The organism is Pseudonocardia nigra (assembly GCF_019396355.1).
In the GTDB taxonomy this organism is placed as follows: Bacteria; Actinomycetota; Actinomycetes; order Mycobacteriales; family Pseudonocardiaceae; genus Pseudonocardia; species Pseudonocardia nigra.
This window is the reverse complement of record NZ_JAHKRK010000044.1, coordinates 1-45,936: the sequence shown is the minus strand read 5'-3', so window position 1 is coordinate 45,936 and position 45,936 is coordinate 1. Positions and strand designations below refer to the sequence as shown.

The window sequence follows — 45,936 nt, the reverse complement described above, 5'->3', positions numbered from 1 at the left end:
CCTCCATGGCCTCGCGCCGCACCTCGGCGGCGCGCGGCCGCAGCGTCTCCATCGCGGGGTTGACGTCGGCGAGCGTGAGCTCGCACGGCACCAGCCGCACGTCCATCCCGAACACGTCAGCGAAGATCCGCAGCAGCCAGGGCGTGCCGTGGTCCCAGCCCTCCTTGGGAGTGCCGGGGCCGTAGCCGCCGCCGCGGGCGACGACGAGCGCCAGCGGCTTGCCGGCCAGCGGCTGCTCAGCGCCGGGGGCCAGCCGCGGGTCGGTGACCAGCACGTCGATCCAGCTCTTGAGGTGCTGGGAGACGCTGTAGTTGTAGAGCGGGGCCGCGACGACGGCCGCGTCGGCGTCGATCAGCTCGTCGGCGAGGCGGGCGGCCAGTGCGGCGGCGTCGCGCTGCGGCGCGGTCAGCTCGGACCCGGGGGCCAGCTTGCGCGCGGCCGCGAGCACCCACGCGTCGGCCGGCAGCGGCTCCGCGCCGACATCCCTCCGGACGACCGGGTCGCCCGGGTGTTCCGCGAGCCAGGCGCGCTCGACGGCGTCGGCGATCTCGCGGCTCACCGAGCCCACGCGGCGGATGCTGGCGTCGAGGCGGAACAGGGTCACGGGGACCTCCAGGAAGGGGCGGGAAGCGCTGTGTCAGAGATGCTCTGCTTCACAGACAATCGTGTCAACCGCACGTGTCGCACCCCGCATTCCGGCTACGATGGCGCGTGTGACCGGCCCCGCACCCACCGTCGAGACCGACCTCGGCTGGGCCCTCGGCGTCGTGTTCCGGTCCTACGTGCGCTCGGCCACCCAGGTCATGAACGACCTGCCCGGAGGGCCGCGCGGCTACCAGGTGCTCACCGCCGCCGCCGACGAGGCGCCGCGCAACCAACTGGCGCTCGCCCAGCACCTGGGCGTCGACCGCACCGTCATGACGTACCTGATCGACGACCTCACGGCGGCCGGGCTCGTCGAACGCCGGCCCGATCCGGCCGATCGCCGGGCCCGCCACATCGTGCTCACCGACGCGGGCCGCGACCGGCTCACCGCCCTCGAGCGCTGCCTGCGTGCCGCCGAGGAACGCGTGCTCGAACCGCTCGACGCCACCGACCGGGTCGTGCTGCGCGAGCTGCTGCAGCGGCTCGCCACCCGCTCCGGGTCCGAGCACGGCACTGCGTGCAACGTGGTCGACGACCTGTCCGCGGCCCGACACCTCGACCTGCCCCGCTCCTGACGGGGCCCACCGGTCAGGCGTCGGGCAGGAGCGCGGCCGCGAGCCGCTCCATGTCCCCGACCATGTCGACGTCCCGATCGAGCAGCCACTGGATCTGCAGCCCGTCCATCACGGCGATCAGGATGCGGGCCACCCACTCCGGGTCGGCGTCGGCAGGCACCCGATCGGCCAGCCGCTCGGCGATCTCCTGCCGCACGGAGGCGTAGCGGTCGCGGAACCAGTCGTGGGCGGCGTGCCCCGGTTCGGTCGCCTCGGCCGACGTGGTGGCGTAGAGCCGGACGAGATCGGGCGTGCCGACGTTGCGGCGCGTGGCCGCGAGGAGCCCGTCGAGGACGTCGCCCGCGTCGACCACCTCGCCGGTCCGCTCGTCCCGCGCCGCCAGCACCGCGGCCAGCAGCGCCTCCTTCGACCCGAAGTAGTGGAACAGGGTGGGCTCGGTGACACCCACGCGGCGCGCGATCTCCTTCAGCGACGACCGGTGGTAACCGCCCTCGCTGAACACCTCCAGCGCCGTGCGCAGGATCTGCTCGCGCCGCTCGACGCCTTTCACGTACGGGCCCCGGGTCCGCGATGCCGTCATGAGCAGAAACTACCCGGCACGAAAATCTAGCAGGACTCAGGATTTGTGCGTACAGTTCGACGGACCGAAGACCTGCCGGCGCGGCCGATGAGAGGCACCCTGTGACGACGCACCCGACGAGGGAGGACCCTGCAGTGCACGACCCCGATGTGAGCGGCCTGCTCGGCAAGCTCGACCTGGAGCAGAAGGTCCGGCTCCTGACCGGCGCCGACTTCTGGACCACCCACCCCGAGCCCGCGATCGGGCTGCGCGCGATGGTGCTCTCCGACGGCCCCGCCGGCGTGCGCGGCGAGACGTTCGACGAGCGCGACCCGTCGCTCTCGCTGCCCTCGGCCTCGGCGCTCGGGTCCACCTGGGACGTCGGCCTGGCCCGCCGTTACGGCGCCGCCCTCGGCGTGGAGGCCCGCCGCCAGGGCGTCGACGTCGTGCTCGGTCCGACGATCAACCTGCACCGCAGCCCATTCGGCGGCCGGCACTTCGAAGCGTTCTCCGAGGACCCGCTGCTCACCGCCGTGCTCGCCGCGGCCTACGTCGAAGGGGTACAGGCCCACGGCGTCGGAGCCACCCCGAAGCACTACATCGCCAACGACGCCGAGACCGACCGCTTCACCGTCGACAACCGGGTCGACGAGCGCACGCTGCGCGAGCTCTACCTGGCCGCGTTCGAGAAGGCCGTGGTCGAGGCGCGGGCGTGGCTGGTGATGTCGGCCTACAACTCGGTCAACGGCGCGACGATGACGGAGAACGCGCTGCTGCGTAGCCCGCTGTCGGACGAGTGGGGCTTCGACGGCGTCGTCGTGTCCGACTGGACGGCCGTGCGCAGCACCGAGGTCGCCGCGAACGCCGCGCAGGACCTCGTGATGCCCGGGCCGGTCGGGCCGTGGGGGGATGCTCTGATCGAGGCCGTGCGCGCCGGGCGCGTGCCCGAGTCGGCGGTCGTCGAGAAGGTGGAGCGGCTGCTGCGGCTGGCCGCCCGGGTGGGCGCCCTCGACGGGACGCCTGCCGCCGTCGCGGAGCCGCCCGCCGGCGAGGACGACGCGGCACTGGCGCGGGAGATCGCCGCGGCGGGAACGGTGCTGGTGCGCAACGCCTCCGAACTGCCGTGGGACCGCGCCCGGCTGGGCTCGGTGGCCGTGCTCGGCCACAACGCCGCGCTCGCCCGCACCCAGGGCGGCGGCAGCGCGGGCGTGCGACCCCGTGAGGTCGTCTCGCCGTTGGACGGGCTGCGCGCCGCGCTCGGCGAGGACGTGGTCCGCTACCGGATGGGCGCCAAGGTCGTCGAGGGCGTGCAGCCGTTCGCCCCGGCGGACCTGACCAACCCGGTGACCGGCGGCCCGGGTGTCCGGGTCCGGTTCCTCGGCGCCGACGGCAGCAAGGTGGGTGCCGAGGACCGGCTGTGGAGTGCCCTCGTGTGGCTCGGCAGCGGCGTGCCGGCCGGCACCACGACGATCGAGCTGCACACCCGCTGGGCCGCGGGCGCCGGGACGCACCGCCTGGGCGCCGCCGCGCTCGGACGGCTCGTGCTGAGCATCGACGGGACCGAGGTCTTCGACACGACCACCGAGGCCCGCGCCGACCTGTTCGGTGCCGCGTTCCTCGACCCGCCGTCGGCCACCACGGACGTCGCCTTCGACGGCGGGCCGGTCGACGTCGTGCTGCAGTACTCGAGCACCGTCGACCCGAACCTGCCGCTGCGAGCGGTGACGCTCGGGGCCGATGTCGTCGTCGACGACCCGGAGGCCGAGATCGCCGCCGCCGCGGCCCTGGCCGCGGAGTCGGACGTGGCGCTCGTGGTGGTCGGCACCAGCGAGACGATCGAGAGCGAGGGCTTCGACCGCACGTCGCTGGCCCTGCCCGGGCGGCAGGACGCGCTGGTCCGCGCCGTGGCCGCCGCCAACCCCCGCACCGTCGTGCTGGTCAACTCGGGCGCGCCGGTACTGCTGCCGTGGCGCGACGAGGTGGCCGCGGTGCTGCTCGGCTGGTTCGGCGGCGAGCGGTTCGGCGAGGCCGTCGCCGACGTGCTGCTGGGCGCGCGCGAGCCCGCCGGGCGACTGCCCACGACCTGGCCGGCGACCGGTGCCGAATCGGCCGTGCTGTCGGGCTTCCCGTCCGAGGGGACGGTGGAGTACGCCGAGGGCATCCACATCGGCCACCGCGGCTGGCTGCGCAGCGGCGAGACGCCGGCGTACCCGTTCGGGCACGGGCTCGGCTACACGAGCTGGGAGCTGCGCGCGGCGCGAGCGCCGGAGACGGTCGGTACCGGGGAGCCGGTCGACGTCGAGGTCGAGCTGGCGAACACCGGGGACCGGACCGGCCGCCAGGTCGTGCAGGTCTACCTGGCGCGCCCGGACAGCGCCGTGGAGCGCCCCGCCCGCTGGCTCGCCGGCTGGGCCGTCTTCGACGCCGCGCCCGGCACCGCCACCGCGAGCGTGACGCTGCCGCCGCGGGCGTTCCAGCACTGGGCCGACGGGGCCTGGCACACCGAGCCGGGGACGTTCGAGGTGCACGTCGGGTTCTCGGTGAGCGACACCCCCGTGCAACGGCGGGTGACCGTGGCCTGACCCGATGGCGTGAGGGCGCCGGGGATTGCAGCAAAGCCACTTTCATGCAACGTGGTTGCATGAAAGTGGCTTTGCTGCAACGGGGCGGGGGCACGGCGTCGCGACCCGGCGCAGCACCAGTGCCAGGGCCAGCGCCGCGCCGAGCAGCGCCGTGATGTACCCGACCACGCCGAGCCAACCCAGGGCGTCGAAGGCAAGCCCGCCGAGCGTGCCGCCGACGCTGCTGCCCGCGTAGTAGGCGAGCAGGTACAGCGACGACGCAAGGCGGGCGAGCCACCGGCCAGCAGCGACGAGCGCCGCCCCACCCAGCTGCTGGCCAGCGAGTGCGCCCCGAAGAACCCGACCGTCACCAGCAGCAGCCCGGCCAGCACGACGGGCAGCAGGTCGGGCACGGACACCCACGCACCGGCCACGGCGACGAGCACCGCGGCCCACAGCACGCGGCGGCGGCCGCAGCGGTCGCCGAGCCGGCCCGCGCCCGTCGAGGCCCAGGTGCCGGCGAGGTAGCCGAGGAACACGAGCCCGACCAGCGCGGGTGACAGCCCGAACGGCGCGGCGAGCAGCCGGAAGCCGAGGTAGTTGTAGACCGTGACGAACGCGCCCATCAGCAGGAATCCGATCCCGAACAGGCAGCGCAGTCCGGGGTCGCCCAGGTGGGTGCGCAGCGGGCCGCCGAGCTCGCGCAGCCGCTGCGGCGGGGCGGCCGGGGCGAGCGGCGGAGGCAGCAGCAGCCGGAACGCCACCGTGCACAGCAGTGACAGCACTCCGATCACGGCCAGCGCCACCCGCCAGCCCGCGAACTCGGTGACCGCGCCCGCCACGAGCCGCCCGGACAGCCCACCGATCGTGTTGCCCGCGATGAGCAGCCCGACGGCTCCGCCGAGCCAGCGGGGCGCCACCTCACGGGTGACGTGCGCCATCGCCAGCGCGGGCAGCGCGGCGAGCGCGACGCCCTGCGCCGCCCGGATCGCGACGAGCACCCCGTAACTCGGCGCGAGCGGGGCGAGCAGGCCCAGCACGGCGGACGCGGCGAGCGCCACCGTCATCACCCTGGCCCGGCCCCAGGACTCCGCCACCGCCGACAGCGGGACGATCGCGAGCGCCAGCGTGCCGGTGGTGGCCGACAGCGCGAGGCTCGAGGCCGACGAGGAGACCCCGAACTCGGCGGCCAGCGCCGGCATCAGCGCCTGCACGCAGTAGACCAGCACGAACGTCGCCAGACCCGCACACCACATCGCCGCGCCCAACCGCCGGTAGGCGGGGGTGTCGCGCTCATGGCCGATCGGGGTGGCCGACGGAGCCTGCGCGGTCGTTGTCACAGCTAACTACGGTAGGCAGGCTACGCTCATGCGTCCAATGCATCTGCGTGGCATGCAAAATGCAGAAATGGATGAGAACGACGTCCTCGCCGTCGTCGCGCCCCGGCTGCGCCAGTTCGCCGCGGTCGCCCGCGCCGAGCACATGACCCGCGCGGCCGACGAGATCGGTGTCCCGCAGTCGACGCTCAGCCGCGGCATCGCGCGCCTCGAGCGGGACCTCGGCGTGGCGCTGTTCGTCCGGGCGGGCCGGGCGGTGCGGCTGACCCGCGCGGGCCGCACGCTGCTGCGCCACGCTGAACGCGCGCTGGCCGAGCTGGACGCGGCGGGCCGGGAGATCGTCGAGGACGCCGACGCCGTGCGGGGCCGTGTGGCGCTCGGCTTCCTGCACACGTTCGGCGCCGAGGCGGTGCCGCGACTGCTGCGCGAGTTCCGCCGCACGCACGCCGGCGTCCGGTTCGACCTCGCGCAGGGCGGGCACGACGCTCTGCTCGAGCGGCTGCGCGCGGGCGAGGTCGACCTGTGCGTCACCTCGCCGCTGCCGCCCGACTTCGGCCTGACCAGCACCGCAATGTACGAGCAGGAGCTGCGGCTGGTCGTCCCGGCCGACCATCCGCTCGCGATCCACCGGGACGGGCTGCCGCTCGCCGCCGCGGCGAAAGCGCAGTTCGTCGGCTACCGACCAGGGTTCGGGCTGCGCAGCCTCACCGAGGCGTGGTGCCGGGAGGCCGGGTTCGTCCCGCGGCTGGCGTTCGAGGGAGAGGACGGCGAGACGCTGCGCGGGCTGGTCGGCGCCGGGCTCGGGGTCGCGCTGCTCGCGCCGAGCGCCCATGGAGCCGCGGCCGGGGTCGTCGAGCTTCCGGTCACGGCACCGCGCACCACCCGGACCGTCGGGCTGGTCTGGGTGGCCGACCGCGAGGTCGCGCCCGCGGTGCGCGTGTTCCGCGACTTCCTGCGGCACGCGGGGCCGAAACTGCTTGCCCCGCGCGCGTAGGTTCGCGGGGTGATCGCACGCGATCTGTTCCGCGATCAGCCGACGCTGACCGGCGAGCGGGTTCGCCTCGAACCGCTGACCTCGGCCGTGCTGGAGGACTACCTCGTCATGCTCGAGGACCCGGAAGGGTCGCGTCTCACCGGCAGCCACGGTGGGTTCGAGCGCGAGCGCGTGGTGCGGTGGCTCGAGTCCCGGCGCGACCAGCACGACCGGGCCGACTGGGCGGCCGTCCGGATCGCCGACCGCGCGTTCCTGGGCGAGGCCGTGCTGAACGACCTGGACGTCGACAACGCCTCGGTCAACTACCGGATCATTCTCGGCAGTGCCCACCTCGGCCAGGGCTACGGCACCGAGGTCACCCGCCTCGTCGTCGACCACGCCTTCGCCGTGGGCCTGCACCGGGTGAGCCTCACCGTCTTCGCCTTCAACCCGCGCGCCCGGCGGGTGTACGAGAAGTGCGGCTTCGTGCTGGAGGGGCGGCTGCGCGATGCCCTGTTCTGGGACGGCGAGTGGCACGACGACCAGGTCATGGCCGTGCTGAGCACCGACCCGTGGCCCGGCGGTTAGGGTCGGAGCGTGGTGGTCGACGACGAGGGACGCGCCGTGCCGGTGCCCGTGCAGGTGCGGCGGGTCGTCTCGATCGTCCCCTCGCTCACCGAGGCGGTCGCGGCCACCGCACCCGGGCTGCTCGTCGGCGCCACCGATTGGTGCACCCACCCGGCCGACCTCGACGTGCCGCGGGTCAAGGGCACCAAGAACCCGGACGTGGGCGCGATCATCGACCTCGCGCCCGACCTCGTCCTGGCCAACCAGGAGGAGAACCGCCTCCCCGACCTCGACGCGCTGCGCGCCGCCGGGATCGCGGTCTACGTCACCGACATCCGCACGGTCGAGGGCGCGTTCGCCTCGCTCGCCCGGATGCTCACCGCGTGCCGCCTCGACCGGCCCGGCTGGCTGGACGAGGCGGAGGCCGCCTTGGCGGCGGTCCCGGCCGCGGCGCAGCGTCGGCGCGCGGTCGTGCCGATCTGGCGCAAGCCGTGGATGGCCGTGGGCCGCGACACGTTCACCGGCGCGGTGCTCGCCCGGCTCGGCCTCGACAACGTGCTGGCCGACGACCCGGAGCGCTACCCGCGGTTCGACCCCGCCGCGCTCCCGCCGCACGACCTCGTGGTGCTGCCCGACGAGCCGTACCTGTTCACCGCTGACGACGGGCCCGAGGCGTTCCCGGACGTCCCGGCCGCGCTGGTGAGCGGGCGGCTGCTGACCTGGTACGGCCCCAGCCTGACGGAGGCGGCGCAGACGCTCCCCCGAGCCCTCTCCCCGTGACGCCAACGGCACTTTCGCGCGAACCTATCGGGCGCCAACGCATGTCTGGTGGCTGAACGCCGTCGCGAAGCAGGCGGACAGCCGCCAGTGAAAGCGCAGTGCCGTTCGCGCGATCAGCTCAGCGCCCCCACGTGCTCCCTCAGGAGGCTGCGGAACTCCGCCGAGTCGCGCAGCTCCTCGTCGAAGACCTCGCCCACGCCGAGCATCCGGTCGACGAGGCCGTCGGCGGGGCCCGCCGCGGCGGCGCGCAAGCGGTCGGCCAGCGGGTCGTCCAGCGGCAGCGGGCGGCCGTGGGCGTCGGCGCCGCGGGCCACGTAGACCATCCACGCGGCGACGCCGAGCGCCGCCCACCGCGGCTCGGCGCCGGCGCGGAGCCGGTCGCGGACCGTGCCGAGCAGGCGCACCGGGAGCTTCTGCGAGCCGTCCATCGCCACCTGCGTGGTGCGGTGGCGCAGGGCCGGGTTCGCGAAGCGCTCCAGCACCGTCCGCTGGTAGTCCTCCAGGTCCAACCCCTCCGGGCGCTCCAGCGTCGGCACGACGTCCTCGGCCATCAGCGCGGCCCCGGCCACGGCGAGCATCTCGTCGCGGACGGCCTCGGCGATCGTCGCGTACCCGGCGAGCGCCCCGGCATAGGCCAGCAGGGAGTGGGTGGCGTTGAGCAGCCGCAGCTTCGCGGCCTCGAACGGCGCCACCTCGGCCGTCAGGGTCGCGCCGGCCTTGTGCCACGCCGGGACGGGCCCGGCGAACCGGTTCTCGATCACCCACTGCCGGAACGGCTCGGCGACGACGAGCCCCTCGTCACGGACGCCGAGCAGGCGTTCCGCCTCGGCCCGGTCGTCCTCGGTGGTGGCGGGGACGATCCGGTCGACCATGCTGCTCGGGAACGTGGCGGCCGAGGCGATCCACTCCGCCAGCGGCTCGCCCTCTGCGCTCGGCAGCGCGGCGCAGAAGTCCGCGACCAGCCCCCGGACGACGGAGCCGTTGTCGACGAGGTTGTCGCACGACAGGACGGTGAGCGGTGCGCCGTCCCGCGCGCGCCGCTGCAGCCCGCGCACCAGCTGCCCGATCGCCGACACCGGCGCCTCGGCGTTCGCGAGGTCGGCCTGCACGCCCTGGTCACGCAGGTCGAGCCGGCCCGCGGCGTCGCGCCGGTAGCCCTTCTCGGTGACGGTCAGCGTCACCACGCCGACGGCCGGGTCCGCGATCCGCGCCGGCACCGCGTCGGGCTGCTCGCTTCCCGCGACGACGTCGAGCACGGCGCCGATCACGTGCGCGGACACGCCGTCGGTGCTGCGTTCGAGCACGCCGTACAGCCCGTCCTGCGGCGCGAGCTGGTCGACGACCGCCCGCGAGCGCTGCGTGACACCGCAGATTCCCCACCGTCCGGTGCCCTGGGCCGTCATCGCGTCGGCGGTGATCACGGCCTGGTGGGCGCGGTGGAACGCGCCGATGCCGAGGTGCACGATGCCCACCGCGTCCGGGCGGGCGACGTCGGGCGCGGTCGCGCGGGACAGCCGCGGAGTCATCGGGTCCCCACCGATGCGTGCGCGCGGACCTGGTCGAGGCCGGCGATGAACCCCGTGCCGCCCTGGCCCTGCACCGACAGCGACGCCGCGGCGACACCCAACCGGGCGGCGGCCGGCAGGTCGTCGCCCTGCGCGAGCCGGCCCGCCACCGTGCCGACGAACGAGTCGCCTGCGCCGGTCTGGTCCACGACCAGGGGTGCGGGCAGGGCGGCGATCTCGGTGACCGCGTCGCCGTGGGCCAGCACGACACCGCGCTCCCCGCAGGTGAGCGCGATGTCCCGCGCGCCGAGTGCACGCAGCCGTGTCACGGCCTCTCCCGGCTCGCTGTCGTCGGTGAGCCCGAGCAGGGCCCGGGCCTCGCCCGGCCAGGACGGGGTGAGAAGCGCGGCGTGCGGCGCCACGGCCCGCAGCGCCGCGGCGGCGTCGTCGAGCGAGGCGAGCCGCGGCCGGTAGTTCGGGTCGTAGACGAAGACACCGGCGAGCTCGGCCGCCCGGCGCACGGCCGCGGCGGCCGTCGGGGAGATCGCGCAGGTGATGCCGCTCCCGAGCACCACGGCCGAGCGCAGCAGGTCGGGGTCGAGGTCGGCCGGGCTCAGCCCGGAGGCCGCGCTGCCCCGCCGGGCGTAGACGAACTGCCGGCCGCCGGACGGGTCGGCGTGGGTGAAGTATGCGCCGTGCTGGCCGGGCAGGCGCACCAGCGCGGAGCAGTCGACACCGAGCGAGGACACGTGCTCGACCAACGCGTCCCCGAGCTCGTCGTCCGGCACCCGGGAGACGAGCACCGTGCGCGCACCCGCGGCGGCCGCGGCCGCCGCGGTGTTGAGGGCGTCGCCGGAGAACCCGAGCCGCACCTGGCTGCCCGCCACAAGTCGCTCGGTGGACGACAGCTCGACGAGCACCTCGCCGAGAACCACGACCGTTCCGTTCACCATGAATGCAGTGTTCCGTCCTGGAGTCGGTTCACCGGCAGGGACGCCGGTCGGTAGGGGTACTTGGCCGCCAGTTCCTCGTCGATGTCCACGCCGAGGCCGGGCTCGTTGCCGGGGTGCAGGTAGCCGCCCTCGTAGTGGTAGGCGTGCGGGAACACGGCGTCGGTCTCGGCGCTGTGCGGCATGTACTCCTGCAGCCCGAAGTTCGGGATGGAGATGTCGAGCTGCAGAGCCGCGGACATGCACACCGGGGACAGGTCCGTGGCGCCGTGCGAGCCGCTGCGCACGTGGTGCAGCGCGGCCAGGTCGAAGATCCGCCGCAGGTGCGTGATCCCACCGGCGTGCACCACGGTGGCGCGTACGTAGTCGATCAGCTGCTCGCGGATGAGCTGCTCGCAGTCCCAGATCGTGTTGAACACCTCCCCGACGGCGACCGGGGTGGTGGTGTGCTGCCGGATGAGCCGGAACCCCTCCTGCAGCTCGGCGGGGACGGGGTCCTCCATCCAGGTCAGCGCGTACGGCTCCAGGCTCTTGCCCAGCCGCGCCGCCTCGATGGGGGTGAGCCGATGGTGCACGTCGTGCAACAGCTTGGGCCCGGGCCCGAACTCCGCGCGGATCCGGCGGAACACCTCCGGCACGTGGTCGAGGTAGGCCTCGGTGGACCACACCGACTCCGACGGCACCGCCGCGTCGGCCGGTTCATAGATCGCGGCACTGCTGACGCCGTAGACCTTCTCCAACCCGGGCACACCGCACTGCACGCGCACGGCGCGGTAGCCCTCGTCGAGGAACCGGCCCACCTCCGTGAGCAGCTCGTCGGCATCGGCGCCGTTGGCGTGCCCGTACACCGTGACGCCGTCGCGGCTGCGGCCGCCGAGCAGCTGGTGCACCGGCAAGCCGGCCCGCTTGCCCGCGATGTCCCACAGCGCGGTGTCGACGGCCGCGATCGCGGACATCGTCACCGGGCCGCGCCGCCAGTACGCGCCTTTGTACAGGTACTGCCAGGTGTCCTCGATCCGCGTCGCGTCGCGCCCGAGCAGCGTCGGCACCACGTGCTCGGTGAGGTAGCTCGCCACGGCGAGCTCCCGGCCGTTGAGCGTCGCGTCGCCCACGCCCGTGAGCCCGTCGTCCGTGACCAGCTTGAGCGTGACGAAGTTGCGGCCGGGGCAGGTGACGATCACGCGTGCGTCGACGATTTTCGTCACGGCTCCGGGTTCTCCTTCACGCGCGCCACCAGCTGGGTCGGGTTCACGAACCGCAGCGCCACCACGAGCAGCACCAGCATCGTCGACGTGTAGATCACGGCCATCGCGTCGACCGACTGCTGCGCCCGGATCCCCGCCGCGGACATCGAGTAGTACAGGGCCACCACGAGGGTCTGCGAGTCCGGACCCGCGGTGAGGAACGTCAGTTCGAACATCCCGACGGTGCGCACCAGCACGAGGATCGCGGCCGCGAGGATGCCGGGCACCAGCAGCGGGCCGAGCACGCGCAGGAACAGCGCCCTCATCCCGGCCCCGCACATCCGCGCCGCCGACTCGATGTTCGGGCTGATCTGCTCGATGAACGGCGTCATCGTGAGGATCACGAACGGCACCGACGGCACCAGGTTCGCCAGCACGACACCGGACATGTTCCCGGCGAAGCCGAACTTGTAGAGCACCGTGGCGAGCGGGATGCCGTAGGTGATCGGCGGCATGAGGATCGGCAGCAGGAACGCGAAGTAGACGAGCTTCTTGCCCGGGAAGTCGCGCCGGGCCAGCACGTAGGACGCGGGCACGCCGATCAGCACCGAGATGACGACGACGAGCAGCGAGATCTGCAGGGTGACCCCGACGACGCCGAACAGCCGGAAGTCCTGCCAGGCCGTGCTGTACCAGGAGGTGGTGAACCCCTCGGGCAGCCACGTGCCGAACCACTGCGTGCCGAACGAGCTCACCAGCACCGAGCCGACCACGCCGGCCAGGTTGACCAGGAAGAACGCCACCGCGCCCCAGATCAGCCAGGCCCCGGGGCTCGCGACGATCCGGCGGCGCGGGCGCGCCGCCGCTCCGATGGCGGCCATCAGCCCTTCCCTCCCGTCGAACCGGTGTAGAGCCGCGAGCGCCACAGCAGCACCACCGCGATGACGATCAGCTCCACCGCGCCCATCACCATCGCGATCGCCGAGGCGAGCGAGTAGTCGTACTGCTCATAGGCGGCCTGGTAGGCGGCGAGCGCGAGCACGCGGGTCTCCCCCGCCGGGTTACCGACCAGCACCGCCGACGGGAACACGCTGAACGCCAGCACGAACGCCAGGCAGAACGTGGTGGCGAGGCCGGGCGCGAGCAGCGGGAGCGTGATGCGGCGGAACCGCTGCTTCCAGTCGGCGCCGAGCGTGGCCGCTGCCCGTTCCAGGGTGGGGTCGATGCCCGACAGGTAGGACAGGATCAGCAGGAACGCGAACGGGAACCCGGTGATGACCAGGGAGAAGAACACGCCCCAGTAGTTGTTCACCAGCTGCACCGGCTCGTCGGCCAGTCCGAGGGACATGATGATCTTGTTGAACCACCCGGCCGGGCCGAGGAAGTTCAGCAGCCCCTGCGCGGTGAGCACGGTGCCCAGCGTGATCGGCACGACGAGCACGATCGTCAGGAGCCGCTTGCCGCGGAAGTTGCCGCGCATCCGGTAGGCGATCGGCACCGACGCCAGCACGTTCAGCAGCGCGGCGGGCAGTGCGAGCCCGAGCGTGATCCAGATGGTGCCGCGCTGGTACGGGTCGGTGAAGAAGGCCGCGTAGCTGGCCAGCGGCCCGCCCTCATCGGGGGCGAACGACAGCTGCAGCCCGTAGAGGAACGGGTAGAGGAACAGCAGCACGACGAACAGCACCGCCGGCGCGAGCAGCAGGAGCTGGCGGTCCACGCCCCGCTCGGCCAGCCGGTGCCGCAGCGCCGGGGCGGCGTGCCGGGGACGTTCCAGCGTGGCCGTCATCCCGCCACCGCCTCCGCCAGCGGCGCCGGGGCGTGCTCGCCGGGGGCCACGGGGTAGACGAGCAGCCGCTCCGGGCGCACCGTCAGCGTCACCTCGTCACCGGGGGCGAGCCGCTGGTCGGTGCGCACGTGCAGGGCCCGGCCGCTGGACGTGCGCGCCTCCACCGCGAGCTCCCGGCCCTGGTACTCGACCACGTCCACGGTGGCGCCGGTGGCGTTGTCGCCGGTGGCGACCACGAGGTCCTCGGGGCGCACGGCCGCCATCACGCGGTCGCCCGTGGCCACCCCACCGGTGCTCGTGCCGACCAGGCGCAGCCCCTCGCCCTGCACCACGACCTCCGTGCCGGACACCTGCGTGGCCTCCAGCTCGAGGATGTTGCGGAAGCCCATGAAGTCGGCGACGTGCCAGTTCGCCGGCCGGGAGTGCAGCTCCTCCGGCGTCCCGACCTGCTGCACGCGCCCGGCGCGCAGCACGACGAGGCGGTCGGCCAGGGAGAGGGCCTCCTCCTGATCGTGCGTGACGTAGACGGTGGTGAGCCCGAGCGACTGGTGCAGCCTGCGGATCTCGGTGCGCATCTCCAGCCGCAGCTTCGCGTCGAGGTTGGACAGCGGCTCGTCCATGAGCACGAGCGACGGCTCCAGCACCACGGCGCGGGCGATCGCCACGCGCTGCTGCTGGCCACCCGACAGCTGCCCGGGCAGCTTGTCGGCGTGCTCCTCCAGCTGCACGAGCCGGATCGCCTCGTCGGTGCGGCGCTTGACCTCGGCGCGCGACAGCCGGCGCATCTGCAGCCCGAAGGCCACGTTGCGGCGCACGGACATGTGGGGAAACAGGGCGTAGCTCTGGAACACCATGCCGAACCCGCGCTTCTCCGGCGGCAGCGTGTCGATCCGGCGCTCGCCGTCCTGACTGCGCTGCCAGATGCTGCCCGCCGTCAGCGGGAGCAGGCCCGCCAGGCAGTTCAGGGCGGTGGACTTGCCGCACCCGGACGGGCCCAGCAGGGCGATGAACTCCCCCGCCGCGATCGTCAGGTCGAGGTCGGCCAGCGCGTCCTTGCCGGCGAACCGGCGCCCCACGCCGTCGAGCCGCAGCTCGGTGAAGTCGCTCACTGGCCCGCTCCGATCTCTCGGTCCCAGCGGTCGAACGCGGCGACCATGTCCTTGGTCTCCAGGGGCGCGGCCGTGGGGTGCTCCGCGATGAGCTGGTCGTACTCGGGGCGGCCGAACTGCTGGATGACCTGCTGGCTCTCGGCGGGTGCCATGTCGAGCGTGACGCCCTCGATGGCCGGGCCCGGGTAGAAGTAGCCGGCGTCGTACGCCTTGGCCTGCTGCTCCGGGGTGAGCATCCACGAGATCAGGGCGAGCACCGCTGCCTGCTTGTCGGCCGACACACCCTTCGGGATCGCCGCGTAGTGCGCGTCGGTGACCCAGGTGAAGCCCTCGAGCGTGCCCACCTCGAAGCCGGCGGGGACGGTGCCCAGCGCCCGCGGGTTGATGTCCCAGCCGGTGGTGGTGACGACGATGTCGTAGGTGCCGTTGGCGAGGTTCTTCATCGTGTCGGTCGTGCCCGACGGGTAGGAGGAGATCGTCTTGTCGAGCTCGGCGAGGTACGCCCAGGTCTTGTCCCAGCCGTTCATCGGGTCCTTGGGGTCGGCGTCCCCGAGGATGTAGGGCAGCCCCATGAGGAAGGTGCGGCCCGGACCGGAGTTGGACGGGCGGGCGTAGCCGACCTTGCCGGGGTTCGCCTGCGCGTAGGCGAGCAGCTCCTCCGCCGTGGTCGGCGGGTTCGGCACGCGGTCGGGGGCGTACTCGATGAGCGGCCCGGACGGGTAGTAGGTGACCACCACGCCCTGGTCGGCCGCCAGCTCCTGCATCGCCGCGGCGGGCTCGAGGTAGTCGTCCATCGCGGTCAGCCGGTCGGAGAACTCGGGCAGGACCTGGGTGAACAGGCCCTGCTCGGCGCCCGCGGAGAGCCCGTCGGTGCCGGTCAGCACCAGGTCGATGTTGATCCGGCCGGCGTCCTGCTGGGCCTTGATCTTGCCGGCCATCTCGGGGGCGGCGGCCTTCTCGTAGGTCACGCTCGAGACGATGTCCGGGTTCTGCGCGACGAACTCGTCGATCATGCCCTGGGTCAGCTGGAGGTTGCCGGCCACGTCGAGGATGTTCAGAGCCACCGGTTCGGACGGCCGGTCGGGCACCTCGCCTGCGGGCACCGGGGCGGCGCCCGGCCCCTCCGGGGCGCCGCACGCCCCCACGAGCATCAGGGCGGCGACCCCACCCGCGGTGAGAACCTTGCGCCAGCGCGTCATTGCGTGGATCCCTTCGTCGGACGACCGCGGAAGCGGTCGGATTCGGGCGCGACGCCCGTGCTGGCGCGCACCATGAGCTGGGTGGGGAGCTCGCGCTGTGGGGTCGAGGCCCCGTCGTTGTCGGCGAGCAGGGAGAGCAGCATCGCGACCGCCGCCCGCCCCGCCTCGTGCTTGGGCACCGACACCGTGGTGAGCGGTGGGTGGGTCATCGCCGACATCCCGATGTCGTCGCAGCCGACCACGCTGATCTGCTCGGGCACGGACACGCCGCGCGCGCCGAGCCTGCTCAGCAGGCCGATCGCGACGACGTCGTTGTAGGCGATCACCGCCGTGGCCCCGGAGGCGATCACCAGATCGCCCGCCGCGACCCCGCCCTCGAACTGCGGCGGGAAGTACCCGACGTGCACCAGCTCGATCCCGCTCGCCTCCGCGCTCCGCTGCAGCCCGCTCTCCCGCTGCTCGTTCGACCACGACGTGCGCGGCCCGGCGACGAACGCGATCCGGCGGTGGCCGAGCGCGGCGAGGTGCGCCACCGCCTGCCGCATCCCGTCGGCGTTGTCGACCGTGACGCCCGGGCGGCCGTCGACGCGGCGGTTCATGAGGACGAGCGCGCTGTCGATCCCCACCGCGGCCAGCTCGACGTCCGGGGCCCGGGGCGAGCACAGGATCGTGCCGTCGACCTGCTTGGACAGTGCCCGCAGCAGGTCGACCTCGACGTCGGCGTCCTCGTCGGTGTCGGCGATGAACACCGAGTGATCGGCCGCCCGCGCCGCCGCCTGCACGCCCTTGACCACGGACGAGAAGAACGGGTTGGACAGGTCCGGGACGATCAGCCCGAGGTTGCCGGTGCGCCCGGTGATCAGCCCGCGGGCGGCGCGGTTGGGCTGGTAGCCCAGCTCGCGGGCCGCGGCCTGCACGCGTTCCCGTGTGGCCGCGTTCACCAGGCCGGGCATGGACAGCGCCCGCGAGACGGTCGACTGCGACACGCCCGCCGCCTCGGCGACATCCCGGATGGTGACGGCCACCGGCTTCCTCCGTCGTTGGTTCGGCTCTTGTGTGGCAGGCAGTCTGAAACCGTTTGTAGCCATCGTCAACCCCCTGTTGCTCGATCCTCCGGTTCGCCCCTTGCACTTGACCGCAAGATGTTGCAATCCTTTGCACCTCCGACGATGGAGGTGGCATGCGTCCCCTGCAGCTCGACGACGACCGGGCTCTGCCCGCCGATCCCGCGACGCGCGGCATCGCCCGCACGCTCTACCGCGAAACCCGTGACCTGCCGCTGGTGTGCATGCACGGGCACGTGGACGCCGCGGTGCTCGCGCAGGACATCCCGTTCCCCGACCCGGCGAGCCTGTTCGTGGTCCCCGACCACTACCTGCTGCGGATGCTCGTCTCGCAGGGCGCGCAGCTGCCCGATCTCGGCGTCCCGTCCGCGCACGGAGGACCCGTCGAGACCGACCCCCGCACGATCTGGCGCCGGTTCTGCGCGGGCTGGCACCTGTTCCGCGGCACGCCCACGCGCTACTGGCTCGAGCACGAGCTGCACGAGGTCTTCGGGGTGACGACGCACCCGAGCGCGGAGACCGCCGACGCGCTCTACGACCACCTCGCCGAGCAGCTGGCCAAGCCGGACTTCCGGCCGAGGGCGCTGTTCGAGCGGTTCAACATCGAGGTGCTCGCCACCACCGACTCCCCGCTGTCGACGCTGCCCGACCACGCCGTCCTGCGCGAGCAGGGATGGGGCGAGAAGGTGGTGCCGACGTTCCGGCCGGACGCCCTGCTCTATCTCCACCGGCCCGGCTGGGCCGCCGGCGTCGACGAGCTCGCCGCGCTGAGCGGCATCGACACCGGCTCCTACGACGGTTTCCTCGCCGCCCTCCGCGCGCGGCGGCAGGTGTTCGTCGAGGCGGGCGCCATGGCCACCGACCACGGGCACTTCGGCACCGACACCACGCCGCTGGCGCCGGCGGAGGCCGCTCGTGTGTACGCCGCCGCGCGGGCAGGCTCCGTGGACCCCGCCGAGGCCGAGGCGTTCTCCGGGCACATGCTCTTCGAGATGGCCCGCATGAGTTGCGAGGACGGCCTGGTCATGCAGCTGCACCCCGGAGTGCTGCGCAACTACGACACCGACGGCCACGCGCAGTTCGGCCCTGACCAGGGCTTCGACATCCCGGTCGCAGCCGAGTTCACCCGCGGGCTGCGCCCGCTGCTCGAGGCGTTCGGCCGCGACCCCCGGTTCCGGCTCATCGTGTTCACCGTCGACGAGATGACCTACTCCCGCGAGCTCGCCCCGCTCGCCGGCGTGTACCCGGCGATGCGGCTCGGCGCGCCGTGGTGGTTCCTCGACACCCCGGACGGCATGCGCCGCTTCCGCGAGGCCATCACCGACACGGCGGGCTTCTACAACACGAGCGGCTTCGTCGACGACACCCGCGCGTTCGTGTCCATCCCCGCCCGCCACGACCTCGCCCGCCGCATCGACGCCGGGTTCCTCGCGCGGCTCGTGGCAGAGCACCGGCTGCCGATGGACGAGGCGGTGGAGACGGCGGTGGACCTCGCCTACCGGCTGCCGCGCGAGAGCTACGCGCGCCGCGAGGGATGAGAGCCCGGCGGCGGGCCGTGACAGCACCGGCCCGCCGCCGTACGTCCCGAGATGCCAGCAAGGTGGCTTTGCTGCCGTCCAGTGGCAGTATTGCCACCTTGCTGGCGTTGGGCGGCGCGCCTCGCCACGTACGCTTCCGCGGTGCTCGTCGTGCTCGACCTCCTCGGCGTCGCGGTGTTCGCCGCCTCCGGCGCGCTCGCCGCAGTGCACGCCCGGCTGGACGTGTTCGGCGTCGTGGTGCTCGCGACGGTCACGGCGATCGGCGGCGGCATCCTCCGGGACGTCCTGCTCGGCATCACCCCGCCGAACACCCTGCGGCAGTGGCCGTACCTGCTCGTGCCCGCGGCCGTGGCGCTGGTCGTGTTCCGCTGGCACCCGGCCGTCGTCCGGCTGCGGCTTGGCGTGCAGCTCGCCGACGCGCTGGGGCTGGCGCTGTTCGTCACCACCGGCACCGCGGTGGCGCTCGCGGCGGACGCCCCCGGCGTGACCGCCGCGATCGTCGGGATGATGACCGGCATCGGCGGCGGGGTGCTGCGCGACGTGCTGTTGAACGAGGTCCCGATCGTGCTGCGCCGGGAGATCTACGCACTCGCGGCGGCGGCCGGCGCGGCCGTGGTGGTGGCGGGCGACCGGCTGGGGCTGCCGACGGCGCCGACGGCGCTGGCCGGGGCCGTGCTCGTCGCCGGGCTGCGGGTGCTCGCGCTGTGGCGACGGTGGAACGCGCCGGTGCCCCGCGGCCGCCCGCAGCCGTAGAGGTTGCCTGCCGCCGCGGCCGGGTAGGCCTGCGCCATGGCCGATGTCGTGGATGACGAGCTGTGGGACGAGTTCCACCGCGTGGTGAACATGACCTCGCGGGAGCTGAGCGAATGGCTGCGCACCCGGGACGCCGGCGAGGACGCCGAGGAGGTGCCCGACCAGGCCGGCACCCCGACCGGGCAGGAGGTCCTCGCGATCCTGGGCAAGCGCCGCGGTGACCTGACCGGGGAGGACGAGCACGTGATGCGCCGGGTCGTCGACCGCGTGCACGCCCAGCGCCGCGACGACCTGGAGCCGACGGCCGGGCAGGCCGCGTGGCGGCACAAGCTGATGTCGCTGGGGCACGACCCGCTCAAGCCCGTGAGCTGACCGGCGATGTGCGCCGGGCGGTCCCGGCGGCCGGGAACCCGTCGATCAAGGCGCAAACGTCGCTCCTGGATCAATCCAGGGCGACAGGAGCGCCTTGATCAGCGGGCTTCCCCGGCCCACCCGTACCCGCCCGGCGCCGACCCCGTCGATCAAGGCGCAGACGTCCCTCCTACATCGATCCTGGACGACATCAGCGCCTTGATCAGCGGGTTTCGGCCCGTGCCTGGTCAGGACACCGGCGTCAGCAACGCCTCCGTCCGCACCGGCTGCCCGGTGGCGATCGACTCGTTCGCCGCGACGCCCACGAGCACGCTCCGGACGCCGTCGCGCCACCCGGCGCGGCGCCCGAGCGGATCGGGCGCGCCGCCGGGCCGGAACAGGTCGTCGAGCAGCAGCGCGTCGCCGCCGCCGTGCGGCCCGCTGCCCTCGGTGATCGGCACCCGGCGGGCCTCCTCCCAGTGCCGCTGCACGAGCAGCTCCGCGCCCGGCCGCCGGGGGACGTCGCTCCCGCCGTCCCGATCCGGGGTGACACCCGGGTCCACCGCCGCCGCGGTACGCACGGCGGCCCGCTCGACCACGGCCAGCTCCAGCCTGCCCTCGGTGCCGTTGATCGCGACCCGGTAGCCCTCCCACGGGGCGTGCGCGTTGAGGGAATACGTCAGGAGCGCCCCGCTCGCGTACCCGACGAGGACGGCCATGTTGTCCTCGATCGTGATCCCCTCGGAGAACACGTCCCGGTCCCGCAGGTAGCCGTCCTCGGCCTCCGCGTCGAGGTAGAGCGCGCGCAGCCGGGGGTCGGCGGCGATGTCGAGCCCGAACGGGTCGTCGGCCAGGCCGGGCGCCCCGTGACTGCGGGCCGGCCGGGGCCCGACCCGGCGCGACCGGGCCGCTTCCTCGCCGTAGAACCGCAGGGCGCCCATCGCCGACACCTGCCGCGGCTCGTCGCCCAGCCACCAGTTGACGAGGTCGAAGTGGTGGCTCGCCTTGTGCACGAGCAGGCCGCCCGACCGGGCCTTCTCCCGGTGCCAGCGCCGGAAGTAGTCGGCCCCGTGCACGGTGTCGAGCACCCACTCGAAGTGGACGGACGTGACGTCACCGATCGCGCCGTCGAGGATCAGCTGCTTCACGGCGGAGTTCCGCGGCGAGTACCGGTAGTTGAACGTCACCACCAGCTCGCCGTCGGACGCCACCGCCGCGTCGGCCACGGCGCGGCACCCCGCGGCGTCGGTCGTGAGCGGCTTCTCGCAGATCACGTCCAGCCCGCGGGCGAGCGCCCGGGTGACGTACTCGGCGTGCGTGGCGTCGACGCTGGTGACGACGACGCCGTCGGGCCGCTCGGCGTCGAGCATCACGTCGAACTGCTCGGGCGCGTAGGTCGGCAGGTCCGGCCCGCCGGGGACGGCCTCGCGGTGCCGCCGCTGGTAGTAGTCCATCCGCGTCGCGTTCGAGTCGCAGAGCGCGACGATCTCACCGACGTCGGCGTGGCTGCCGAGGAGGGCGTCGACGTACATCTGCGCCCGGTGTCCGGTGCCCACGACGGCGTACCTACGCCGCCTGCCGTCCGAGGGTTGGGCCGAGGTCATGCTGCTCCTGTCGTCTCGGGGGGATGGCACATCAGGCGATGGCCGACTCGACCTGGGTCATGAACTGGTCGGCGGCTTCCTCGACCGACAGCTGGTCGAACAGCACCTGCTCGTTGAGCCGCTCGAGGATCTGCTGCACCTCGCCCGCGCCCTGCGGCGGCAGCGGCGGCGGCGCCTGCACGTCCGGCTCGATCTCGGCGAGGAACGCGGCGGCCTTCTGGTCGGCCGGCTCGAGCTGGTCGACGATCTGCTCGCGCAGCTGGGTGTTCACCGGCAGGCCCCGGTCGCTGAGCAGCAGCTGCGCGGCCTCCGGCGAATTCACCATGTAGTCGATGACCGCGCCGCCTCCTCCGGGTGCTCGCTGTTCCCGGACACGGCGAGGAACATCGCCGGCTTGAAGTACATGCCCGCCTGCTGCTGCGCGCTCTCGCCGGGGAACCGCAGCAGCTCCAGCTCGCGGCCCGAGTTCGACGTGAGCGCGCGCAGCTCGTTGGTCCACCAGAAGCCGAGCCCGCCGCGGTTGGTGGACAGCAGCGACTCGTCGATGCCGCCCGCCTGCGTCTCCACCGACACCGACGCCTCCGGCTCGGCGCCGGTGTCGCGGGCCTGCACCGCGAGCGTCCACCAGTCGACCAGCGTCTGCTTGGTGAACCCGAGCGATCCGTCCTCCGCGAACAGCGACTCACCCCGTTGGCGGGCGAAGACCTCGAAGCTCGTGTCGTGGAAGGCGAAGCTCTGCATCCCGTGCACCTGGCCGCCGGTCGCCTGCGTGACCTGGGCCGCGGTCTCGAGCATCGACTCCCAGGTCCACGTGGTGTCGTCCGGGAGCGGCACGCCCGCGGTTGCGAAGGCCTCCGGGTCGGCCACCACCGAGAACGCGTTCACGCCGGTCGGGATCGCGTACGTCGCACCCTCGATCTGCCCGGTCGGCAGCACGTTCTCGTCGAGCTCGCCGGTCCGGATGACGTCCGGGACGTACTCGGTGAGGTCCTGAAGTGCGCCGCGCTCGGCGTACTCGCGCACGTACCGGGTGTCCTGCTGCATGATGTCCGGCGCGTCCCCACCGGCGGTGGCCGTGGCGAGCCGGTCCCAGTAGTCGTTCCAGCCGGTGAAGTCGGCCTCGATCGTCACGCCCGGGTGCGCCGCCTCGTACTGGTCGATGAGCTTCTGGGTGTACTCGTGCCGGGCGTCGCTGCCCCACCAGGAGAAGCGCAGCGTCACCGGGCCGCCGTCGTCGCCCCCCGACGATCCCCCGCCGCAGGCGGCCGTGACGGCCATGGTCAGGCCGAGCGCTCCGGCCACCAGCACGCGGCGGAAGCTCGACGATGTTGCGGTCACGCTGCTCTTCCCTTCATCGGTGGAACGTGCGTCAGGCGATCGCCGAGCGCACCTGCTCCATGAACTGGTCGGCGGCCTGCTCGACGGTCAGCTGGTCGAACAGGATCTGCTCGTGGAGTCGCTCGAGGATCTGGTGCACCTCGCCCGCGCCCTGCGGCGGCACCGGCGGCGGCGCCTGCACCTCCGACTCGATCTCCGCGAGGAAGGCCGCGGACTGGCGGTCCGCGGGCTCGAGCTGGTCGAGGATCTGCTCGCGCAGCTGCGTGTTGACCGGCAGTCCGCGGTCGCTGAGCAGCAGCTCGGCGGCCTCCGGCGCGTTCACGAGGTAGTCGATGAACTTCGCGGCCTCCTCGGGGTGCTCGGTGGTGGAGGAGGCCGACCAGAACATGGCGGGCTTGTAGTACATCGCCGACTCCTGCTGCGTGCTCTCCCGCGGGAACCGCATGAGCTCGAGCTCGCGGCCGGCGTTCGCGCTCAGAGTGGGCAGCTCGTTGGTCCACCAGAACCCGATCGCACCGTCGTTCGTCGACAGCAGCGCCCGGTCGATCCCGGCCGCCTGGATCTCCACCGACACCGACGCCGGCGGCGTGGCCCCCGCGTCGCCCGCCTGGACCGCGAGGGTCAAGAAGTCGACGATGGTCTGGCGGTCGAAGCCCAGCGCGCCGTCCTCGGTGAACAGAGCCTGCCCGCGCTGCCGGGCGAAGATCTCGAAGTTGATGTCGTTGAAGCCGAGCTCGTCCATCCCGTAGACCTCGCCACCGGTGGCCGTGGTGACCTGCGCCGCCGTGTCGATCATCTGGTCCCACGTCCACGTCGTGTCGTCCGGGACCGGGATCCCGGCCTGCGCGAACGCCTGCGGGTCGACGATCACGGTGCGGGCGTTGATCCCCGTGGGGATGGCGTAGGTGGCACCCTCGATCTGTCCGCTCGGCAGCACCGACTGGTCGAGGTTGCTCGTGTCGAGCACGTCGGGGACGTACTCGTTCAGGTCCAGCAGCGCGCCGCGGTCGGCGTACTCCCGGATGTAACGCGTCTCCTGCTGCATGACGTCGGGCGGCTCGCCGCCCGCGGTGATGGTGGCCAGCCGGTCCCAGTACTCCGACCACCCGGTGAACTCCGGCTCGATGGTGACGCCCGGGTTCGCCGCCTCGTACTGGTCGATGAGCTTCTGCGTGTACTCGTGGCGCGAGTCGCTGCCCCACCAGGAGAAGCGCAGGACGACAGGTCCGTCACCCCCTCCGCCCTCGCCGCCGCCCGCGTCGCCCCCGCAGGCCGTGGCGGTCAGCGCCAGGCCCAGCAGGGCAGCCACGAATGCGCGGCGTGGACGGTTCACTGCACTGCCGGAAGCTGCCACGCTGCAGTCCTCTCTCGTGTCACTTGAGACCGGTGGTCGCGATACCTCGCACCAGGTACTTCTGGCCGGCGAGGAAGAACCCGAAGATCGGCCCGAGGGCGACGATCGACATGGCGAAGACCGGCCCCCACGGCGTCTGGCTCGTGGCGTCGACGAACGTCCGCAGCGCCACCGGGACGGTGTACATGTCGGGGTCGGTCAGGAAGATCAGCTGGCTGAAGAAGTCGTTCCACGTCCAGATGAAGGTGAAGATCGCGGTGGTGGCCAGCGCGGGCACCGACATCGGGATGATGATCCGCCAGAAGATCCCCCAGTGCCCGCAGCCGTCGATGCGCGCGGCCTCGTCCAGCTCGCGCGGGATGCCCCGGATGAACTGGACCATCAGGAAGATGAAGAACGCGTCCGTGGCCAGCAGCTTCGGCACGATCAGCGGCCAGAACGTGTTGATCCAGTCCAGCTGCGAGAACAGGATGTACTGCGGCACGATCACCACGTGGATCGGCAGCATGATCGTGCCGAGCATGACGCCGAACCACAGCTTCTTGAGACGGAACTCCAGCCGCGCGAACGCGTAGGCGGCCAGGGAGCACGCGAGCAGGTTGCCGAGGATCGACCCGACCACGACGATCAGCGAGTTGAGGATGTAGTGGTGGAACGGCTGGGGCAGCGATGTCCAGCCCTCGGCGTAGTTGCCGAGCGTGAAGTTCTCCGACCACAGCCCGGGGCTGGAGAAGATCTCCGACGTCGGCTTGAACGAGCTCGACAGCGTCCAGATGAGCGGGTAGAGCATCAGGAGGCCGAAGAGGATCAGCCCGAGGTGGGCCACGATACGCGGCCGCTCCTTGCGCTGCGTGGTCGCGGGCAGTTCAGTCGTCGCCATAGAACACCCAGTACTTCGATGCGAGGAAGTTGACCGCGGTCAGCAGCGCGACGATCATCAGCAGCACCCACGCGAGCGCAGACGCGTAGCCCATGTCGAAGTTCCCGAAGCCGCGTTGGTACAGGTAGAGCGTGTAGAACAGCGTGGAGTCGGCCGGGCCGCCCGTTCCGCCGCTGACGATGAACGCCTGTGTGAACGTCTGAAAGGCGCCGATCGTCTGCAGCACTAGGTTGAAGAAGATGATCGGGGACAGCAGCGGCAGGGTGATGGAGAAGAACCGCCGCGCGCGGCCGGCGCCGTCGATGGCGGCCGCCTCGTAGTACATCTGCGGGACCTGCCGCAGGCCGGCCAGGAAGATCACCATCGGCGAGCCGAAGGTCCACACGTTGAGGATGATCAGCGTGCCGAGCGCGTAGTCCGGCGTGGAGACCCACCCGGGCGGGTTGTCGACGCCGAGCGCGATGAGCACCGTGTTGATCAGCCCGTCGGTGCCGAACATCTGCCGCCACAGCACGGCGACGGCGACGCTCGAGCCCAGCAGCGACGGCAGGTAGTAGACCGACCGGTAGATGGCCAGCCCGCGCAGCCCCTTGTCGAGCACCATCGCGAGGGCCAGCGCGAACGCCAGCTGCAGCGGCACCGACACGAACACGTACACGAACGTGACCTTGAGCGAGGTGTAGAAGCGCGGGTCCTCGATCATGCGCGTGAAGTTGTCGAGCCCGATCCACTCCGGCGCCGCCAGGAGGCTGTAGTCGGTGAACGACAGGTAGAACGAGGCCGCGATCGGGCCCACGGTGATCAGCGCCAGCCCCACGAACCACGGAGCCAGGAACATGTACGCCGCCGTGCCGTCGCTCACCTGCGGCAGGCGGTCGCGCAGCCGGCGCCGCCGGGGCGGAGCAGGTCCGAGAGGCAGCGGCCGGGCGGCGGCGGCCCGGGTCTCTTCGTCCAGACTGGTCACGCTCAGTCACCTCTTCGTGGCGCCGGTTCCGGGCGCCTGCGCTGGATGTCGCTGTCCCGGTAAGCGCTTTCTAGCGAAGCCTCCCGCGCCCATGGATGTCAATACTCGATTTGGCAACGACCTCGACTCCCCAGCGCCGACGCGCGACACGTAGGCCATCTGACCAGCGGATACGCGTCAGTGTCGGCGAACCGGCGCGGAGGCAAAGATCTTGCTCGGCTTCGGCAACCGCTTTCCAAGCCGGGGCCCGGTCGGCTACGGTCACCGCCGGAACGCGATCACAGGACCGGTACGACCACGGAGGCTCCGCATGTCCTCGAGCTCACTGCCCCCGGTCTCGGTCGTCCTCGCCGGGGCGTCCGGGCACGGGCGGTGGCACCTGCGCAACCTCGACCGGCTGCGCGGCACGGACGCGCGGGTGCGGCTGGCCGGCGTCTGCGACGTACGGCCGCTCGACGCCGAACAGCGCGCGCTCGCGGGCGACGTCCCCGTCGGCGACGGGCTCGGCGACCTGCTGGCCGACCTGCGGCCCGACGTGACCATCGTGTGCACGCCGATCCACACGCACGCCGACCTCGCCCTGGCCGCGGCGGCGGCCGGGTCCCACGTGCTCCTGGAGAAGCCCCCGACGCCGACCCTCGCCGAGTTCGACCGCCTGGCCGCCGGCGTGGCCGCGAGCAGCCGGGCCTGCCAGGTGGGCTTCCAGAGCCTCGGTTCCCACGCCATCCCCCGGATCCGGGCGCTCATCGCCGACGGCGCGGTGGGCGAGGTGCTCGGCATCGGCGGCGCGGGCGCATGGACGCGCGACGAGGCCTACTACACGCGCGCCCCCTGGGCGGGCCGGCGGGTCCTCGACGGCGTCCCGGTCGTGGACGGCGCCCTGACCAACCCGTTCGCCCACGCCGTGGCCACCGCGCTCGCGCTGGACGGCGACCCGGGCGACGGCGGGCTGCGCGACGTCGCCGTGGAGCTCTACCGGGCCAACCCGATCGACGGCGACGACACCTCCTGCGTGCGCCTGACCACGGCGCGCGGCACCCCCGTCACCGTCGCCGTGACCCTGTGCGCCGAGCGCTCCGAGGAGCCCTACCTCCTGGTGCACGGGTCGCGCGGGCGGATCACGCTGCACTACAAGAGCGGGCGCGTGCGGCTCGAGTCCGGCGGCCGGGCCCGCACCGAGGAGCACCCCGCCACGGACCTGCTCGAGAACCTCGTCGCCCACGTCCGCGACCCCGGTGTGCCACTGCTCGCGCCGCTCGCGGCCACCCGGTCGTTCACCGAGGTCGTCGAGGCGGTGCGGCTCGCACCCGACCCGGTCCCGATCCCCGACGAGCACCGGAGCGTGGACGCGGCCGGCCCGGTCCCCCGCCACGTCGTGCCCGGGGTCGACGCCGCCGTCGCCCGCTCGGCCGTCGAGCTCGCCCTGTTCTCCGAGCTCGGCCTGCCCTGGGCGAACGCACGCCAGGCGGCCCACGATGGGTGACGGGCTGCTCGCGACCCTGCACGTGGGCGGCGTCGCCGTCGCCGACTACACCGACGGCTCGGGCCTGGACGCCACGCTGTCGCCGCGACCGCACCTGCACCCCGTCCGCACCCTCGCCGGCCGGGTGGTCACCGACGCGGTGCCCGAGGACCACCGCTGGCACCTGGGCGTCTCGGTGGCGCTGCAGGACGTCGGCGGCGGGAACTTCTGGGGCGGACGGACCTACGTGCGCGACCAGGGCTACACCTGGCGCGCCGACCACGGCCGCGTCGAGCACGCGGGCTTCGAGGAGATGTCGGACGCCGGCTGGACCGAGCGGCTGCGCTGGGTCGCCGCCGACGGGCAGCAGATCCTCGCCGAACACCGGTGCGTCACCGCGCGGCCCGCCGACGGCGGCTGGGAGTTGGAGCTGCGGACCACTCTCGCCTCGCAGGTGGACCGCCCGCTCCCGCTCGGCAGCCCGGCCACGAACGGCCGCACGGGCGCGGGGTACGGCGGGCTGTTCTGGCGGCTTCCCGCAGCGGACACGCCCGAGGTCTGCACCGCGGAGGCCGAGAGCGAATCCGCCGTGCACGGCAGCGTCGCGCCGTGGCTGCTGTGGGTCGAGCGCGGGCCGGACCCGTTCGCCGTCGCGTTCACCGGCGCGGACGACGCCACCCGCGCCGACCCCTGGTTCGTCCGGGTGGAGGGGTATCCGGGGGTGGGATCGCAGCTCGCCGCCACCGACCCGGTCGTGTTGCCTGCCGGCGGATCGGTCACGCGCGGCCTGCGGGCCCTGATCGTCGACGGCGCCCTGGATGCCGCGGCCGCGGCGCGCTGGGCCGCCCGGGGATGACGGCCTCAGCGGCGTCCGGCGCCCCGATGGCCTTCCGGGCGGGTGGGCGCGGTGTGGTCCGCCGCGCGCCGGCCCGGCTCGCCGAGGTCGCCGAGCGGGCCGGGGTGTCGCTCGCCACCGCGTCCCGAGTGCTGAACGGCAGCGATCGGACGGTCGGCGAGCCGTACCGGGTGCGCGTGCTGGCCGCCGCCGGAGAGCTCGGGTATCGCGCCAACGCGCACGCGCAGGCGGTGGCGCGCGGCGCCAGCACGGTGGTCGGGCTCGTGGTCCACGACGTCGCCGACCCCTACTTCTCCGCGATCGCGGCCGGGGTGATGCGCCAGTGCGAACAGCGCGGGCTGGTCGTCGTGCTGGCCAGCACCCGTGGCGTACCGGAACGCGAGCTCGAGTACGTGGCGACGCTGCGGTCCCAGCGCGCCCGGGCGGTGATCATCGCAGGCAGCCGGCAGCGGGACCGGACCTCGACGGCCCGGCTGGCCGCCGAGGTCGCCGCGTTCGCCGAGTCCGGCGGCCGGGCGGCGTGCATCAGCCAGAACCGGCTCGGCACCCACACCGTGCTCGTCCAGAACCGCGCGGGTGCCCGCGACCTCGCGCTCGAGCTCGTCGGACTCGGGCACCGCCGGTTCGCCGTGCTCGCCGGGCCCGCCACGCTCCTGACCGCGCGCGACCGGCACACCGGGTTCGTCGAGGGCCTGGTCCGGGCAGGTGTGCCGGCCGACGCCGTGCGGGTGGTGCACGGGGCGTTCACCCGCGACGGCGGCTACGCGGCCGCCGAGCAACTGCTCGCCGACGGCCTCGACGCCACGTGCGTCTTCGCCGTGAACGACGTGATGGCCGTCGGCGCGATCGCCGCGTTCCGCGACGGCGGCCCCGCCGTCCCCGGCCGCGTCTCGGTGGCGGGCTTCGACGACATCGCGACCCTTCGCGACCTCGTCCCCTCCCTGACCACCGTGCGCCTGCCGCTGGAGGAGATGGGCGAACGCGCCGCGGCCCTCGCGCTGGACTCCGCACCCGACGACCCCGCCCGGATCGTCCGCGTGCGGGGCGAGGTGGTGCTGCGGGACAGCACCCGGCAGGTCTGACCCGCGCCCGAAAAGATCATCGCGAGATACGCATCCGCGCACCCGCCACGACGACGACGGCACTCTCACGGCGATCACCCCGACCACGATCACCGCGAGATACGCGTCCGCGCACCGCCGACAACGACAACCGCACTCTCGAAACGATCACCAGTCCCGGCGCCACGGGGATACCAAGATCACCGCGAGATACGCAACCCCGCACCGCCGGCGACAACAACCGCACACTCACGGCGATCACCCCGACCACGATCACCGCGAGATACGCGTTCCCGCACCGTCCACGACGACAACCGCACTCTCGCGGCGATCACACGCGTCGGCACTCCGGCGACCACCGGCGCCGCACGGTCCCCGAACCGTGCGGCACCGGCGCCGGGCCTGCGGGACGGCCACCGGCGTTCCCGCGTCAGCCGATCCGGCCGGCCCCCGCTTGCGCGCCGACCACGCCGGGCACGGCCTGCGTCGGGTGCAGCTGCAGGTCATAGGGGGGTTGCCAGGTCACGGACGGGTCGAGGTCGGGGTCGTGCTCGGCGTTGTAGGCCGCGACCACGTCCACGGCCGACTCCGGGGAGCGGCCGTTCACGAGCGTGCCGGAGGCCGCGAGACCGGTACCCCCGTACACGGTGACGATGTCGGCCGGGGCGATGCCGGGGCCGAGGTCGAAGAAGTTGTCCTCGGCCAGGATCGCCGACTCGCGCCCGACGCCCCAGGAGTACACGTACCCGGCGGCGTCCGGCCGCACGTAGTGGTTGTTCGCGACGTGCACCTGCCCGAACCGCACCCGCGGCGTGCGCTGGCCGGTCCGGTCGAACAGGTTGTGGTGGAGGGTGACGCGCAGCTTCCCGCGGTCGGTCAGCCTGCTGTCGGACGAGCCGATGAGCATCACCTTGTCGTGGTCGACGAACCGGTTCCACGACACGGTGACGAGGTCGGCGCCGTTCGTGATGTCGAGCAGGCCGTCGTGCACCTCGTACTTGGCGCCGAAGTACTCGGGCAGCGCCGACGGCGGGTGCTCCCCGTCGTCGAAGGTGGAGTGGTCGACCCAGACGTGCGACGACTCGGCGATCCACAGGTTGTCGTACTCGGAGTTCCAGGTGCCGCCGGAGTCGCCGGGGTCCCAGGCCGGGAAGCAGTCGTAGGCGTCGGAGAACCGGATGTTGCGGACGATCACGTTCGTGGAGCCGCGGACCGTCATCGCGGCCCCGACGATCCGCGCGTCCGGGCCGACGCCGACCAGCGTGACGTTCGAGCCGACGTACTGCCGGACCTGCTCCTCCTGGTTCTCCTGGGAACGGGCACGGGCGTCCTCCAGCGGGCCGGCAGGCTCCTGGTCGCCCCACGTGGCCGGGTCGTAGGCCTGCAGGTACTCCTCCGGCGAGTACGCCGGATCGGCGTAGTCCTCGCAGGTCAGCGGCTGCCCATCGGGTCCGGTGTTCGCATCGATCGGGCCGGCGACGCGCACGATCCGCGGCGTCGTGTCCCCGCGGGCACCGGCGCCACCGAGCGCGGCCCGCAGCTCCTCCCAGGTGCGCACGGTGAAGACGTGCGCCTCATCGGCCCCGCTCCCGCCGGTGGTGCCGGGCCCGACCGAGGCCCACCCGTCGCCCGGCGGGAGCACCTGGCGTTCCAGCGGGACCTCCGCCGTCGGTGCGGCCACCGCCGCCGGGGCGACGCCCGCCGCGAGTGCCACGGCCCCGATGCCTGCCGCGGCCCATCCTCGGACTCCCATGCTCATCCCACCTCATCGTGTGAAAGCGCTTGCTGGTAAGCGCTTTCACGCTAGAGAGGGTGGCGGGAGCTGTCAACGCATCGGGTGACACCTGCTGATCCCGGGCCCGACGGGCGGCCGGCCTCGCCCTGGCCTACTGTCCGTGACCATGGGGGCGCGCACGGAACACGTACGGGGAGGCCTCGGTGCCCGATCGGGTTGCCGGCGACACGGGGGCGCACTCCTCCTCGTCGTCGCGGTCGCGCTGCTCACGGCGTGCACCGCCCCGGCCCCGCCGCCGGCCCCCCTGACGGCGCAGGTCTCCGCGCCCACCGCGGCCACCACGGTCCTGGACGCCGACGACCCGGCCGCCCTCGCCGTCGCCACCAGCGCCGCGCTGTACGCCACCGCGCCGGTCGTCGTGCTCGCGGCGGCCGACGATCCCGGGGCGCACGCCGCCGCCGCACCCGTGGCCGAACGGATCGGCGCCCCGCTGCTGCTCACCCCCACCCCGGCCGGGGCGGACGGGAAGGCGCCCGACCCCGCGGCCGTGGCCGCCGAGATCGCGCGACTGGGCGCGGGCACGGTGCTGGCCGTCGGGCAAGCCGCCGCCGACTGGGCAGACGAGCTCGCCGTCGAGGTCGTCACGGACGAGGCCGCGCTGCCCGCCGTCACCGCCCCGTCGCCGCGCCCTTCGGTGCTCGTGCTGGCCCAGGACGCGCCCGCCCAGGTCGCGGCGACCGCCACCGCACGCGCGTCCGGTGCCCAGGTGGACGTCGTCCCCGGCGCCGACCCGCGGCGCGACCCGGAGCCGGTCGCCCGACCGGAGCAGGTGCTCGCGCTCGGCGCGGCGTTCGGCACGCCCCAGGTGCTCGACTACCGGCTGGCCGTCGCCGCCACGGGGGTGGAGCTGCCCGGCGGCGGGCAGGTGCTGTTCCCGGGGCGCCGGATGGTCGCGCTCTACGGGCATCCCGGCGCGCCCGCGATGGGGGTGCTCGGCGAGCAGGGCGTCGCGGCATCGGTGCAGCGCGCGCAGGCGCTGGCCGCGGAGTACGACCCGCACGTCGACGAGCCCGTCGTGCCCGCGTTCGAGCTGATCGCCACGGTCGCCGACCGGGTGCCGGGACCGGACGGCGACTACTCCGCCGAGTCGAGCGTCGAGGATCTTCGCCCGTGGGTGGACGCCGCGCGCGACGCGGGCGTGTACGTCGTGCTCGACCTGCAGCCCGGCCGCACCGACTTCCTCACCCAGGCGCAGCGCTACACCGAGCTGCTCGCGCAGCCGCACGTCGGGCTGGCCCTGGACCCGGAGTGGCGCCTCGGGCCGCAGCAGAAGCACCTGGAGCAGATCGGATCGGTGGGCGTCGACGAGGTCAACGCGGTGGTCACCTGGCTCGCCGACCTCACCCGGGAGCACGCGCTCCCGCAGAAGGTGCTGATGCTGCACCAGTTCCGGCTCAACATGATCGTCGGGCGGGAGCGGCTCGACACCTCCCGCGACGAGCTCGCGGTGGTGCTGCACGCCGACGGGTTCGGTACGCCCGGCCTGAAGTTCGAGACCTGGAACGCGCTGCACCAGGACGCGCCCGACGGGATCTGGTGGGGCTGGAAGAACTTCTACGACGAGGACACTCCGACGTTCACCCCGGCGCAGACGCTCGCGATCGGGCCGACGCCGCCGGTGTTCGTCTCCTACCAGTAGTCCGCACCCGCGGGGATGACGCCGGATCAGGGCATTCCGTCCCGATCGCGGCCGGCGCGCAGTACCGTCGCGAGATCATCCGCGAGCCCGCGAGGAGAACGGTGAGCCACTCCGACGCCCGACGACTCCCCCGGGCCGCCTTCGTCCCGGTCGCGCTCGCGCTCGTCGCCGCCACGACCCTGCTGCCCACGGCCCTGCTTCCCACGGCCACGGCCACCCAGGCGGATCCCGAGCCGGTGCGCATCCTCCCGCTCGGCGACTCCATCACCTACGGCTACGAGCACGGCTCGTACCGCACGAAGCTGTGGGAGATGCTCGTCGACGACGACGGGTACGCCATCGACTTCGTCGGGTCGCAGAGCGACGGCCCGGAGAGCCTGCCCGACCGCGACCACGAAGGGCACTCCGGCTGGCGGATCGACGAGATCGAGACGGAGGCCGCCGACTGGGTCGCCGACCACGACCCGGACATCGTGCTGCTGCACATCGGCACCAACGACATGATCCAGGGCGCCTCCGCCGACGAGATGGAAGCCCGGCTCGACCGGCTGCTGGAGACGCTGTTCGAGGCCGGCCCGCAGCTCACCGTGGTCGCCGCGGCGGTAATCCCGCTCCACGAGCCGGACCAGCGCCTGCGCGAGTACAACGCGGCCGTCGCCGGGCTCGTCGAAGCCCACCGCGCCGAGGGCCGCGACGCCGTGTTCGCGGACATGGCGAGCGGCGGCATCGAGGGCCGCGACGACATCCCCGACGGCGTGCATCCCGGCCCGCAGGGCTACGCCAAGATGGCCGAGGTCTGGTACCCGCTGGTGCGGGCCGAGCTCGAGGAGCGCGGCGCAGGTGGCATCCCCGAGGCCACGCGGGAGGGCGAGCCGTACCGGCCGGGCTCCAGCACCCGCGCGCAGTCCGGCACGTAGGGCTAGGCCGTGTCCCGTGGATCAGGGGCGATGGGTTTCGTGATCCAGATGGTTCCTGGCAAGGCGGAGGTAGGCGCCGTCGTACTTGGCGTACCCGGGCCTACCGACAACGCAGCCAGGGGCCATCTGGGCGCGAAGACCGCGTTCATGATCCGCGGGACGCGGCCTGGGTCCGCGCGGGCAGGGGGCGGGCCGCTCCCGCGGCCAGCAGGCCCAGCACCAGGGCCCCGAGCACCACGAACAGCGCCCGCAGGATCCCGGCGTGCTCGCCGAGCAGGCCGATCAGCGGCGGGCCCGCGATGAACGCGGTGTAGCCGATCGAGCTGACGACCGACACCCGGGCGGCCGCGCGGGCGGGGTCGTCGGCCGCGGCGCTCATGCCGACCGGGAAGCCCAGCGACGCGCCCACGCCCCACAGGAGCGCACCGGCGAGCGCGACGGGCGTGGACCCGCCGAGCAGCACCAGCAGCAGCCCGGCGAGGGCGACCACCGCGGTCGCCCGCAGCACGGGGACGCGTCCGAACCGCTCAAGCAGCGCCCCGCCGAAGAACCGGCCGACGGTCATCGCGGCGACGAAGAACCCGAACGCGACGGCGCCGAGGGCGTCGCCGGTGCCGTAGCCGTCGACCATCGCGATGGCGATCCAGTCGTTGGCGGAGCCCTCCGTGAACGCGAACGCGAGCACCATCAGCCCGATGATCAGGGTGCGGGGCTCCCGCCAGGCCGCGAGCACGCCCGAGCCCGCCGCCTTCTCCTCGGCCGTCGTCTCCAGCTGCGGCAGGAACCTCCGCGTCGCCACCCCGACGACGATCGGCACCAGCGCCGCGACGACGAGCAGCTGCACCGACAGCGGCACGCCGGCGAACGCCGAGCCGGCTCCGATGCCGGCGCCCGCCACGGTGCCGAGGCTGAACCCGGCGTGCAGCTTGGGCATGAGCGAGCGGTCGAGGACGCGCTCGACGTCGGCGCCCTCGACGTTCATTGCGACGTCCCACACGCCCGTACCCAGGCCGGTGAAGGCGAGGCCGATGGCGGCGGGCACCACGAGCCCACCGAGCAGCCCCAGGCCGAGGCAGGCCAGCCCGAAGACCATCGTGAGCGACGCGGCGAACACGGCCCGGGCCGGCCCGAGCCGGTGGACGATCGGACCGGAGAGCGGCAGCCCGGTGACCGATCCTGCGGACGCGCACAGCAGCAGCAGGCCGAGCTGCCCGGTGGAGAGCCCGAGCGCGTCGCGGATGGCCGGGGTGCGCGCGATGAACGAGGCGAAGGCCAGCCCGTTCACGGTGAAGACGACGGCGACCGCCGTGCGCGCCCTCAGGGCATCAGCGGCGGGCACGGCCCTCGTGGTGGTCAAGTCATCTCCTATCGAATCGATTCGATCGCATTTGACGGTACGCGGTCGTCCCGCCCGGGCTCAACCCGTATTCCTGTGATCCGGCTACCGTGCCGGGGTGACCACCCGCCCCACGCTCGCCGCCGTCGCGGCGCACGCCGGCGTCTCGCCGTCCACGGCGTCGCTGGTGTTCTCCGGGAGCTCACGGGTCACACCGGCCACCCGGGAGCGGGTCCTCACCGCCGCCGCGGCGCTCGGCTACGCGGGCCCCGACCCGCTCGCGGCGTCCCTGCGCCGCGGCCGCAGCGGCGTGATCGGCGCCTTCGTCGGGGAGCGACTGCTGTACGCGTTCCGCGACCCGGTCGCGGTCCAGATGCTCGACGGGATCACCGAGGTACTCGGCGGCCACGGCGTCGGGCTGCTGCTGCTCGCGGGCGACACCGGGCGCCCGTCGGCCGACCAGATCGCCCGCATCCCCCTCGACGCGGCGATCTTCGCGACCTGCGGGCTGGAGGACGACCCCGCGCTGGACCACCTCCGCGCCCGCGGCGTGCCCATCGTGGCCGTCGAGGGGCCGATCGTGCCCGGCGCCGTGCTCGTCGACATCGACGACCGCGGCGGCACCCGCACGCTCGCCCGGCACCTGCACGACCTCGGCCACCGGCGCGTCGAGGTCATCGCCATGCCGCTGCGGCTCGACGGCACCCGCGGCCCGGTCACCGCGGCCCGCCGCTCGCGCGCCCACTACCGGGACGTGCGGCACCGGCTGGAGGGCGTGGAGGACGTCTTCGGCCGGGTGCCCGCGTTCGAGACGGCCAGCAACGCGGTCGCGGAGGGCGCGGCGGCCGGACGGGCCCTGCTCGACGTGCCGGCCCACCGCCGCCCCACGGCCGTGATCGCCCAGAGCGACGTGCTCGCCGCCGGCGTGCTGGAGGCCGCCGCCGAACTGGGCCTACGCGTGCCGGAGGACGTGAGCGTGGCCGGGTTCGACGGGGCCGATCTGCACTGGCTGGGCGAGACCCGGCTGACCACCGTGGTACAGCCCACGGACAAGAAGGGCCGCGCCGCCGCCCAGGCCGCGATGGACCTCGTCGCGGGCGCGCACCCGCCGGACGTGACGCTGCCGGTGAGCCTGCGCATCGGCACCACGAGCGGGCCCGCGCCGTCCTGATCGCCGGGGATCAGTAGATCGCCGCGGTCGGGGGAACCCGCCGGACATGCCCGTCCGCGTGCTGGTCGTCGACCAGCAGCCACTGTTCAGCCGTGGTCTGGAACTCCTGCTCCCCGCCGTGAGCGACGACCGGGTGCACGTCGTGGCGAGCACCGACCTCGCCGGGTCCGCCGCCGTGCTGGCCCGGCGCCACCAGCCCGACCTCGCGCTCGTCGACCTCGGCCTCGGCCCGCCCGGCGGGGTGCGCGCAATCGCCGCGATCCGGCGCGTGGAACCGCGGCTGCCCGTCGTCGCCATGACCGTGGACGGCGACGAGGAACAACTGGCGCTCGACGCCCTGCGCGCGGGCGCCCGCGGGCTGCTGATCAAGGCGCAGGAACCCGAGGAGCTGCTGCCGCCGCTGCTCGCCGCCGCGGACGGGTGGGCAGTGCTGCCGCCCTCGATGCTGGCACGGCTGAGCGGAACCGGACGCGCCGCCTGCCGGACGCCGCGGCTCACCGGCGACGAGCAGCGGCTGTGGAGGTTCATCGCGCGGGGCGCGAGCACCGCGCAGATCGCCCAGTCGATGCACGTCTCCGAGCGCACGGTCAAGCGCCTGACCGCCGGGCTGCTGCGCCGCCTCGGCGTGTCGACCCGCACCGAGGCCGCCACCCTCGCCGGCCGCGCCGGCCTCCTCGACGGCTGACCGCCCCCGCGCAGGGGCGACTCACGCGGCAGAACGGGGCGACTCGCGCGTCGTTTCCGGGCGACTCGCGCGTGGTCTGCGAGTCGCCCGGGTTCGACACGCGAGTCGCCCGCTTTCGACTCGTCGAGCACGTGGTCCCGACCCGTCGCCGTCCGTCGCCGTGGGAGAACACCCCGTAGGGCAGGTTGGCCGGGCCGAACGGTGAGCCGTCCGGAATCTCGATCACTGCGGCCCGCGCCCGGACCACGTCCAGGCGTAGCGGCCGTCGTCGACGGCCTGGCCGCCCTCCCCCAGCTCGAGCGGCCGGAACGTGTCGACCATGACGGCCAGCTCGTCGAAGAACTCCGCACCGAGTGACTTCTCGACGGCGCCGGGCTGCGGCCCGTGCGAGTGCCCGCCGGGGTGCAGGCTGATCGAGCCCTGCCCGATCCCCGAGCCCTTGCGGGCCTCGTAGTTCCCGCCGCAGTAGAACATCACCTCGTCCGAGTCCACATTGGAGTGGTAGTACGGCACCGGCACCGACAGCGGGTGGTAGTCCACCTTCCGCGGCACGAAGTTGCACACCACGAAGTTGTTGGCCTCGAACACCTGGTGCACCGGCGGCGGCTGGTGGACCCGGCCGGTGATCGGCTCGAAGTCGGCCACGTTGAACGTGTACGGGTACAGGCACCCGTCCCACCCGACGACGTCGAACGGGTGCGTCGGGTACACGTACCGGGTGCCGCTCACGCCGCCGGGGCCGCGGTGCTTCACCAGCACCTCGACGTCGGTGCCGTCCACCAGCAGCGGCTCGTCCGGCCCGTGCAGGTCCCGCTCGCAGTACGGCGCGTGCTCCAGGAACTGCCCGTACCGCGACAGGTACCGCTTCGGCGGCGCGATGTGCGAGTTCGCCTCGATCGCGTACAGCCGCAGCGGCTCGTCCCCGACCGGCACCCACCGGTGCGTCGTGGCCCGCGGCAGCACCACATAGTCGCCCTGCCGCGCCGACAGCGCCCCGAACACCGTCTCCACCGTCGCCGACCCGGACTCGACGTACACGCACTCGTCCCCGACCGCGTTGCGGTACAGCGGCGACGCCTCCCCCGCCACCACATACGAGATCCGCACGTCGGCGTTGCCCAGCACCAGCCGCCGCCCGGTGACCGCGTCCAGGGCCTTCCAGTCCTGGCCCGGGAACAGATCGTGCAGCTTGAGGTGCCGCGGGATCAACGGGTGGTTCGGTGTGGTCGCCGATGCGGGCGGCTCCCACGGCGTGGCGTCGACGATCGCCGACGGGACGCCGCGGTGGTAGAGCAGCGACGAGTCGCTGGAGAAGCCCTCCTCACCCATCAGCTCCTCGTAGTACAGCCCGCCGTCGGGCGTGCGGTGCTGGGTGTGCCGCGTCGGCGGCACCTCACCGGACCGTCGGTAGTACGCCATGGTGGCTCTCCTCCCGGGCGGCGGCGCGGTCGAGCGCCGCGGTGATCTGGGCTGCGGTGGGGGCGGCGAGCACCGCCGCGACGTGCGCGTCCGGGCGGATCACCCAGACCTCGCCGGGACGGGCGGCGAGCGCGTCGCCGAGCGCGCCCGTCGCGTCGATGGTCGCGAGCTCCAGCACCCGGACGGGCGCGGCCGCGCGCCCGGCGGCCTCGTGCGCCGCCGCGACGTCGGCGCCGGGCGCCGTGAGCAGCAGGAACCCGTCGCGCGCGAGCTCGCGGAACCGCCCGCCGCCGGTGACGGGCGCGTCCGGCACGAGGATCCCGGGCCCGGCGGGCGGGACGGCGCCGCGCGGCGGCCGCCCGGCGAACGGGCGCTCCGCGCACGGCGTGGTCAACGGCGAGTCGACGTACCAGAACGCCTCGGCGAGCCGTCCGGAGTCGACCTGCGCGCGGGCGACCGGGTCGTCGGCAGCGCGGGTCAGCACGTCGCGCCGGTGCGTGGCGGCCGCGTCGTCCTGGGGTACGAGGAAGTCCATCGTCGCGGTCGTGACGGCGAGGTTCTCCCGCGCCGCCGCGTGCCGCTCGGTGTGGTAGCTCTCCAGCAGTTCCTCGGGCGCCCAGCCGCGGGCGACGAACGCGATCTTCCAGGCGGCGTTCTCGGCGTCGGCCACCCCGGAGTTGAGCCCGCGCGCCCCGAACGGCGAGTACAGGTGCGCGGCGTCGCCCGCCAGCAGCACGCGCCCCACGCGCATCCGGTCCACGCAGCGCGAGTGGAACCGGTACACCGACTTCCAGACGATCTCGTACGGCCGGTCGCCGATCACCTTCCGGATCCGCGCGTCCAGGGCGCCGGAGGCCACCTCGGCTTCGAGGTCGTAGTCCGCGGGCACCTGCCAGTCGATCCGGAACGTGGAGTCCGGGCACGGGTGCACGAGGACCTGCCGGCCCGGGTTCCACTCGGGGTCGAAGTGGAAGCGGCGCTCGGTGGCCCAACCGGGCAGGTCGGTTCGGATGTCGCAGATGAGGAAGCGGTCGTCGAACGAGTGGCCTTCGAAGCGCACCCCGAGCAGCGCCCGCAGGTCCTCGCACCGCGCGCCCGGGCAGGCGAGGACGAAGGCGGCCCGCAGCTGCCCGCCGTCGGCGCAGGTGAGCGTGACGCCGTCGGCGTCCTGGTCGAGACGGGTGACCCGCCGCCCCCACTGCACGTCGATCAGCGGCTGCGCCGCGATGCACTCGTCGAGGATCTCCTCGGTGCGCGACTGCGAGATGTTGACGAACGGCGGGAACGCCGAGCGACCCGCGTCCGCGAACGTGAACGAGAACAGCTCGGACCCGCGGTGGAACGTCCGCGCGGTGGTCCACGTGACGCCCTCGGCGGCGATCCGCGCGCCCGCGCCGACCGCCTCCCACACGTCGAGCACCTCGCGCTGCTGGCAGATCGCCTTGGAGCCGACGAGGTCGCGCGCGGGCCGCTGGTCGAGCACCACCACCGGCAGGCCCCAGCGGGCGAGCAGCAGCGCGGCGGTCTGCCCGACCGGCCCGTTGCCGATGACGGCGACCGGGGTGTTCATGACGACTGCAGCTGGTCCCAGACCTCCCGGTCGCGCTCCGCGGTCCAGATGACCGGGCGCTCGACCCCGGAGAGCTCGTCCCAGACCCGCGACACGTCGAACGGGAGGCAGTGCTCGAAGATCGGCCAGTGCCCGTACCGGTCGACGAGCGCCGCGTGCGACCGCTCGAAGGCCTCCTTGAGCGTGCCCCCGCGGCCGTGCACGGCGCCGACCTCGTCGATCAGCACCTGCAGGAAGTGCCGCGTCTGCCCGATCGCGGACGCCACCGCGTCGGCGCCGCGGCTCACGCCACCGCGCCCGCCCACGAGCGTCTCCGCTCCGATCGCCGCGACCCGGTCGAGCGTGGCGCCCGCCCAGTCGCGGTGGAAGGCGTCGCCGGTGTAGAGGGCCGCCTCGGCCTCCACGAGGTCGCCGGCGAAGAGGATCTTGTGCCGGGGCAGCCAGGCCACGATGTCACCCTCCGTGTGCCCGCGCCCGCAGTACTGCAGCACGAGGTCGCCGCGGTCGCCGCCCAGGTCGATCGTCAGGCGGTCGGAGAAGGTGAGCGTGGGCCAGGTCAGGCCGGGCACCGAGTCGGCGCCCTCGGCGAGCCGCGGCATCCGGCCGAACTCGCTCTCCCAGTCCTGCTTGCCCCGCTCGGCCACCAGCGCCCGCGTGTTCTCGTGCGCGACGATGACCTCGGCGTCGAACGCGGACGCGCCCAGCACGCGCACGGCGTGGTAGTGGGTGAGCACGAGGTAGCGCACCGGCTTGTCGGTGTGCTCGCGCAGCTTCGCGAGCCACTTCTGCGCGACCACCGGGGTGGCGAGCGCCTCGAAGCAGACCAGGAAGTCCTCGCCCTCGACGGCCCCGATGTTCGGGTCGCCCTCGGCCGTCAACGCGTAGACACCGTCGGCGAGCACCTCGAGCGTCTGCTCCTTCGCCGCCAGATCCGCAGACGAAGCGAACGGTTTCGTCGCCATCGACGCATCCTTCCGATCAAACCTTTGATTAGTTGGGACCGTACCCCCTCGACGCCCCGACCGGAACCCCTCCATCATGGGCGTTCCGCACCGATGGAGGAGTACCCATGAGTGCACCGGAGGGCATCGACCCGAGTGTTCTCCCGAGCGGGGTCGGGTGCGCGAAGTGCGACGCGAACGGCGGGTGGTGGGTGCACCTGCGCCGCTGTGCGGCCTGTGGCCACGGCGCTCCTCGCTGACGCTCGTCGACCGTGTCCACCGCGGCGCTGTGTTGATGGTGGCCTCGCAAGCTCGGCCACGTCGGCTGCTGCGACACCTCCCCCGCCCAGCACGCCACCGCGCACTTCCGGGCCACCGGGCACCCGCTCGTCCGCAGCTTCGAGCCGGGCGAGAGCTGGTTCTGGGACTACCGCACCTCGCAGATGTACGAGGGCCCCGACCTGGCCGCGCCCCAGCACCGCCCGGTGGACCAGGCGGTACCCGGGCCCGCCGGACGTGTCCCGGCGGACTGGCGGCAGCACATCCACTGACGTCCGGCCACCTGGCGCGCACCCGCGGTACCCGGCCCACGCCCCGTTGCAGCAAAGCCACTTTCACGCCACCTGCCTGCATGAAAGTGGCTTTGCTGCAATCCCCCGGGCGTGACACCGCCCGGCTGACGGGCGCGCGGCTGGTCGCCGTCGCCGCCCGCGACCGAGCGAGGGCCGAGGCGTTCGCGGCCGAGCACGGCGTCGAGCGCGTGCTGGCCTCCTACGCGGACGTGCTCGCCGATCCCGAGGTCGAGGCCGTCTACAACCCGCTCGCCAACGGCCTCCACGGGCCCTGGAACCTCGCGGCGGTGGCCGTCGGGAAGCACGTGCTCACCGAGAAGCCGTCGGCCAGCGACGCGGTGGAGGCCCGCGCGGTGCGGGACGCCGCCGCGGACGCGGGCGTCGTCCTCATGGAGGCGTTCCGCTACCTCTACCACCCGGTCACGCGGCGGCTGCTCGACGTGCTCGGGTCCGGGGAGATCGGCGAGCTGCGCCACGTCGAGGTGCACATGGGGATCCCCGCCCCGGCCGACGCCGACCCGCGCTGGTCGCTCGCGCTCGCCGGCGGCGGACTGATGGACGGGGGCTGCTGCGGGCTGCACCTGCACCGGGCGCTGGCGCCGTTCGCGGGCGGCGAGCCGCGGATCCTCGCCGCCAAGGGGCGGGAGCGGGCCGGGCACCCCGGCGTCGACGAGTGGGTGGAGGCCGAGCTCGCCTTCCCCGGCGGGGCCACCGGCGTCGTGCACAGCTCGATGGCCGCCGACGACGTGCGCATGTCCTGCCGGCTCGTCGGCAGCCGCGGCGAGGCGACCGCCCCGTTCTTCGTGCTGCCACACCGCGACGACCGGGTGCTGGTGACCGCGGGCGGCACCGAGCGCGTCGAGGAGCTGGGCAGGCGGCCGTCGTACGCCTACCAGCTGGAGGCGTTCACGGCGGCGGTCCGGGAGGGCGTGCCGGTGCCCACCGACGCCGACGACGCGGTGGCGACGGCGGAGCTGGTCGACGACTGCTACCGGGCCGCGGGCTTCGACCCCCGCCCCCGCACGGTCCTCTGACGGCGGCGCCCGTCCGCGCCCGCCCGAACACCCGCTGATCAAGGCGCAGACGTCGCTCTGACAGATCGACAAGGGACCGCAGCGCCCTGATCGGCGGGCTTCCCGACGCGCGCGCACCGTCCCGCGATACGCATGCCGGACCCTGCGTACGCGCCCGATCGCCGCGGGTGCAGGATCGGGGCGTGTCCACCGTCGCCGCCGACGTCACGGCCGCCGCCGCCCGGCTGGCCGGTGTCGCCACGCTGACCCCGCTGCAGCGCAACGAGCGCCTGTCCGCCGCCACCGGCGCGCAGGTGTGGCTCAAGCGCGAGGACCTGCAGGTCGGGCGCTCGTACAAGCTGCGCGGCGCCTACAACCTGCTCGCCCAGCTCGACGAGGCCGAGCGGGCCGCGGGCGCGGTGTGCGCGAGCGCGGGCAACCACGGTCAAGGGGTGGCGTACGCCTGCCGCCGGCTCGGCATCCGCGGCCGCGTGCACGTGCCCAGCACCACGCCGCGGCAGAAGCGGGAGCGGATCACCGCACTCGGCGGCGACGCCGTCGAGCTCGTGGTCGGGGGCGACACCTACGACGAGGCCGCGGCCGCCGCGGCCGAGTACGCCGCCTCCACGGGTGCCACCGTCGTCCCCGCGTTCGACGACGTGCGCACGATCGCCGGGCAGGGCACGGTCGGCGTCGAGGTGATCAGCCAGCTCGGCGGCGCCCCCGACGTCGTCGTCGTGCCGGTCGGCGGCGGCGGGCTGCTCGCCGGGGTGGCCTCCTGGCTGCGGGCGCACCACCCGCACGTCCGGATCGTCGGGGTCGAGCCCGCGGGGGCGGCGAGCATGGCGGCCGCGCTGGCCGCCGGAGGCCCGGTGCCGCTGGCCGAGCTGGAGACGTTCGTCGACGGGGCCGCGGTGCGCCGCGTCGGCGACGTGAGTTTCCCGCTGGTGCGTGACTGCGGCGCCGAGCTGACGAGCGTGGCCGAGGGCCGCGTCTGCACGGAGATGCTCGACCTCTACCAGGTCGACGGCATCATCGCCGAGCCCGCGGGCGCGCTGGCCGCCGCCGCGCTGGAGGGGCTGGACCTCGCGCCCGACGCCACCGTGGTGTGCCTGCTGTCGGGTGGCAACAACGACGTGAGCCGCTACGCCGAGGTCGTCGAGAAGTCGCTCGTGCACCGCGGGCTCAAGCACTACTTCCTGGTGGAGTTCCCGCAGGAGCCGGGCGCGCTGCGGCGGTTCCTCGACGAGGTGCTCGGCCCGGACGACGACATCGTGCTGTTCGAGTACATCAAGCGGGACAACCGCGAGACCGGCGCCGCGCTCGTCGGGATCGAGCTGTCCGAGCGCGAGGGCTACGAGCCGCTGTGGAAGCGGATGGAGGCCAGCCCGCTCAAGATCCAGCACGTGGCCCCGGGGAGCACCGCGTACCGCTTCCTCGTCTGATGCCGCTCTACCGCGGCGAACCCGCGGCGGGGCCCTGGCGGGTCGTCCTGGCGTCGGACGTGCTCGCGCTCCTGGGCCGACCCCGGGTCGTCGCCGTCGACGGCCGGTCCGGCGGCGGGAAGACGACGGTCGCGGCCCGGCTGGCGGCCGCGGTGCCCGGGGCCGCGGTCGTGCACACCGACGACGTCGCCTGGTACCACGCGTTCTTCGACTGGGCCGACCTGCTGCGCGACGGCGTGCTCGCCCCGCTTCGCGACGGCCGGGCGGTCGCCTACCGGCCCCCGCAGTGGGACCGGCGGGGCCGCGTCGGGGCGATCGTCGTGCCGGCGGACTGCCCGCTCGTCGTCGTCGAGGGCGTGGGCGCCGGGCGCCGGGAGCTGGGCCCCTACGTCGACGCGCTGGTGTGGGTGCAGACCGACGCCGACGAGGGCATGCGCCGCGTCCTGGACCGCGACGGCGCGGACGCGGCAGGCTTCGCCGCGGAGTGGCAGGCTGCGGAGGACCCGTTCCAGGAGCGCGAGCGCCCGTGGGAACGGGCCGGGCACGTCGTGTGCGGGGCGCCGAAGGTCCCTCACGACCCCCGCACCGAGCTCGTCGTCGCCGGTAACCCGGGCGCGGCCGAGAACGACCTCCCGGTCGTGCGGGGACGAAGATGATCGAGTTCCGGTTGCTCGGCGCCGTGGAGGTGGTGCGCGACGGACGGCCGCTCGCGCTCGGCGGCCCCAAGCAGCGCGCGGTACTGGCGATCCGGCTGCTCGGCGCCGACCGGGTGGTTCCGCTGCACCGGATCATCGACGGCGTGTGGGGCGAACGCGCGGGCCCGAACACAGCCAACACGGTGCAGGTCTACGTCTCGAACCTCCGCCGCGCGCTCGGTCCCGACCGCGGACTGCTGGTCACCCGCGACACCGGCTACACCGTCACCCTCGACGGGCACGAGCTCGACGTCCTGCGCTTCCTCGCCGCGAGCACCGAGGGCAGGCGGCTGCTCGAGGGCAACCGCTACACCGAGGCGGCCGACCGGCTGCGGGCGGCGCTGGGCCGGTGGCGGGGCCCGGCGCTCGGCGACCTCGCGGCCGAGCCGTTCGCCGCGCCGGAGATCGCGGCGCTGGAGGAGAGCAGGCTCGCCACCGTCGAGGCGCGGATCGAGGCCGACCTCGCGCTGGGCCGCGCCGCGGAGACCGTCGGTGAACTGCGGACGCTCGTCGCGGCCCACCAGCTGCGGGAGCGGTTCGCCGCGCTGCTCATGGAGGCGCTGTACCGGACGGGGCGGCGCGCGGACGCGTTGGAGGTCCACCGCGCCGCCCGTGCGGTGCTGCTCGAGGAGCTGGGCGCCGACCCCGGCCCGGACCTGCGCCGGCTCGAACGCGAGATTCTCGCCGAGGCCGAGCTGAGCGGCGTCCAGCGGTTCGAGCGACCGTTCCTCGTGCTCACCGACGGCGCCGGCAGCCGGGAGGTCGTGGCACTGCACGCCGGCCGCTCCCCGTTCACGATCGGGAGGCATCCGGGCAACGACCTCGCGCTCGGCTGGGACCGGGAGGTCTCCCGCACGCACGCCCACCTGGAGCACACCGCGCGCGGTTGGGCGCTGGTCGACGAGGGGCGCTCGCGCAACGGGTCTTTCGTCAACGGCGTGCGGGTGAGCGGGCGCCACGAGCTGCGCGACCGCGAGGTCGTGCGGCTGGGTCGGACCGTGCTGCTCTACCGATGCACGACGCAGATGCCTGCGGCCCCGCGGCCCCTCGACGTCACCGTCACCGCCGACGTCAACAGGCCTTTCAGCGCTTCTTAACCGCTCCCCGCGACCGTCTCCGTGTCAGAACGACGCACCGAGAAGACGGAGACACCCAGATGAGCACCACCACCCGCCGCATCCTGCGCAGCACCGTCGTCGCCGCCGCCGCGGCCGCGATCACGCTCGGCCTGCCGGCCGCGGCCCTCGCGTCGGAGTACCCGGGCGCGCTCGGCAGCTGCGAGGTCGGCGGGCTCTACGACCTCGACGCCGACGGGCTGCTCGACGCCGGCGTGATCGACGAGGACGGCAACGGCTACGTCGAGCAGAACGTCCTCGACGCCGACGGCGACGGGTTCGCCGACACCTGGGGCGTCGACGCCGACGAGGACTGCGTGCTCGACCAGGTCGCGAACGACTACACCGGCGACGGCCTCCCCGACGCGTGGCTGCTCGACACCGACGCCGACGCCTACTTCGAGACCGTGCTGGTGGACGTCGACGGCGACGGGCACACCGACGAGTCCTACGCCGGGTACGACGCCTGGACGCTCGCGGTGCCCACCCACCTGGTGTTCGACGGGTACGGGCCGCACCTGGGCGACCTGATGTACGTGCTGTGGGCGGGCGGGAACGCGCCGGCCTACGACTTCGGCGGCGGGCTGCTGATCCCGACCGAGGTCTGACGCTCCCGTCCGCGGGGCGGTTCCGGGGCCCGCGGCGAGCTGCGCGATCGCGCTCGCCGC

The 45,936-nt window shown here is 73.6% G+C and carries 42 protein-coding genes and 2 pseudogenes; 22 read left to right on the top strand and 22 right to left on the bottom strand.

The window, feature by feature from the left end; translation table 11 throughout:
• Nucleotides 1-604 (bottom strand): FMN-dependent NADH-azoreductase (locus KME75_RS14055; RefSeq protein ID WP_219415077.1); only part of this gene is annotated, 604 nt, incomplete at its 3' end.
• Nucleotides 605-713: 109 nt separating this feature from the next.
• On the opposite strand from KME75_RS14055, the gene KME75_RS14050 reads away from it, so the two are divergent.
• Nucleotides 714-1,220, top strand: coding sequence for a MarR family winged helix-turn-helix transcriptional regulator (locus KME75_RS14050; protein ID WP_308282764.1), 507 nt, complete (start codon nucleotides 714-716; stop codon nucleotides 1,218-1,220).
• A 13-nt stretch (nucleotides 1,221-1,233) separates the two neighbouring features.
• Here the strand turns inward: KME75_RS14050 and KME75_RS14045 are convergent, their stop codons facing one another.
• Nucleotides 1,234-1,800, bottom strand: a complete 567-nt coding sequence (locus tag KME75_RS14045) for a TetR/AcrR family transcriptional regulator (RefSeq protein WP_219415075.1) — start codon at nucleotides 1,798-1,800, stop codon at nucleotides 1,234-1,236.
• Between the two features lie 134 nt (nucleotides 1,801-1,934).
• Between KME75_RS14045 and KME75_RS14040 the strand changes: the two genes are divergently transcribed.
• On the top strand, nucleotides 1,935-4,361 hold the full coding sequence (locus tag KME75_RS14040) for a beta-glucosidase family protein (protein ID WP_219415074.1): 2,427 nt from the start codon (nucleotides 1,935-1,937) through the stop codon (nucleotides 4,359-4,361).
• A 353-nt stretch (nucleotides 4,362-4,714) separates the two neighbouring features.
• Here the strand turns inward: KME75_RS14040 and KME75_RS43110 are convergent.
• A pseudogene (locus KME75_RS43110) lies at nucleotides 4,715-5,542 on the bottom strand (MFS transporter); the annotation flags it as partial.
• Nucleotides 5,543-5,747: 205 nt separating this feature from the next.
• Here KME75_RS43110 and KME75_RS14030 point away from each other — a divergent pair.
• The 3 genes from KME75_RS14030 to KME75_RS14020 are packed head-to-tail and all read left to right on the top strand — an operon-like array spanning nucleotide 5,748 to nucleotide 7,997.
• Complete coding sequence (locus KME75_RS14030) at nucleotides 5,748-6,671, top strand: LysR family transcriptional regulator (protein WP_246632057.1); 924 nt, start codon at nucleotides 5,748-5,750, stop codon at nucleotides 6,669-6,671.
• Between the two features lie 9 nt (nucleotides 6,672-6,680).
• The gene (locus KME75_RS14025) at nucleotides 6,681-7,238 is read left to right on the top strand and encodes a GNAT family N-acetyltransferase (RefSeq protein WP_219415072.1); all 558 of its coding nucleotides are present in this window, start codon (nucleotides 6,681-6,683) and stop codon (nucleotides 7,236-7,238) included.
• A 12-nt stretch (nucleotides 7,239-7,250) separates the two neighbouring features.
• A complete protein-coding gene (locus KME75_RS14020) occupies nucleotides 7,251-7,997 on the top strand; it encodes a helical backbone metal receptor (RefSeq protein WP_219415081.1) in 747 nt (248 codons plus the stop codon).
• A gap of 113 nt (nucleotides 7,998-8,110) precedes the next feature.
• Here the strand turns inward: KME75_RS14020 and KME75_RS14015 are convergent, their stop codons facing one another.
• From KME75_RS14015 to KME75_RS13980, 8 genes are read right to left on the bottom strand one after another with little or no spacing between them, the layout of a single operon-like run.
• Entirely contained in the window at nucleotides 8,111-9,523 is a 1,413-nt protein-coding gene (locus KME75_RS14015) for a mannitol dehydrogenase family protein (protein WP_219415071.1), read from the bottom strand.
• The gene (locus tag KME75_RS14010; protein ID WP_219415070.1) at nucleotides 9,520-10,455 is read right to left on the bottom strand and encodes a PfkB family carbohydrate kinase; all 936 of its coding nucleotides are present in this window, start codon (nucleotides 10,453-10,455) and stop codon (nucleotides 9,520-9,522) included. Before KME75_RS14010 ends, KME75_RS14015 begins: the two co-directional genes overlap by 4 nt.
• Entirely contained in the window at nucleotides 10,449-11,657 is a 1,209-nt protein-coding gene (gene manD / locus KME75_RS14005; RefSeq protein WP_219415069.1) for a D-mannonate dehydratase ManD, read from the bottom strand. Before manD ends, KME75_RS14010 begins: the two co-directional genes overlap by 7 nt.
• Nucleotides 11,654-12,517, bottom strand: a complete 864-nt coding sequence (locus KME75_RS14000; protein WP_219415068.1) for an ABC transporter permease — start codon at nucleotides 12,515-12,517, stop codon at nucleotides 11,654-11,656. The genes manD and KME75_RS14000 overlap by 4 nt, the downstream gene beginning before the upstream one ends.
• Nucleotides 12,517-13,422 (bottom strand): ABC transporter permease, encoded by a 906-nt coding sequence (locus KME75_RS13995; RefSeq protein WP_219415067.1) that lies wholly within the window; start codon nucleotides 13,420-13,422, stop codon nucleotides 12,517-12,519. The genes KME75_RS14000 and KME75_RS13995 overlap by 1 nt, the downstream gene beginning before the upstream one ends.
• The gene (locus KME75_RS13990; RefSeq protein ID WP_219415066.1) at nucleotides 13,419-14,531 is read right to left on the bottom strand and encodes an ABC transporter ATP-binding protein; all 1,113 of its coding nucleotides are present in this window, start codon (nucleotides 14,529-14,531) and stop codon (nucleotides 13,419-13,421) included. Before KME75_RS13990 ends, KME75_RS13995 begins: the two co-directional genes overlap by 4 nt.
• Complete coding sequence (locus KME75_RS13985) at nucleotides 14,528-15,730, bottom strand: ABC transporter substrate-binding protein (protein WP_219415065.1); 1,203 nt, start codon at nucleotides 15,728-15,730, stop codon at nucleotides 14,528-14,530. Before KME75_RS13985 ends, KME75_RS13990 begins: the two co-directional genes overlap by 4 nt.
• A complete protein-coding gene (locus tag KME75_RS13980) occupies nucleotides 15,727-16,755 on the bottom strand; it encodes a LacI family DNA-binding transcriptional regulator (protein ID WP_219415064.1) in 1,029 nt (342 codons plus the stop codon). Before KME75_RS13980 ends, KME75_RS13985 begins: the two co-directional genes overlap by 4 nt.
• A gap of 155 nt (nucleotides 16,756-16,910) precedes the next feature.
• Between KME75_RS13980 and uxaC the strand changes: the two genes are divergently transcribed.
• The 3 genes from uxaC (at nucleotide 16,911) to KME75_RS13965 (ending at nucleotide 19,457) form a co-directional block, all read left to right on the top strand.
• Nucleotides 16,911-18,332, top strand: a complete 1,422-nt coding sequence (gene uxaC, locus KME75_RS13975; RefSeq protein WP_219415063.1) for a glucuronate isomerase — start codon at nucleotides 16,911-16,913, stop codon at nucleotides 18,330-18,332.
• A gap of 141 nt (nucleotides 18,333-18,473) precedes the next feature.
• The gene (locus KME75_RS13970) at nucleotides 18,474-19,085 is read left to right on the top strand and encodes a trimeric intracellular cation channel family protein (protein WP_308282763.1); all 612 of its coding nucleotides are present in this window, start codon (nucleotides 18,474-18,476) and stop codon (nucleotides 19,083-19,085) included.
• A 36-nt stretch (nucleotides 19,086-19,121) separates the two neighbouring features.
• Nucleotides 19,122-19,457 carry a DUF3140 domain-containing protein gene (locus KME75_RS13965; protein ID WP_219415061.1) on the top strand — a complete coding sequence of 112 codons (336 nt, stop codon included), beginning with the start codon at nucleotides 19,122-19,124 and terminating at the stop codon, nucleotides 19,455-19,457.
• Between the two features lie 227 nt (nucleotides 19,458-19,684).
• On the opposite strand, the gene KME75_RS13960 is transcribed toward KME75_RS13965, so the two are convergent.
• The 6 genes from KME75_RS13960 to KME75_RS13935 form a co-directional block, all read right to left on the bottom strand.
• Nucleotides 19,685-20,992, bottom strand: a complete 1,308-nt coding sequence (locus KME75_RS13960) for a Gfo/Idh/MocA family protein (RefSeq protein WP_308282762.1) — start codon at nucleotides 20,990-20,992, stop codon at nucleotides 19,685-19,687.
• Nucleotides 20,993-21,071: 79 nt separating this feature from the next.
• Nucleotides 21,072-21,365 (bottom strand): hypothetical protein, encoded by a 294-nt coding sequence (locus KME75_RS13955; protein ID WP_219415059.1) that lies wholly within the window; start codon nucleotides 21,363-21,365, stop codon nucleotides 21,072-21,074.
• Nucleotides 21,359-22,378: an ABC transporter substrate-binding protein gene (locus tag KME75_RS13950; RefSeq protein WP_219415058.1), complete on the bottom strand. Its 1,020-nt coding sequence runs from the start codon at nucleotides 22,376-22,378 to the stop codon at nucleotides 21,359-21,361. Before KME75_RS13950 ends, KME75_RS13955 begins: the two co-directional genes overlap by 7 nt.
• Nucleotides 22,379-22,409: 31 nt before the next feature.
• On the bottom strand, nucleotides 22,410-23,687 hold the full coding sequence (locus KME75_RS13945; RefSeq protein ID WP_219415057.1) for an ABC transporter substrate-binding protein: 1,278 nt from the start codon (nucleotides 23,685-23,687) through the stop codon (nucleotides 22,410-22,412).
• 64 nt (nucleotides 23,688-23,751) lie between these two features.
• Nucleotides 23,752-24,612, bottom strand: a complete 861-nt coding sequence (locus KME75_RS13940) for a carbohydrate ABC transporter permease (protein WP_219415056.1) — start codon at nucleotides 24,610-24,612, stop codon at nucleotides 23,752-23,754.
• Nucleotides 24,599-25,576 carry a carbohydrate ABC transporter permease gene (locus KME75_RS13935; protein WP_308282761.1) on the bottom strand — a complete coding sequence of 326 codons (978 nt, stop codon included), beginning with the start codon at nucleotides 25,574-25,576 and terminating at the stop codon, nucleotides 24,599-24,601. The genes KME75_RS13940 and KME75_RS13935 overlap by 14 nt, the downstream gene beginning before the upstream one ends.
• 310 nt (nucleotides 25,577-25,886) lie before the next feature.
• On the opposite strand from KME75_RS13935, the gene KME75_RS13930 reads away from it, so the two are divergent.
• Genes KME75_RS13930 through KME75_RS13920 form a run of 3 tightly spaced genes read left to right on the top strand, consistent with a single transcriptional unit; the run spans nucleotide 25,887 to nucleotide 28,976 of the window.
• On the top strand, nucleotides 25,887-27,059 hold the full coding sequence (locus KME75_RS13930) for a Gfo/Idh/MocA family protein (protein WP_219415055.1): 1,173 nt from the start codon (nucleotides 25,887-25,889) through the stop codon (nucleotides 27,057-27,059).
• Nucleotides 27,052-27,894, top strand: coding sequence for a DUF6807 domain-containing protein (locus tag KME75_RS13925; protein ID WP_219415054.1), 843 nt, complete (start codon nucleotides 27,052-27,054; stop codon nucleotides 27,892-27,894). Before KME75_RS13930 ends, KME75_RS13925 begins: the two co-directional genes overlap by 8 nt.
• Complete coding sequence (locus KME75_RS13920) at nucleotides 27,891-28,976, top strand: LacI family DNA-binding transcriptional regulator (protein WP_246632055.1); 1,086 nt, start codon at nucleotides 27,891-27,893, stop codon at nucleotides 28,974-28,976. The genes KME75_RS13925 and KME75_RS13920 overlap by 4 nt, the downstream gene beginning before the upstream one ends.
• Before the next feature lie 409 nt (nucleotides 28,977-29,385).
• On the opposite strand, the gene KME75_RS13915 is transcribed toward KME75_RS13920, so the two are convergent.
• On the bottom strand, nucleotides 29,386-30,708 hold the full coding sequence (locus tag KME75_RS13915) for a pectate lyase family protein (protein ID WP_219415053.1): 1,323 nt from the start codon (nucleotides 30,706-30,708) through the stop codon (nucleotides 29,386-29,388).
• Nucleotides 30,709-30,856: 148 nt separating this feature from the next.
• Between KME75_RS13915 and KME75_RS13910 the strand changes: the two genes are divergently transcribed.
• Both KME75_RS13910 and KME75_RS13905 read left to right on the top strand, forming a co-directional pair.
• Nucleotides 30,857-32,389, top strand: a complete 1,533-nt coding sequence (locus KME75_RS13910; RefSeq protein WP_219415052.1) for a serine/threonine-protein kinase — start codon at nucleotides 30,857-30,859, stop codon at nucleotides 32,387-32,389.
• Nucleotides 32,390-32,490: 101 nt separating this feature from the next.
• On the top strand, nucleotides 32,491-33,306 hold the full coding sequence (locus tag KME75_RS13905; RefSeq protein ID WP_219415051.1) for an SGNH/GDSL hydrolase family protein: 816 nt from the start codon (nucleotides 32,491-32,493) through the stop codon (nucleotides 33,304-33,306).
• Between the two features lie 145 nt (nucleotides 33,307-33,451).
• On the opposite strand, the gene KME75_RS13900 is transcribed toward KME75_RS13905, so the two are convergent.
• Nucleotides 33,452-34,663 (bottom strand): MFS transporter, encoded by a 1,212-nt coding sequence (locus KME75_RS13900; RefSeq protein WP_246632054.1) that lies wholly within the window; start codon nucleotides 34,661-34,663, stop codon nucleotides 33,452-33,454.
• A 97-nt stretch (nucleotides 34,664-34,760) separates the two neighbouring features.
• On the opposite strand from KME75_RS13900, the gene KME75_RS13895 reads away from it, so the two are divergent.
• Together KME75_RS13895 and KME75_RS13890 are read left to right on the top strand one after the other, a co-directional pair.
• On the top strand, nucleotides 34,761-35,813 hold the full coding sequence (locus KME75_RS13895) for a LacI family DNA-binding transcriptional regulator (RefSeq protein ID WP_219415050.1): 1,053 nt from the start codon (nucleotides 34,761-34,763) through the stop codon (nucleotides 35,811-35,813).
• Nucleotides 35,814-35,859: 46 nt separating this feature from the next.
• On the top strand, nucleotides 35,860-36,498 hold the full coding sequence (locus KME75_RS13890) for a response regulator (RefSeq protein ID WP_219415049.1): 639 nt from the start codon (nucleotides 35,860-35,862) through the stop codon (nucleotides 36,496-36,498).
• A 222-nt stretch (nucleotides 36,499-36,720) separates the two neighbouring features.
• Here the strand turns inward: KME75_RS13890 and KME75_RS13885 are convergent, their stop codons facing one another.
• The 3 genes from KME75_RS13885 to KME75_RS13875 are packed head-to-tail and all read right to left on the bottom strand — an operon-like array spanning nucleotide 36,721 to nucleotide 40,449.
• Nucleotides 36,721-37,917, bottom strand: coding sequence for a homogentisate 1,2-dioxygenase (locus KME75_RS13885; RefSeq protein ID WP_219415048.1), 1,197 nt, complete (start codon nucleotides 37,915-37,917; stop codon nucleotides 36,721-36,723).
• On the bottom strand, nucleotides 37,892-39,487 hold the full coding sequence (locus tag KME75_RS13880) for an FAD-dependent monooxygenase (protein WP_219415047.1): 1,596 nt from the start codon (nucleotides 39,485-39,487) through the stop codon (nucleotides 37,892-37,894). The genes KME75_RS13885 and KME75_RS13880 overlap by 26 nt, the downstream gene beginning before the upstream one ends.
• Nucleotides 39,484-40,449: an MBL fold metallo-hydrolase gene (locus KME75_RS13875; protein ID WP_219415046.1), complete on the bottom strand. Its 966-nt coding sequence runs from the start codon at nucleotides 40,447-40,449 to the stop codon at nucleotides 39,484-39,486. Before KME75_RS13875 ends, KME75_RS13880 begins: the two co-directional genes overlap by 4 nt.
• Before the next feature lie 107 nt (nucleotides 40,450-40,556).
• Between KME75_RS13875 and KME75_RS44900 the strand changes: the two genes are divergently transcribed.
• The 7 genes and pseudogenes from KME75_RS44900 to KME75_RS13845 all read left to right on the top strand — a co-directional run bounded on the left by KME75_RS44900 (nucleotide 40,557) and on the right by KME75_RS13845 (nucleotide 45,876).
• The gene (locus KME75_RS44900) at nucleotides 40,557-40,688 is read left to right on the top strand and encodes a ubiquitin carboxyl-terminal hydrolase family protein (protein ID WP_281424515.1); all 132 of its coding nucleotides are present in this window, start codon (nucleotides 40,557-40,559) and stop codon (nucleotides 40,686-40,688) included.
• Nucleotides 40,689-40,754: 66 nt separating this feature from the next.
• Nucleotides 40,755-40,979: pseudogene (locus KME75_RS43105) on the top strand (UBP-type zinc finger domain-containing protein); the annotation flags it as partial.
• An 86-nt stretch (nucleotides 40,980-41,065) separates the two neighbouring features.
• Nucleotides 41,066-42,034, top strand: coding sequence for a Gfo/Idh/MocA family protein (locus KME75_RS13865; RefSeq protein WP_308282760.1), 969 nt, complete (start codon nucleotides 41,066-41,068; stop codon nucleotides 42,032-42,034).
• A 182-nt stretch (nucleotides 42,035-42,216) separates the two neighbouring features.
• Nucleotides 42,217-43,458: a threonine ammonia-lyase IlvA gene (ilvA, locus tag KME75_RS13860; RefSeq protein WP_308282759.1), complete on the top strand. Its 1,242-nt coding sequence runs from the start codon at nucleotides 42,217-42,219 to the stop codon at nucleotides 43,456-43,458.
• On the top strand, nucleotides 43,458-44,114 hold the full coding sequence (locus KME75_RS13855) for a uridine kinase family protein (RefSeq protein ID WP_219415043.1): 657 nt from the start codon (nucleotides 43,458-43,460) through the stop codon (nucleotides 44,112-44,114). The genes ilvA and KME75_RS13855 overlap by 1 nt, the downstream gene beginning before the upstream one ends.
• A complete protein-coding gene (locus tag KME75_RS13850; RefSeq protein ID WP_219415042.1) occupies nucleotides 44,111-45,250 on the top strand; it encodes a BTAD domain-containing putative transcriptional regulator in 1,140 nt (379 codons plus the stop codon). Before KME75_RS13855 ends, KME75_RS13850 begins: the two co-directional genes overlap by 4 nt.
• 59 nt (nucleotides 45,251-45,309) lie before the next feature.
• Nucleotides 45,310-45,876, top strand: a complete 567-nt coding sequence (locus KME75_RS13845; protein ID WP_219415041.1) for a hypothetical protein — start codon at nucleotides 45,310-45,312, stop codon at nucleotides 45,874-45,876.
• The last annotated feature ends 60 nt before the right edge of the window (nucleotides 45,877-45,936 follow it).

Bases quoted from the DNA above. Each gene is read 5' to 3' on its own strand.
- KME75_RS14045 (WP_219415075.1), bottom strand. From the start codon at position 1,800: ATGACGGCATCGCGGACCCGGGGCCCGTACGTGAAAGGCGTCGAGCGG.
- KME75_RS14030 (WP_246632057.1), top strand. From the start codon at position 5,748: ATGGATGAGAACGACGTCCTCGCCGTCGTCGCGCCCCGGCTGCGCCAG.
- KME75_RS14015 (WP_219415071.1), bottom strand. From the start codon at position 9,523: ATGACTCCGCGGCTGTCCCGCGCGACCGCGCCCGACGTCGCCCGCCCG.
- KME75_RS14010 (WP_219415070.1), bottom strand. From the start codon at position 10,455: ATGGTGAACGGAACGGTCGTGGTTCTCGGCGAGGTGCTCGTCGAGCTG.
- KME75_RS14000 (WP_219415068.1), bottom strand. From the start codon at position 12,517: ATGGCCGCCATCGGAGCGGCGGCGCGCCCGCGCCGCCGGATCGTCGCG.
- KME75_RS13995 (WP_219415067.1), bottom strand. From the start codon at position 13,422: ATGACGGCCACGCTGGAACGTCCCCGGCACGCCGCCCCGGCGCTGCGG.
- KME75_RS13985 (WP_219415065.1), bottom strand. From the start codon at position 15,730: ATGACGCGCTGGCGCAAGGTTCTCACCGCGGGTGGGGTCGCCGCCCTG.
- uxaC (WP_219415063.1), top strand. From the start codon at position 16,911: ATGCGTCCCCTGCAGCTCGACGACGACCGGGCTCTGCCCGCCGATCCC.
- KME75_RS13965 (WP_219415061.1), top strand. From the start codon at position 19,122: ATGGCCGATGTCGTGGATGACGAGCTGTGGGACGAGTTCCACCGCGTG.
- KME75_RS13955 (WP_219415059.1), bottom strand. From the start codon at position 21,365: ATGGTGAATTCGCCGGAGGCCGCGCAGCTGCTGCTCAGCGACCGGGGC.
- KME75_RS13940 (WP_219415056.1), bottom strand. From the start codon at position 24,612: ATGGCGACGACTGAACTGCCCGCGACCACGCAGCGCAAGGAGCGGCCG.
- KME75_RS13930 (WP_219415055.1), top strand. From the start codon at position 25,887: ATGTCCTCGAGCTCACTGCCCCCGGTCTCGGTCGTCCTCGCCGGGGCG.
- KME75_RS13925 (WP_219415054.1), top strand. From the start codon at position 27,052: ATGGGTGACGGGCTGCTCGCGACCCTGCACGTGGGCGGCGTCGCCGTC.
- KME75_RS13920 (WP_246632055.1), top strand. From the start codon at position 27,891: ATGACGGCCTCAGCGGCGTCCGGCGCCCCGATGGCCTTCCGGGCGGGT.
- KME75_RS13915 (WP_219415053.1), bottom strand. From the start codon at position 30,708: ATGGGAGTCCGAGGATGGGCCGCGGCAGGCATCGGGGCCGTGGCACTC.
- KME75_RS13910 (WP_219415052.1), top strand. From the start codon at position 30,857: ATGGGGGCGCGCACGGAACACGTACGGGGAGGCCTCGGTGCCCGATCG.
- KME75_RS13890 (WP_219415049.1), top strand. From the start codon at position 35,860: ATGCCCGTCCGCGTGCTGGTCGTCGACCAGCAGCCACTGTTCAGCCGT.
- KME75_RS13885 (WP_219415048.1), bottom strand. From the start codon at position 37,917: ATGGCGTACTACCGACGGTCCGGTGAGGTGCCGCCGACGCGGCACACC.
- KME75_RS13880 (WP_219415047.1), bottom strand. From the start codon at position 39,487: ATGAACACCCCGGTCGCCGTCATCGGCAACGGGCCGGTCGGGCAGACC.
- KME75_RS13875 (WP_219415046.1), bottom strand. From the start codon at position 40,449: ATGGCGACGAAACCGTTCGCTTCGTCTGCGGATCTGGCGGCGAAGGAG.
- KME75_RS44900 (WP_281424515.1), top strand. From the start codon at position 40,557: ATGAGTGCACCGGAGGGCATCGACCCGAGTGTTCTCCCGAGCGGGGTC.
- KME75_RS13855 (WP_219415043.1), top strand. From the start codon at position 43,458: ATGCCGCTCTACCGCGGCGAACCCGCGGCGGGGCCCTGGCGGGTCGTC.
- KME75_RS13850 (WP_219415042.1), top strand. From the start codon at position 44,111: ATGATCGAGTTCCGGTTGCTCGGCGCCGTGGAGGTGGTGCGCGACGGA.
- KME75_RS13845 (WP_219415041.1), top strand. From the start codon at position 45,310: ATGAGCACCACCACCCGCCGCATCCTGCGCAGCACCGTCGTCGCCGCC.